This window comes from Paraburkholderia sp. RL18-085-BIA-A (genome assembly GCF_046027075.1).
GTDB lineage: Bacteria > Pseudomonadota > Gammaproteobacteria > Burkholderiales > Burkholderiaceae > Paraburkholderia.
In genome coordinates this window covers 1-45,831 of the sequence record NZ_JARESU010000069.1, presented here as the reverse complement: position 1 = coordinate 45,831, position 45,831 = coordinate 1, and the positions used below count along the sequence as shown (strand labels likewise).

Sequence of the window (45,831 nt, the reverse complement as noted above, 5' to 3'; positions counted from 1 at the left end):
TGGCAGTGTCGGGGGCAACAGCGCCCGCTGGCTGAACCATTCCTGCCAGCCGAACTGCGAGGCGATTGAGGACGACGGGCGGATTTTTATCGAGACCATCAGGGACTTAAAGCCGGGCGATGAGCTTTGTATCGCCTATGGACTCACGATCGATGAAGCGGTCACGCCCGAGTTAGTCGCCGACTATGTCTGTCGCTGTGGGACGAAGCGGTGTACGGGGTCGATGCTGGCTCCGGCGAGCGGATATTAAGCGCGCCGCTGACAGACGCATCCCGTTTTTCCTTCGAAATGAATCGGTGCCGCAAGGACGGTGAAGCTGTGCGCCGACCCGTCGCGCGCAGCCGCTACGCGTCATCTGCGCAAGCCCCGGGCTCACCTTGCCAGCATTCCGTCGACGGAGTTGGATTAAATCCTGTCAGTCTGGAGGGCGCCATGCGTACCACACAGCAGTTCAGCATCACCCTGCCCAACGAGATGGCCGAGCTCATCCGCACCAAGGTCGCCAGCGGCGAATACGCTTCTGAAAGCGAGGTGATCCGCGACGGGTTGCGCACCCTCGCGGCCCGCGACAGGGCCATCGAGGCCTGGCTGCGTGACGAGGTGGTGCCGGCGGCCAAAGCGTTGCGCGCGGATCCCGCGCGCGCGCTCACGCCCGAGCAGGTGCGCGCTCACCTGGCGAAGAAGCGCCCGGGCGCCGCATGAACTACCGGGTGCAGTTTGCCCCGGAAGCGCGGGACCAGCTTGAGGACATAGAACGGTTCATCAGTGAAGCGGGTTCGCCCGTCACGGCGGCCCACTACGTCGACGCCACCGTGAGTTTCTGCCTGCGCCTGCAGACATTCCCTGAGCGCGGCGTGCCGCGCGATGATCTGTTGCCTGGCCTGCGCGTGACCCACTACCGGCAGCGCGCCGTGATTGCTTACCTTGTGGAAGTAGTGTCACTCGTCGGCGTGTTCTATGGCGGACAGGCCTGGGAACCGTCTTTCACGGACTCGACGGAGCACGACCAGTGATGACCCGCACGCGCCGTGGTCGCCGACGCGAGCGGTCCGCGCGCAATCGTCGAGTCAGTCGATGAGCACCGCACGAAATTGAGAAGCGCGGTCAAATGGATTAATCTGGTCAGCCTGACCAGCCAACTGTTCTGAATCCGACGGATGCAGCTCGACATTTTCAACGACAGCCGCGACGTAATGCTGCGCAACGATGTTCTGTCAGCGTTGCAGCAGTACGATGCTGCGGGCGCGCGGCGCGCGCTGCAGGCCCTTGCGAACGAATATCCGGACGACGTCGCCCACCAGCTGTATTTCGAGTCGATCGTCAACGCCCTCGAGGGGCGATCGACGGTACCGTTTGACCGTCACGAAGCCGCCCTGCGGGCTCGCCAGGCACTATCTCACGAAGTCCAACCCGCAGTCGCGCGCATGTTCCCGGGGCAGACCGGGGCAACCTGGCTCGCGCCGCTCTGGGCAGAACTGGCCGGACGCGCCGCTGCGCTGCCTTTCCACTCGGACCACGCGGATGCGCACGCGGCGCCGCTCTTCCTGCTTGCTGCGAGGTGGGCCGAGGCGCGTGAGGCAATATTGCGCATCGCGTCCTGGCGACGGATTCCAGCACCGCTTTGCTGGATGGCGGAGGCACGCTACCGGCTCGATGGCCTGGACGCGGCCTGGCCGTTGCTGGTGGAACTTGCGTGGCTTTCGCCATCCCGGTTTGACCAGCTTTTGATCCGGCTTGGCGACGCGTGCGTCAATACGTTGCGGCGCGACTTCGATACGTCGTTCGATGGCGCGGGCGACATTGGCGATCTCGCGTGGTTTCCGGCGTGGGTACTCACGGAAAAGGCCGGCCTCGCGCCCCTGTTCAGACAGGCAGAGCCTTCGCGACGCAATGCTCCCGAGCGGGCGGCGAAGGTGATGCTCGAGTTACTCAGCCTGGAGCGTCAGGGCCGGCATCACGAACTGCTGGAAACCCGGCGTGAACTGCAGGCGCTCAACACGGCGCTGTACGCCGCCTACATGAAGACGCGTTGAGCTGGCACCCCGGAGCATGACACGCACAACCTCTCACACCACTCACATTCTTTCAGACGCTGGATCGGCAATGCGGATTCCCAGCCGAAGGCGCCACGCCGGAACCGCGTGAGTCCCGACAGCATCCTCCACGACCTGGTCGCGAGCAGTCCCGGCGCCGAGGGGAAATGGTTCGCCGCCGCGAAGGACGCCGGCCTGCTCGATCTGGCGGCGTCGCTTGCGATGCGCGGCCCCAACGACCCGCGAACCCTGACGCGGGCCGCACGCGATTTCGCGCCGCGCAAGCCTGAATTCGCGGTGGCCTGTGGCATGGCAGCGCTGCACTGGATGGCCGCAGGCTTCGGTTGCGACATCACGGGGAGCGATGTGCTGGATGCCTACGGCGCGCTGGCGGATGCGGCCCTTGCTTCCGGCATGGAACGTGACCAGCTCAACAGGCGTCTGCGGGAGTAGTTTGCGGCCATTCCGGGGCATTCGTTCGTCGCCACGGTGCTGGCGCATCATTGGGCGGCATAGCGTGCGCGATGCATCCAGCGACGGGATGGACGGTTTCTGCATGGCCCGACTCGCGGCATGTTGTCATCAACGGGTCGCTCCTGGTCGTGTGGGACGGCGCCCGTTTCGCCGCCGGTGACGGGACTCAAGCGCAACGCGGCTGGAAATGGCAGTTTTACGACAGGCAGAAGTCAGCACAGGACTTGCATCATGGAAGAGTACAACCCCGAGTGCGCGCCCGAACCTGAATCATGGCTCGAACTCGACGAACAGGAGCGCATTGCTCTCGTCGAAACGTATCACCGCGTCGCCCGGATCAAGCTTCCCAACGTCACGGCACACGCTGCGCTACACGCGATCGTCGAAAACCAGATCGCCCTGAACCTTGAGCCCGTGGTCCGGGCGATGGATCGCCTCGGGAAAGAAGGGCTGACGCGACACGATGCTGTTCACGCGATCGGCTCAGTCGTCGCGGAACATCTGCTGGATATTCTGAAGACGGATCAGAACGACGATGCTGCGACTTCGCAGGCGCGTTACTACGCGGCGGTAGAGCGACTGACCGCCGCGAGCTGGCGCAGAGGTGAACACTGATGCCGATACCATCGAAACTTCAGCCGTGGTTTGAAGCGAGGCAGCGTTTCAGATTGAGCCATGCTCATATCCAGATCCACGGTGCACGCAGTGTGCTCTTCCACGCGAAGGAGCCAGGTCCGTGGGTCGAGGAGATGAAAAAACGACGACCATCGAACACGACCGGACGAAATCATTGTCGCCCCCCAGTCGGGGCTGGTTGACGGAATAAATCCGACCTGTCAGCCGTTTATGATATTGCGGAGCCTCATACCAGCAGGCGCCGCCGACGTCTTGCCGGTAGTAGGGTAACGCCTCATTTTCAGTACAAACGGAGATACGTGCACGCGGTATCTGACCAAACCAAACGATACAGGGGACGGTCAGGCGCGGGTCCCGAGTGACCCGGCCGGCAAGCAGCAAGGCGGGAGACACATCATGAACGGGCGCAGGCTTTGCAAGATTGCCTTGACACTAGTGGCAGGGGCGGCGATGGCTGCCGGCGGTCCGGCGCTGGCCGGCGGTCGTGGCGGCGGTGGTGGCATGCACGGCGGCGGCTTTCACGGTCATGATGGCTTCTTCCACCATGACGGTTTTCACCATGGGCACGGGCACGTGACGGTCGTGGTAGGCGGCGGCTGGCCGGGCTGGTGGGGATATCCGTACTACGGCTGGCCATACCCAGATTCCTACCCTGGCTACTACGCGCCCGCGGCGCAATTCGCGGCGCGATACATCGAGCAAGGCGATGGGTCGGACGGTGCGTCGGCGAACGCGTGGTGGTACCGCTGCGACCAGCCCAGCGGCTATTACCCGTACATCAAGGAGTGCCCGGGCGGCTGGCAAACGGTACCGGCCCAGCCGTCGCCGTAATGCGGAGGTACTGATGAAGCCGCGTTCCGTTCCCCTCCTGACGGCGGCCGCGCTCGTTGTGGCCGCCTGTACGGCGATACCGTCGGGCCCCAGCGTGATGGTGCTCCCGGGCAGTACCAAGACGTTCGACCAGTTTCTCGGTGATGACCACGACTGCCGCCAGTTTGCGCTCGGCCAGGTCGGCGGCGTGAGTTCGCAGCAAGCCTCCAACACGGCGGCGGTGAGCACGTCGGCGGTCGGATCCAGTCATTCAAGCGACTCAGGATACAGCGCACAGTACCAATACGACACCGCCTACATCCAGTGCATGTACGCGCATGGACACCGGGTCCCGGTCTATGGCCAGATGCTTGCGGCGCCACCCGCGACTCCACCTGCCAACTACAAGCCCTACTCCTTGCCGCCGGTACCGCAAGGGTACGCCCCCTGAGCGCTCTGGCGAATCTTCAAAGCGATTGACGGAAGGGACCGTTGCAAGATCGGCGCAACGGCGACTGCCGTCGGTTGGGTCAGGTTTTAGCGCTTTGACCGATCACGCGCCGTCCGACGTGGCTAACCGAATGGCCGTTGTACAGGGCGGATTCAACCGGTGGATGCAATAGTTTGCTGGAATCGTTCGGCTGGCGTTTCGTAGTTCAGGGTCTTTCTCGGACGCTCGTTCAATCGTCTCGCCACGGCATTGAGTTTGGCCTGCGAATACACTGACAGGTCGGTGTCTTTGGGAAGTACTGCCTTAATAGCCCGTTTGTATTTTCGTTTGAGCCTCGCTGCCATGGATGCTGCGACGGATGCAATTAGCACCCCTGCGCTGACACAGCGGATGCGTGCTGTTGTCGAGTGCTCATTGAAGTCTGTCGTTGGTTCGTATGTCATCCAAACGATTCCACGGGGCGTATCTTCCATCTTTCGCGCAGCCCTTGATGCTGCGAAGGCATTGCGAAGTGACTGACCCGAGCGAGGTGGCGGCTTTGTCCGAGAAGTATTTCCTGCTCCACCGCAGCAAACCTTCACTTCACCCGATTGGAATATAGCGCCCCCACTGTACGTTTATTAACGGTGTTGACGCCGCAGAGATGATGATCAAATCGACTCGGCTATTGGCGGCATTCCTGATGGTTTTGGTGGTCGCTGAAGCGGGGCAATCTCATAGCGAGACGACGTCCAGCAGTGGTAGTGGCAGTAGTAGTGGTGGTGGCGGATATTGATGAACGTGTTGGAATCGCCTGAGGAGGGATTACCTCCCATGAGTTTCGAAGTCGGTCGGACGGCCAGTCCGGGCGAGACGACAAACGTGGCCTGCGGGTCCTGCATCGCAGACGCCAACGCCTGCCCGTCTGGGGACGCCGGGTCCTGCTGATGGCCCGTGCGTGACGTTCCATCATCACGCGGCATCAGGGTGGGGGAAGTCTGAAACGAGCCATGAACGACGAAAACGACCGAACGAGGGGAGGCTTGGGCGACCTGGATTTGCGGCCACTGTCGGCGTTTGCCGATGATGAGCTGTCTGCCACGGAGCGCGCAATCACGCTCGTTCGGCTGGCGACCGATCTTGGGGCGGCCGGGCGCGTGGCCGATTACCGCGTGCAAAAAGCCGCACTGAGAGCGTTGTTCGGGGACCCGAGAGACGAACCGCGTTGTATCGTCGTACACCGCCGCGCGCCGTGGTGGCAACAGGCAGGTGTGGCAGCAACGTGGATAGCTATGGGCGTGGCGCTCGGCTCATCGCCCGGCTGGGTGTCGGCGAATTTCGCGGCCGATCCACCCGTGTTCGCGGAGCGCGCCGACATCGCTTTCGCGGTGTACGCGCCTGAGCAACGCCACCCCGTGGAGGTAGCGGCGCCGCCACGCGATCAACTGGTCAACTGGCTGTCGCGTCGCCTCGGTCAGCGCTTGTCGGTGCCTTCGCTTCGGGAATATGGGTATTCGCTGATTGGCGGTCGTTTGCTGCCCGGCGAGTCCGGCCCTGCCGCGCAATTCATGTATCAGAACACGGTCGGTTCCCGGCTCACGATGTACATCGCCGCGGTTCCAAAGGACGCGACGGCATTCCGCCTGTTCCGTCACGGCAATCGCAGCACGTTCTACTGGGGAAGTCAGGGGACAGGGTGCGCGCTGACTGGCCAGGTCTCCGAGGTGCAATTGCGAACCATGGCGATTGACGCATGCAGCATGCTTGAGCAGGCGTTCAGAAGCCGGGAACCCAGCGACGGTTTGAACCCATAATGCTTTGCGGAATTCGCATTTCCGATCATCCAGCAAGCCGGGGCACGCTGCCTGCTGCCGAACGGCAGGCAACCGTGTGGACGTTGCTGCGTGTGCTCGCGTTGACGTGTCTGATTGTCTCAATGGGCGCGTTCGCCCAATCGACCACTCCGATTGCGCCTGCTTTATCCGGTACATCGGCGAGATGCGTCAAGCCTGCCACGTCGGATACCGTGAGCGTGGACGGCAGCCAGTTCCGGTGTCTCACGGCTCGTGCACAGACGACCTCGTTGGCAACGTGGATTGAAAACCACTCGCTTCTGTCCGTCACCGACGCTCAGATGCTTTCCCTGACGGACGCGATGAAGCCGGAAGCCATCGTGGAGTACGCGAGGTCCGCCATGGTTTCCGCCGACGCCTGCGAATACAGGATGTTCCGGCCGGAGCGCGTATCCGGCAAATGGTCCGAGCGGCCCGATCACATGCTTATCCGATATCAGGACACCCCGCGAAAAGTCTACGCAAAATGATTGTTTGATGGCGCCTATGCGGGACAGGAGATTCGTTACGACGAGACCGCTGACCCGGATGGCATTTATGGCCATTTGGGCGGAAAACTGCAGATCGTGTCAGGCAAGGTAGCTATTGATGGCCCATTCGAGCGCGCCCGGTCTCGTCACAGTTTTTTGCTGGAACAGATCCGTTTCGAAGACGTCGCCCCCCATCATTGGAGCGAATCCGTTTTCGATCGACATAACCCGGAGTACCGGTTTCGCTGATTGCGTATTCAATAAAACTTTCTCATATGTGGCTCGATCACCGGCCGGAGATTAGAAAGCGATTCCAGCTATCCCAGATAGCTCATGTTAGAAGACGTCCCCATTCAAAATCGGCACGATCGGGGCGCATGGGACTTACGCCGGCCCCCGGCGTAAAAGTGAGTTCGCCGAAGAACACCTCGTCAGTTGGCGCGTACAGGTCGACGCGGACATAATCAAAGTCCTCGGACAGCAGCGCCGCTGTATCGAGCAACAGATCCAGATTGTGCGGCGGCGGTGCCGGCCTCGTGCTGCGAAGGTAGGGAGCAAACTGGAGGTCGAGATGGTTCCATTGTGCATCGTATGTGTCGCCCCGCGTGTTACTTCCGAAACGGTCAGAGATTACGAGGATAAACATCACAGGCCGCCCCGGCCTGTTCGCAAAGCAGTGGACCTTATAGTCGGCTGGAATCGTGCCGTGTTCGTCGAGGAGCAGATTCTCGAAGAAAATGCGTGGCTGAATTCCTCGGTAGTGCCGTTCCCGCGCATTTCTGTAGAAATTGGTGGATAGCCATTGGCTGGCCAGAAACTGGAGATGTTCGAAAGTATACTGCGACTTGTCCCGGACGATTTCCACAAAACTGCTTCCATGATTTGCCTTCATGACAAAGGAATTCGGCAGCATGTCGAAAATCGTTCGCGTAAAGTTGCTGGGCGCTGAGATCATGGGGATAAGGTATTTCTCACCGACTTTGTCTCTGACGTAATCGCGCGCGGTCAGCTTGTCGGTCAAAGCGCTATATCGCGGGTCTGGCCGTAAGCAACGTAGCAGGATTTTCTCGTTGTAGGTTGTCGGGCGAAAGAGTTTGGGGAAGCGCCCAATGTGCTTTCGATGTAGCAAGCTGAGGAAAGCCGCATCGGGAAGAAGCTGTTTCGCGCTGTCTTTCGTCCATTGAATAATGGAGTGGGACGGGTAAGGCATTGGACCTCTCCCAACAATGACTACGCATGGGTATGAACATTCCTGAATCTGCGACTGACAGAAGTACGACGCAGGCATCAGAGGTTATGATCATTCGGTAAAGAGCTAACGTCAAGAGTGATGATGCGACACGTGCCGCATCATCACTCTTGACGTTAGCTCTTCGGTAAGCGACCCGCTGCACCGGTCCGTTCCGGATTGGGTCCTACAGCTTTCTTGGCGCTTCGCATTGGCTGCATTTGCCGCGCATCACTAGGCAGCCGGAAATTGTCAACACCGACCGGGGCAGCCCAGTTCATTAGCGAGGCGTTCACCGACACGGTGCTCGCAAAAGGCATCCTGTTGTCGATGCACGGCAAGGGAAGCTGGCGCGGCAACGGGTTCGTCGAACGACTCTGGCGCAGCGTGAAATACGAGGAGATATACCTGAAAGCATACGAATCGGTCAGGCAGGCGCGGCGGTCCATCGCTGATTACCCGACGTGATACAACCAGCGTCGACCTCATTCGAGTCTGGCAGACCGCACGCCGGATGACTTCGCGATGCTGCCTGCGATCAAAACGGCAGGTTGACGTCCAGTAGTCTCCCTTAAATCACGTGAAGACTGTCTGAACGAACGGGGCCACCTCTGTTTGGATGCGTCAAGGTGTCGCCAATGTCCGATTAATTCACTCCTTCCTGATGGTCGGGCAGCCATGTCGAGTAGGGTGGCGCGCTTCCGAAAAGGCTGATCATGCGTCCCCAATCCTGGGGAGATACAGGGGCGGTTGTATGCTCAGAAGCAGCCATTGAAGTTGCGCCAGTCTGAAAGGCTGTTCGGGGTCGAACAGCGCCCGTCGACGGCGGTAGTGTGAGGCTGACCGGTCTACGGCAGTCTCGCTGTCGCGCTCGATGCCGGCTAACATGATGACTGGCATCCGGACTCGATCCATATCCGGGCTGGGTCATCCGATCGACATTGGAGCGGCGCCGTGACCATCCGCAAGCTGAGGATTCGCGCAGTCGCGTTCTGCGTAGCTGGCGCGTTACCAGGCAGCGGCGCCGCATGGGCCGACGAAGTCAAGGTGATGATTTCGGGCGGGTTTGTGTCTGCCTATCGCGAACTGGGCCCGCAATTCGAGGCGGCGACCGGCCGTAAGCTAATCACCGTCCGGCGGCCCGCGATGAGTACGGCCGCGAGTGCGATACAAGAGAAAGTTTCACTGAATGCGGCATCCGCGAAACCGGTACTCCTGGTTATGTCGGTCGAAAGCAACCATGCTGAGCGCGTGCGCTACACCCCTTGCAGATGCCAACAGTTCATCCATCGAGCCACCTCACGCCGAGCGTGTGATGACCTGGTGGCATCCGGCATTCAGAATGCGCTGCGAGCGCTCAATGCCGCGGCCACCAGATAGACATGAGGAGCGGACATAATCTCGGCGTGGCCTCCTTGAACAGAAACGATTTCCAGACCGCCTGCCGCAACGCGTCGCCAGAGCGGTAACGGGTCGCCCCGGTCGTCGAATTTTCGAGCGCGCACGTAAAGGATCGGGCTAGCTGTATATGGCCGAGGGCGATACAAGGTCATCGCGAGGCGCATCGATTCGCGAACCTTCATCAGGACGGGTGGGACATCTATTCCGTCAACCGCAGGGTCGGTGCGCCGAGCTGGGCGTCCGAGCCGAAGTCGGATCCGATCAGCTGCTGCGCTTAGCTTACGCCGCAAATACACGATCTGCTCAGACGTCCGCAATTGGAGCAATGCGTCAGATTGGCGGCGCATGTATCCCAATTGAAACTTTATCCAGGCCAGCCAGGGCAGCCAACGTTCATGCACATAGGTATCCAGCAAGCAGAGGAATTCCATGCGTTCCCCGGCAGCGTGAAGCTGTTGCGCGATTTCAAGTGCGATAAGTCCGCCTAAAGAATAGCCAGCTAGTGAGTATGGGCCGCTGGGTTGAACACTTCGAATCGCCTCGATATAAGTCGAAGCCATATCTTCAATGTGTCGCTGCGGTATCTGCACGCCGTCGAGCCCCACCGCCTGAAGTCCAAATATCGGTCGGTCGTGACGCAATGCGTTCGCGAGCGACCAACTACCCATCACGGTCCCGGACGCGCCATGCACCATAAAAATGGGCGCCCCCTCTCCCGGTCGAAGACGGACGAGGACCGATGACCGGGCACTGTCGACGTTGGCGTTCAGAACTGCTGCCAGCTCCGCAATGGTGGGGCTGAACAGCAGCGTTGAAAGGGGCAGGTTCAGGCCGGTCAACTGTTCGATTTCCGACAACACGGCAACTGCCAGCAACGAACTACCGCCCAATTCAAAGAAATTGTCGTCGCGCCTGATCGGCGAGAAGCCGAACAAATGCTGCCACAGCCTTTGCAAATAGATCTCGACGTCATCATATAAATCCCCTTCATCCGGCCCCGTGTGATCCGCCAGATATTGCGCCACCCGTTTCCTGATGGCGTCGAGACACTGGGGGTTGCGTAGTGCCGCTTCGTTGCTCGTCGGCAGACCGTTTACCGCTTCGCGGGCCGCCGTTTCCGAAAGCTTCCCGCTATGCGTAGTAGGCAACGCATCGACCGCAAGGATGATATCGGGCACGTGCGCTGGGGAGGCGAGACGCGCGAGCTCGATCCGAACTCGCACACGTAAAGCGTTCGTCAATTCTTCGCCGTCACATAGGACGACCAGCAGCACGATCCGTTGCTCGACCAGGTCCGGTGCACGGGTGTTCGGCTCCGCGCCCGTTTCCCGAAGCTGGACGGCCAGTGCCTCCCGAATGCCGGGAATGCCGTTGAGAACGCTGTAAATCTCTGCCGGGCCGACGTTTATTCCGCGCACATTCAGTACGCCATCGGTACGCCCTCGCAGACGTGCGCCGCCGCAAGGGGTGATCTCGACCAGATCGCCGTGCGTCCACAGGCCGGGATGAGCCGCAAAATAAGCGTTATGAAACCCAGTGCCGGACGGGTCTGCGTGAAAGCCGATCGGCCGCGAGGGGAACGGATTTATGCAGACCAGTTCGCCGACGCCGGTGGTTGCACCGTTATCACCCCAAGCGGCGACATCCATCGCGAGACTCTTGCATTGAGCTTCCCCGGCTACGACCGGCAGATTTGGATTGCCCAGAAAGAAACATCCCAGAATGTCGGTCCCTCCTGATATCGACCAGAGAGGAAGATTCTTGACGTTATCTCTAACCCAGTGATATTGAGTTTCATACAGCACCGAGCCTGTCGACAACACTGCACGTAACGCGCCAAGATCGAAATTCTTGCCGGGAGTAAGCCCCGCCGACTCGCACATTTTTACGTATGCGGGGCTGGTGCCGAAAACAGTCACCCGCTGATCTGCAACGAGACGCCAAAGCGTGTCGACCTCGACGATCGGGCCGTCATAGGTGATGATTTCCACGCCCGAGGCGAGCGCGGATAATTGCCAGTTCCACATCATCCACGAACAGCTCGTATGGAAGTACAAGCGATCGCCGGGCCGAAAATCGCAATGAAGACGGTGCTCTTTCAAATGCTCGAGCAATGTTCCTCCGGCCCCGTGGACTATGCATTTCGGCTTTCCTGTGGTGCCCGAGGAAAACATGATGAATAGCGGGTGGTTGAATGCAAAGCGTTGCCACTCAAACCGTTTCGGGTCGGCGCTTTCCTTCATGGCGTTCGCCGTGTAGACGGGCAAAGACATACTTGAGGACTGGCATTCGTCGTCGAGACTTATTAAGGCGAGCAGCGTCGGCAACTGCGCAGCGAGTTCGGTTAGCTTCGTGGCCAGCGGGACGCCGGTATCCATGCTCCTCGGCGCGGTGTGCGCGATGAGCAAGCGGGGCGTAAGCTGGGAGAATCGCTCGAGAATCGTCGCAACACCCATTTCCGGTGCTGCGGTCGCGAGCGTCGCGCCTATCGCCGTAACCGCGAGCGCGACCGTCACCGCCATCTCGTCATTGCGCATGACCGCAACTACGCTATCACCTTCTTTGATGCCGAGGTCCTTCAGAGCTTGTGCAAGACGGGTGACGTGGTGCACCAGTTCGCCGCGCGTTAGTGATACGCGCTGGCCGTCTGCATGAATTGCGGTTACTGCCAAGCTTGCCGCGTCTGCCTCGCCGAGATCGAGCAGATTCTGCACGTAGTTGAGCCTGACGTCCGGAAAGAAACACGCAGTCTCGCAGTCGTCACCAACGCATACTCTCGATTCATCGCCGACGTAATCGAGGCTTGGCAGCCAATCCACGAAGCAGCGCCAAAATTCCCGATAGCCTTGAACCGAATAACGGTGAAGGGCTGCATAGTTCTCAAAGTGTTGACCGGTTTGCAACGACAATGCAGCGGTGAACGACGTCATCTGGGATGTGGCTATCGTTCTCTCGCAGCTCTCATGCACGATTGACCCTGTTGCGCCAGTTACGTCATGAGCATTCGCAGATAAAATTAGATCCATAATGAGCCCGATCGCGGATCAATTCGGCTTTCTGCGCGCTCGCCCCATAAGGCAGGACTTTTTCGCCTGGCGCAGGCCTGTTGACGCAATGTGTCAAGAGTTACACCGTTAGGTAGTGCTAGCTCCCCTTCTCCGCGCCGCCGAGGGACGGCGTGCGAGAGGATTCGCGATGTAGCGCACAGCGAAGTCCGACAACGGCGAACAGCGTAAAAGAGAAAGACTGGACAAGGCGAGAGTCCCGACTTTCTTTTTAACATCCCAGAATGGGTTTGCGACGATGGAATGCAGATAGTCAGTCGCGCGACTCACGTGTCATCCAGCGCCTGCTGCCGCCGAACGTTGTGCCATAGGGGACCGGGCAGAAGTGTGCCTTTTCGTGCGCAGAGTCATAACACGACAACGGAAGATCGACTGCATGCGGCATACGCTCTACGGTCCAGCTACATCTTTTCTGGCTCGGACTTCACAAGAGCCATGCGGTCCGTACCCGAACATGGTTACTGGAAATGCCCTTCCACTTGCATTGAATGGTTCCTTTGAGCACGCTGTTCACGCTGCCATAATTCAATAATTTGCGAAATACCATCGGCGATATTTCTATCCCTAGTGCAGTGAAGCATAGTCCGCATAAAAGGTCTGAAAATTGTCTTCGGCGTAAATTCGGGTGCAATTGGCCAATTAGGCGGAGGCCATTACAGATCCGGGGGTATTCGAAAGGTTGTGTCGCGATAAGGCCGACGCGAAAGCTTTCTCTAATGCAAGGATCCCTCACATCACCAGAGAATAGAACCAAGCAGCCGCTGTTCGCGTGACGGGGTCGTCCTTCATTTGCCCTTTTCTGTTTCCCGTTCAGCGATGATGCTCTGGATGGCGGCCCGATTGGTGCCGCTTTTTTCGATGGTAACGGCCTCTGGCGCGCCGTTCTGATCCATGGCTTTCCCGAAGTAGAGGGAATCGACGGTCTACGGCGATGCCCATCCTATACTGCACGCACCAACCAGCGACTGAAAGGAAGGCAAGCGCGCCGCCGTTCGCTACTGGAGACATGCAATGAACAAGACCTTGAGGCACTTCGGCGTCTGCGGCCTTTGCGCGCTGTTCACCCTTGTCACATCGCATCCCGCCCTCGCTCAGGACAAGCTCGTTGAAGAAGCGAATGTGATCTGGAACAAGTACTTCAGCAACGGCGACGCTCAGCGGCTCGCCGCGCTAGACGGACGAAAAGGCGGTTGAATCGCCGGGCAACGGCAACACCGTTCAAGGGCGCGAGGAAGTACAAAAGCGCTCTTCAAGAGCTACTTCGATGCGGGCGTTCACGAACACACCATCGACGTGATGCACGCGAGCCGGGTCGGCAACGTGATGTACGAAACGGCCACCTGGACCGCCGTGCAGGAGACGGACGGTAAGAAGACGCAATACAAGCGCGTATTGCAGAGGGTGATGACCAAGGGCGCGGACGGCAAGTGGCGCACGACTGCTCACACGTGGAACGCGGAAGAAAACAAGTGAGACCGCGTTTGCCGCGCTTTGGTCTACTCTAGTCGGGAAGCGCGATCCCGGGCGCCCGCCGCCCACAAAAGATCAACCCTGCTTGATCGAAGTGCCGTCGCCAGCGTCGATCGTGGCGTCATTGTCTTCTTCATCGTGTGGCCAGAGCGTTTTCGTCCGCCTCGAATTTTACCTCGCCCGCGTTAATGCGACAGAGCCCAACCAAGTCCCGGAGGTGTCAGGCCATCTTTGTGCCCGGACGCGTTGATCGACAAGACGCGAGGCAGGCGGAAATCCCATCGATAGTCGGAATAGAGGAACGGATTGACGAAGCCTTCGGATGCACCGTCGATATGCATCGGAATTGAAATGCCTGTCCTTGCTTGATACGCGTCGAGCCAATCGTGAATTCCCTGAATGTCGTCGTCTTCGCCGGTAAACGTCTGGCCGGCAATCGCAACGACGGCGATCGTGTTTTCGTCAACATACTTATCCAGCTCGTCTGCAGTAAGCCGATAGTTTCCTGGTTCGAGCGGGACAATTCGCGGTTCCACTTCGAAATAGCGAAAGAATTTTTTCCATACGATCTGGACATTGCCGCCGGTCACCATATTGGGACGAGTCGCGTCTTTTCTGTCCCGTTTCTCTTCTGGCGCCAGTTCCATTTGTGGGCGAGACCCGCCAGCATGCATGCTTCGGAGGATCCGATAGTCGCAGTGCCATATGGTTCGACACCATGCGGTCCGTTCCATAGCTGATGCAGCCACTTGACCATACGAGTTTCCATGGCAAACAGCTGCGGATACATGTCGTGGTCGATGTAGTTCCTGAACATGTTGCGTTTGGCTATCTCGACCGGCCTCCGGCTCCGCATAGGTCGTTACGAAGGACGACATGTTCAGCATCGGGTTTGTATCCGTCCACTCCTGACTCAACACGAGTGCCTCTGCTGCCCGTGCCGAAATGCCGATTCTCGGAAATTCGTTCGCCGGCACCTCAATGCTGAACTGGTCATATGGTGTTACTGCTTCGATTGGCGTGGTCATTTACTCTCTTTTGGGGACAACATGGGTATCGGTAATTGTGAAACTGCGAGGGCGACATGAAACAGCTTCATGCAGCCCGCTATAAGACTATCGAACCAACCCCAGTCAAGAATCCGAACATAACAGCAATGTAATGTTAGCGTCAGCGTGCATCAACCCTTCGCTGTACAGAATAAGGTCTGCTCACTCTCGTTATGACGGCATGGTGAGACCGGAGGCTTCAGGCGTCGTGTGCGAGGCCGACCATACCTGAAATGCAGGTCGTATTCGAGGGACGGATTGGCCGAGAAGAGTACCGGAGCGTGTACGGGTCCATACAGGCTCCCCAGCGCTTCACTGACGCACTGCGAGCGTCACTAGCGGACGAAACTCACCGTCCTGGTGCTCGATCCGGGATCAGCGAGCAGCCCAGTAATTGCGAGGCCTGAGGAGCCGAGGTTTGGCGGGTGCCACGCGGGCCCGTTGACGTCAGACGAGCCGGGCATCCGTAAGCTCTGACATTCGGGAGTGCGGGTGGAAGCTTAAACGCACTTTGATTTTTGTGAGTATTTTCTCGGGAGAACGACGCAATGTACCAACGCGTACGAAACGGCGCGAAGGCGGAAAATGCCAACGCTGACGAACTCCGACCGCCTACCGGCGCCGAATTGGAACAAGGCGAGCGCGGCCACAAGGCGCTTGCGTCGCCGATGCCGCGTCCAAATTGGGCGTGGAGCCAGAGTCGTGGTCACTATGACTGGATGGATTGGCATACCCCCCTTTGACGGCTTTGGTGCAAATTTGAAGGCCGATGGGTTGGGCTCAGGATTTTGACGCGCCCAGGGCAAACAGATGAGTAAGCTGAGGAACATTGACAAGCTGTTCGAAGGTCGCCATTTCGACCGCGAAGTCATCGTCTTATGCGTTCGTCGGTACCTGCGTTACAAACTGAGCCTGCGCGATCTGGTCGAGATGATGTCCGAGCGTGGCCTTTCGCTGGCGCACGCCCCGAAGGAAGTCCCTGTGGGACACGACGATCATGCGCCAGGTCACGCGCTTCACACCCGAGTTCGTCAAGCGTTGGAACCGCTTTGCTACGGCAGCCGGCCGGTCGTGGTGAGTCGACGAAACTTACATGAAGATGCGTGGCAAGTGGGTTTATCTTTACCGTGCGGTTGACCGGGCTGGCAAGACGGTCGATTTCCGGCTCTGCTCCAGGCGCGATGTCGTTGCGACCAGGGCATTCTTCGCGAAAGCGATCAAGAGTCAAGGGCTCGCTTCCAAGGCAATCACGCTGGACGGCTACGCGGCTTCTCACCGCGCAGTGCGCGAAATGAAGATCGATGGATTGCTGCCCGAAGGCGCAACGTTGCGATCGTCGAAGTACCTGAATAACTGATCGAACAGGATCATCGCAACCTTAAAGCGCGGGCGAACGTGATGCTCAGCTTTAAACGCTTCAGGACTGCGGCAACAACCATTGCTGGCATCGAGCTGATGCATCGCATTCGAAAAGGCCAGTTCAACTTGATGAAGCTGCGCCTCAAAGATGCCACCGCGCCCTCAGTTTGGACGGCAGCGCTTTCGGTTCGCTGAGACGACGAACAGCCAGGCGGTTTCTCGCTCGCCTGTGCTATTTGCACCGCAACCGGTAAGTGGATGAAGGCCTATTTTGTAACCTGATTTTACGCTGGGCGCGCTCGTAATCGTTTGGAACCGTTCGGCAGTTAGTCGAAAGGTATTCAAGGGGGGTAGATGGGTAGACTGCATCCGGCCTATTGACCACGCAGTGACTACGCCCAAAGAATCCGCATGCAGCAATCAATCGTACCCATCTCCGGACCTGGAGCTTCGCATGAGTGAACCCGTCGCTACGTCGGGAATATGGCGATCGCTGCGCTGGCGCATCGTAGTTATCCTGCTTGCCGCGCTGCTACTGATACTGATCGCGTTCCATCTGCTGCATCGCAGGCCGGCAAATCGGCGACCGGCTGCGCAAGTAGTGACGGTGGCCGCTGCAAGCCAAGGTGACATGCCGGAGATCATGGCGGCACTGGGCACGGTCACGCCGGTCGCCACAGTCACCGTCCTGCCGCAGTTAAGCGGCTACCTCACCGAGGTCGGCTACCAGGAGGGTCAGGAGGTCGTGAAGGGCCAGTTCCTCGCGCAGATCGATCCGCGTCAGTACGAGATCGACAAGCAACAGGCCGAAGCGCAACTGGCAAAAGACCGGGCGAGCCTCGCCCAGGCCCAGGCCGATCTTGCGCGGTACGCCGAGCTCGCTGAGCGTCAGTCGATTGCAGGCCAGACGTACGAAGACGAGAAATTCACGGTGCAGCAGGATCAGGCGATGGTCAAGGCTGATCTCGCCAGCATCGGGCAGTACGAACTCGACCTGACTTACTGTCGGATTACCGCGCCAGTGTCGGGCCGGGTGGGCTTGCGGCTAGTCGACCCGGGCAACTACGTCACCGCATCGAGCACGACCGGTATTGTCGTGCTCACGCAGATGAAGCCGACCACAGTGCAGTTCACGGTGCCGCAGGACGCGCTGTCGAACGTGCTGCAGCGTTTCGGCGCCGGCACAAAGCTACCGGTGACCGTCTATTCGAGCGACAACACGAAGCAGCTCGCGACCGGCACCCTTTACGCGATCAGCAACGAGATGGCGACCGCGACTGGCACCGTCACGTTGCGCGCGACCTTCCCGAACGATGATGAAGCACTGTTCCCGAACGAGTTCGTCAACGTGAAGCTGCTGGTGGATACGCTGCGCGACGCCGTGCTCGTGCCGACGCCTGCGGTGCAAAGCGGCGCGCCGGGCGACTACGTCTATCTCGTCAACCCCGACGATACGGTGTCCGTGCACAAGGTCACGCTTGGGCCGAGCGATGGCAAAAACACCGTGATCATGTCCGGACTCTCACCAGGGCAGGCCGTCGTAACCGACGGCATGGACCGGTTGAGCGATGGCGCGCGGGTCCGAGTGGCCGCTGCAGGCGAACCGGGGCATGGCACACCGGCGGCCGCCGCGCAGCACGCACATCGGCACAGGCACGCGGCAAGCGCCGCGGCGGCGTCGTGAGCAGCCGGCGCGCGAGCTGATGAATATTTCCCGTCTATTCATTCTGCGGCCGGTCGCCACCCTGCTGGTGGTGATCGCGCTCGTGCTGGTGGGCATCGTCGCGATGCGCTTTTTGCCTGTGTCGTCGTTGCCCGATGTCGACTATCCGACCATCCAGGTACAAACCTTCTATCCGGGTGCGAGCCCGGACGTGATGGCCACCACCGTGACCGCGCCGCTCGAGGTCCAACTGGGAGAAATCCCCGGTTTGCAGCAGATGGTCTCGTATAGCTCGGAAGGCGCGTCGGTCATTACGTTGCAGTTCGACCTTTCGCTAAGCCTCGATGTTGCCGAGCAGGACGTGCAACAGGCGATCAACGCGGCCAACAGTTTTCTGCCGAGCGGATTGCCCGCACCGCCCACATACGCCAAGGTCAACCCCGCTGACCAGCCGATTCTCACGCTTGCCGTGACGTCGAAGTCGATGCCGCTTACCCAGTTGCAAGACGTCGCGAGCAATCGGCTCGGTTCGAAGATTTCGGAGGTGCCAGGCGTCGGTCTTGTCACGACGGCGGGCGGCAACGTGCCGGCGGTTCGAGTGGAGGCGGACCCGCACAAGCTTGCCGGGTACGGCCTGAATATCGACGACCTGCGTACGCTGCTCGCGAACGTGAATATCAGCCAGCCGAAAGGCAATTTCGACGGGCCGGAGCTGGATTACACGATCAATGGCAACGACCAGATCAGCGACCCGAAAGATTATCTCGACACTGTCATCGCGTATCAGAATGGCGCCCCGGTCTTCCTGCGCGATGTCGCGCATGTGTCAACTGCTCCGCAGGACGTCGAGCGCGGTGCATGGATTAACCACACGCCGGCGATCCTTCTGAACGTGCAGCGCCAGCCTGGCGCAAACGTGATCGCCACGGTCAACCAGATCAAGAAGCAGTTGCCCGCGCTTGAATCGACGCTGCCGGCCGGTATGCAGGTCAGCGTGGTGTCGGACAGCACTGGGGTGATCCGTTCGTCGGTATCCGATGCGGCAGTCGAGCTGATACTCGCCATCGCGCTGGTGGTGATGGTGATCTTCGTGTTCTTGCGCAACCTGCCCGCGACGATCATCCCCAGCATCTCGGTGCCCGTGTCGCTGATCGGCACGCTTGCGGTGATGTACGAACTGCATTACTCGATCGACAACTTGTCGCTGATGGCGCTGATCATCGCAACGGGTTTCGTCGTTGACGATTCGATCGTGATGATCGAGAACATCGTTCGCTACCTCGAAGAGGGGATGAACCCGCTGGAAGCGGCATTGGCGGGAGCCGGCGAGATCGGCTTTACGATCCTGTCGCTGACCGTATCGCTTATCGCGGTGCTGATTCCGCTGCTGTTCATGGGTGGCGTGATCGGCCGGCTGTTCAGTGAGTTCGCGGTCACGCTGGCTGTCACCATAGTCATTTCCGGGGTGGTGTCGCTGACGCTGGTGCCGATGCTGTGCGCGCGAATCCTTCGCGCGAAGGTGCAACGCCATCCGAGTGCTTTCGAGCGGATCAGCGAGGGCATCTTCAGCCGCACGCTGAATGTCTATGAGCGCGGATTGCGCTGGGTGCTTCGCCATCAGACGCTCACGCTGGTCATCGCGCTAGCGGCGATGGCGCTCACGGTCGTGCTGTATGTCGCCATTCCGAAGGGTCTCTTTCCAGTGCAGGACGTGGGTGTCATCCAGGGCATCAGCGTGGCGGACAACTCGGTGTCGTATGACGCGATGGTGAACCGCCAGGCGAAGCTGGCTGACGCGATCCTGAAGGATCCTGACGTCACATCGATTACGTCGTATGTCGGCATCGACGGGATCAACGCGACGCTGAACAACGGCCGCTTTCTGATCAACCTGCGCCCGCACGACCAGCGCTCGCTGAGCGCATTGCAGATTGCGCGCCGGCTGCAGGTCGAAGCGGCGCAAGTGCCCGGCATCCGGCTCTATCTGCAGCCGGAGCAAGACCTCACGCTCGATACGACGGTATCGCCGAACCAGTACAGCCTGGCGTTGCGCGGGCCGAGCCAGCAGGCGTTCGGCCACGTTGTGCCAGAGCTGATGGCGAAGATGAAGCAGATTTCATCGATCACGGACGTACACAGCGATGAGGACAGCAATGGTCTGAGCGTTGACGTCGAGGTGAACCGGCAGTTGGCGGCGCGCTACGGCATCACGCCCGCAACGATCGACAATGCGTTGTACGACTCGCTCGGGCAGCGCATTGTGTCGACCATCTTCGAGCAGTCCGACCAGTACCGCGTGATCCTCGTGGCCAAGCCCCAGTCGATGCCGAATGTCGGGTCCCTCGGCGACCTGTACCTGCCGAGCCAGACCAGCAGCGCGGGCCAAGTCCCGCTACGCGAGATCGCGAAAATCCGCCTGACGAAATCGCCACTGTCGATCAACCATCTCGCGCAGTTCCCGGTCGTGACGATCTCGTTCAATCTGGCGAGCGGCGCGTCGCTCAGCACCGCAGTGGCCGAGATCCGCAAGGCAGAGCAGGAGGTCGCGCTGCCGCCGTCGATCACGCCATCATTCCAGGGCGCGGCGGCAGCCTTCGAGGACTCGCTGTCGAGCGAGGTCTATCTGCTGATTGCCGCATTGGTTGCCGTCTACATTGTGCTTGGCGTGCTTTACGAGAGCTTCGTCCATCCGGTCACGATCCTTTCGACGCTGCCGTCAGCCGGCATCGGTGCGCTGCTTGCGCTCATGATTGCGGGCAGCGATCTCGATGTGATCGGGATTATCGGCATTGTGCTGCTGATCGGGATCGTGAAAAAGAACGCGATCATGATCGTCGACTTCGCACTGGCGGCCGAGCGGCAGCAGAGCAAGTCGCCGGCTGACGCGGTCTTCGAGGCGTCGTTGCTCAGGTTCCGTCCAATCCTGATGACCACGCTCGCTGCGATGTTGGGCGCATTGCCGATGCTAGTGGGCACCGGCACGGGGTCGGAGCTGCGCCGGCCGCTGGGTCTTGCGATCATCGGCGGCCTCACGCTCAGCCAGATCCTGACGCTGTTCACCACGCCGGTGATCTATCTGTTCTTCGACCGGATGGCTGAGCGCCTGCGCCGACGCCGTGGTCGTGATCATGGTCGCGACGATGGGCAAAACGGTGAGGCAGGAAACAGCCCGGATGGCGGCCGCGAGCGAGGCCTTGACGGCGGCCCGGGCGGGGACGCCGCGGAGCCCACGTCGTGAACCCCAGCGCGCTGTTCATCCGGCGGCCGGTAGGAACCACGCTGCTGGCGATCGCGATCCTGTTGTCCGGGCTGCTGGCGTATTTCCGCTTGCCGGTTGCGCCGCTGCCGAACGTCGCATTTCCGGTGATCGTCGTGCAGGCGATGATGGCCGGTGCGAGCCCTGAGATCATGGCATCCACGGTGGCCGAACCGCTGGAACGGCGTCTCGGTGTTATCGCCGATGTCAACGAGCTGACGTCGACCAACTACGTCGGCATGTCGATGATCGTCATCCAGTTTGGGCTTGACCGCGACATCAACGGAGCGGCGCGGGACGTGCAGGCGGCGATCCAGGCGGCCCGCGCGGACTTGCCGACGACGCTGCGCGCGAACCCGACATACCGGCAGTACAACCCGGCCGATGCGCCGGTGATGGTGCTCGCGCTGACCTCGGACACACTGACCAAGGCGCAGCTCTACGACTCCGCGGACTCGGTGATCCAGCAGCAACTCTCGCAGATCAAAGGGGTTGGACAGATCACGCTGGGCGGCGGCGCGTTGCCGTCGGTGCGCGTCGAGCTGCAGCCCGGCAAGCTGAACAGCTACGGTATCGGCCTCGAGGACGTGCGCGCCTCGCTCGGCGCGGCGAACGCGGACAGCCCAAAAGGTCACATCGAACAGAACGGCCAGCGTTATGAGATCCTGTCGAACGACCAGATCAGCCACGCCGCGCCGTATCGTGATCTCGTGATTGCGTACCGCAATGGTGCGCCGGTGATGCTGCGCGATGTCGCGGACGTACGCGATTCGAATGAGAACATCCGCAACGCCGGTCTCTACAATGGCAAGGAGGCAGTGCTTGTCATCGTCTACCCGGAGCCGGGCAGCAATGTTGTGAATACAGTCCAGCAGATCCGGGCGCGGCTGCCCGCCATTGAAGCCGCGCTGCCCAGTTCCATTCACGTCGGTGTCGCGGTCGACCATTCGCAATCGGTCAAGGCGTCGGTCAGCGATACCGAGCGCACGCTGTTCATCGCCGTGCTGCTGGTGGTTGTTGTCGTGTTCATTTTCCTGCTGTCCCCGCGGGTGACGCTGATCCCGGCCGTCGCGCTGCCGCTGTCGATCATCGGCACATTCGGGCCGATGTACCTGCTCGGCTACAGCATCGACAACCTGTCACTGATGGCGCTGACCATCGGCACCGGCTTTGTTGTCGACGACGCGGTTGTCGTGACGGAAAACATCGCGCGCCATCTGGAAGCAGGTGCGTCACCGCGGGAAGCCGCGTTGCGCGGTAGCGCGGAAGTGGGCTTCACGGTGTTGTCGATGAGCCTGTCGCTCATTGCTGTCTTTTTGCCGATCCTGCTGATGCCGGGCGTCGTGGGGCTGCTGTTTCACGAGTTCGCGGTCACCCTGTCGATTGCAATCCTGTTTTCGCTGCTCATATCGCTGACGATTACTCCCACGATGTGCGCGTACGTACTCTCGCGCGAGCGCGCCGGCCGCTCCAAAGCGCACTGGGCTGTGTGGATCGACGGGCAGTTCGAACGCTTCAAGCAGGCCTATGCGCGCTCGCTCGACGCGGTGCTCGACCGCTCGATGCTGATCGGCCTTTTGCTGATCGCGTTGCTGGTTGGCAATGTATTTCTGTTCAAACTGCTGCCCGCGACGTTCTTTCCCGAGCAGGACAACGGCATCCTGATCGGCCAGATCATCGCGGACCAGAACGTGTCGTTCCCGGCCATGGAAAAGAAACTCGCCCAGTTGCAATCAATCGTCGGTAAGGATCCCGCCGTCGCCTCGGTGGCTGGCTTTACCGGCGGGCGGGCCTTGAATACCGCCAATGTGTTCGTGGAACTGAAACCGCTGTCCCAGCGTCACGTTAGCGCCGCCGAGGTGGTGAACCGGCTGCGGCCAAAGCTCAGCCAGGTATCCGGCGCTCGGCTGTTCATGCAGGCGCAGCAGGACCTGCGCATCGGCGGCCGTCAGTCTGCCGCCGAATATCAGTACACGCTCACGAGCGACGATCCCGAGGCATTGTACAAATGGGTGCCTCGCCTCGTCACCGAGCTGAACAAACATCGCGGCGAACTCCTGGACGTGAACTCGGACCTTCAGCAGAACGGTCTGCAGACTTACGTGAACATGAGCCGCAGCACGGCGAAGCGGTACGGCTTCGATCCAAACCAGATCGATAACGTGCTGTATGACGCGTTTGGTCAGCGCACCGTTTCAACAATTTACAACCCGCTAAACCAGTACTTCGTCGTGATGGAAGTCGCGCCGCAATACTGGCAGTACCCGCAGTCGCTCAATCAGGTCTTCGCGAGCGCCGCGGCCGGAAATGCGAGCGGGACAGCGCAGACGCAGTATTCGCCAGGCACTGTCCCGCAGTCGACACAGACGCTTGCCACCGGCGCGACCGTCGGGGTAGGCAGCAACGCCGTCAATAGCATGGGCAGCACCGCGAATACCAATTCACTGAACTCGGATGCAGAAGCGAACGAGGCGACCAACAGCATCGCCAACAGCAAGGGCGGCAGTTCGAGCGGTAGCGCGGACAGCACAGCCGCCGAAACGATGGTGCCGCTGCCGGCATTCGCGACGTTCAGCAACAGCCGCACGGCGACCCAGGTGAATCATCAGAACGGGCTCGTGGCCGCGACGATCTCGTTCAACCTGCCTCCGAACGGGTCGCTCAGCGAGGCGGGCCGCGCGATCGCCCAGGCCAGCCAGGACCTCCGCATGCCCGCTTCGATTCATGGTGCGTTTGCGGGCGCCGCGCAGGCGTTCGCGCAGTCGATGAGCACGGTGCCGTTGCTGATTCTCGCCGCGTTGGGCGTGGTCTACATTGTGCTCGGTGTGCTGTATGAAAACACGATTCACCCGATTACCATTCTGTCGACGTTGCCCTCGGCCGGTATCGGCGCCACGCTGGCGCTGCTGATCTTCGGCACGCCGTTTTCGGTGATTTCCATCATCGGCATCATCCTGCTGATCGGTATTGTGAAGAAGAACGGCATCATGATGGTCGATGTCGCCATCCAGTTGCAGCGCAACGAGAAACTCGACGCGCGCAGCGCGATTCACCACGCAGCCGTAGTACGGCTGCGACCAATCATGATGACCACGGCTGCCGCCGTGCTGGGCGCAGTGCCACTTGCGATCGGCATCGGGCAGGGCGCCTCGCTGCGTCAGCCGCTCGGCGTGACGGTGATGGGCGGCCTGCTGCTCAGTCAGGTATTCACGCTTTACACAACCCCGGTGATTTACCTGTATCTCGACCGCCTGCGGGCGCGCCTCGCGGTCTGGTCGGCGAAGCTGCCATGGAACCGGCTGCCGGATACGAGGACATGAAGATGAAGCCGTTCTGCTTGTTAAAGGGGCGGCTGCGCTGCCCCGTCCGTACCGGCTTGGCCGGGACCGCCGCCGCGCTGCTGCTCGCGGGCTGCATGGTCGGCCCGGACTATCACCGGCCACAGGTCGCCACGCCCGTGGCCTATCGCGAGCTGCCCGGCTGGACCCAGGCCGCGCCGAGCGAGGCCAGTCCACGAAGCGACTGGTGGACCGGTTTTCACGATCCATTGCTCAACCAGCTGGAGCCGCTTGTGTCGGTCTCGAACCAGACGGTTCGACTGGATTACTACAACTATCAGGAGGCGGTCGACTTGGTACGCGAGGCACGCTCCGGCCTGTTCCCGACCATCAGTGTCACCAGCTCGGCCACGCGTTCGGGCAACTCAGCAACGATCGCCAACGCAGGTGCGCTGGAAGGCGACGTCAGCTGGGCGCCCGATCTCTGGGGGCAGGTGCGGCGCACGATCGAAGAGCGCGCAGCCAACGCGCAGGCGACCGAGGCGATGCTCGCTTACGCGACGTTGTCCGAGCAAGTCACGCTGGCCATAGCGGTGATCAATCTGCGCGCAAGCGACGCGAACATCGATCTGCTGGAAAAGACGGTGAAGGCGTACGAGGGTTATCTGCGCGTTATCAGCGACCAGGGCGAAGCCGGCACGATTCCGCCGTCCGATCTTATTCTCGCGCGCACGCAACTGGAGAGCGCGCGCTCAAGTCTGATCGCGCTGCAGGTTTCGCGCGCCAAGTATGCGCACGCGATCGCGGTGCTGGTGGGGCGCAATCCCGAGGATCTCGACGTCGGGCGCATCAGCGCGCTGCCAGTCCTCCCGGACGTACCCGTCAGTGTGCCTTCGACCCTTCTGCAGCGGCGCCCCGATATAGCTACCGCCGAGCGGCAGATGGCTGAAGAGAATGCGGCGATCGGCGTCGCGGTGTCCGCGTATTACCCGACCGTTACCCTGTCGGGCATGGAGGGCCTGGCTGAATCGCCGCTTTCCGGTCTGCTGCACGCGGCAAACTACGTGTGGTCGCTAGGCGCTGCCGCATCGCAAACGATTTTCGACGGCGGCTTGCGCAGCGCCAACGTGGACGCCACGAAAGCCGCTTACAACGGGGCGGTCGCGAATTATCGCAACACCGTGCTCACCGCGTTTCAGAATGTCGAAGACGATTTCGCAAGCCTGCGGATTCTCGAGCAACAATCGCAGGTGCTGGACGGCGCGGTGCGCGACGCGGCGCGCGGGGCCGAAATCGCGTTTAACGAATACCAGGCCGGGACCGTCGACTATACGACGGTCGCCACCGCGCAGACCACCCAATTGAGCCTGCAGCAAACGGCGTTGAGCGTGGAGCAGGAGCGTCTCGTTGCGTCGGCCACGCTGCTCGGCGATCTGGGCGGGGGCTGGTCCGCGGATCAGTTGCACGACCCTCGGGGGGCGCACGCGCCGGATCGGACGCAGGCATCGCAAGCCCAGCCGTCGCTGGCGTCGCGAAAACAATCCGCGCCGGTTATCACGGCGGGCGCTACGTCAGGCCAATGACATCGTGCAAGCATTCCAAAGCGGACATCACGCGCTCGCCCCGTGCCTCACCCAGTACTTGTGCAATTCGGTCGCCGTAGCGCACCAGCGCGCCGCGCGCGGGACGCGCCTTTAGCATGAGGCGGGCGCGGGGGCTTACACGGTTGACGCGCGGCATGGCTCAAAAGTGCACGCGTTCATGGGAAGCAAGACCACCACGGTTAATCCTATGTCGGGGGGACTGACGGCGAAGCGCGGGTGCCGGCCACGAAATAGCGGAGTTGTTTTTCGGCTTCGACCACTCGGTGCATCGGAGCCTCGCTCAATTGCCGGTCGTGCAGCGCAAGCAAGCGTTCGATTGCGGGGGCGTCCTGCTCGCTAATCATCCACTTGGCACGTTTCGCGGCCACTGCGAGGGCGTTTCGGAACGCCCGTTGAGCGTGTTCGTAACATGCAAACGGCACCTGCCCAAAACCCATGCGCTGAAGGTAGTAGGCCCTATACACCGAACGGAGCAACGTGTCGATCTGATGCCGGTTGCCGCTGTCGCCTCGGCAAGCAGCCAGCGCAAGATGATGCGCGAGCGAGATGTCGCGCGCGGATTGCGCCGCTAGTGGCAGCAGCAATGACTTGCTCAGCTGTTTGCCGTGGGTACCCGGGCGGGTGGGTTTTCGGTTTGTTCCCGCCATGCGGGTATTGAAACAGGGTTCAGAGAAATCTGGGGCAGACTGCGGTCGACGCTTGAACTGGCCGCCCATCGTCACTGGTGCCCGCGACCGGAGTCGAAGCGGCGCGCGTTCGAATCCGGCGGATTTCAGGCGGTTGGGTACCAGACCAGTCGAACGACGTCATGCTAACCGCTTTAACACCCACATCGTTCACCGAGACGACGTCCACGGTCTTCGTCGTAGCAATCACGCTACCGGATCGGCATCCACACATGAAGCGATGATCATCGCTTGCGCATTCGGGGGTGGCGATCCCCTAACTCGTGGGCTGTACACATGATCGCCCGCTGCGATACTACGGCCGCTCAATACACACGTCCCAGTGCGCCTCGCGATACGTTCCTGCCAGGTCTGATGTCCATAGTGACCGGTACGCGAATCGCACCAGGAGACGGTCAACGTCTGCGAAGTCGCTCGCTCCAGCACTCTCACAGTCGGATGCGCCCACTCCTGCACGTGTGCGACCGCAGACCGCCGCCGCTCGCCACGACGCGTTCGCGCAGGCTCTTCCTGGCCCGTGCACGCATGAGCAATCATGGCGACTGCTTGCGACCATACGTCCGCACTAGTCTCAAACATCCAACGCTCCTTTGCGACAGTTTCACAACATTGGCGGGTTCTCGATCAAGCGAGGCTAATTTTCGGCTTCGGCACGCGTCAACGGCACAGTAGCGTGCTGTGCAAAGGAGATCGCCGCTGCGGCAAGTACACCGGCAGCGAGTGCTGCAAAGACAAGAGTCTTCATAGTGAATGACCTCCCGGATTCAGGTATGGTCGGCTTCGCAGAAGGTCATTGAAGCCTTGATCTCACCACCTCGTCGTAACGAGAGTGAGCCCACATTCTGTACAGTCGAAGGTAAATGCACGCTGACGCACAGATTAAATTGATGTCATGTTCGGATTCCCCACACGGGCTCCTTCGAATGATGGCCGGGCGCGGCCAGGTCTGCATACTCGGCCAAAGCCGACGCTCGCGCCAACCAGGCAGATCAGTAATTCGGATAGGGCGTGTAGATTACCGGTGGCGGTGCGACGTACCGCGGCGCCGGCGCAACATATACCGGTTGCGGCGCGTAGACCGGCACCTGCGGCTGCGAAATCGTGTTGCCTTTTGAGGTCATGCACTGTCCACGGGCGAGCGCGAGATGATCCCGTAGCGAAACGTAGATGTCGAACGAAAACTTGACAGGCCTACTCAGGGCATGACTTTACCGGTTCGTGCCTGCCACGGAGGATGAGTTCGCCCCCGACCTCATCGCCTGCTGTGCGAGAATCAATACTTGCTTTTATTGGACAGCACGGTGATCGCCATGTACCAGCCCGGTACCAACCTCACTACCCCAATCCTTTCTGCTGATGCGACTGTGTGGTTTTCGGGGTATGGCTTCGGCTGGGAATACTGCGCCTTTGCGCTGCCTGCTGAAGCGGTTTGCGAAAGACTCGGGGCTGCGAACGAGACCCCAAAAAAATTGATGCGCGCCTTCGAGCTTGGCAAGCGCCGGGTTCTGCAGGCGATAGAGCAGAAAGCGTTGCCAATCACTGGCGAACGGATAGCGCTTTCGGCAGATGATCTCTAATGTAGGGCACACGCGCCGCTGATTGTGGTATCGCCGCACGGGCTGCGCCGCGCGCCTATGCCTCGGCGCCCATCAAGTTCGGACCAGTTTTTGCGCAACTTGCTGCGCTGGGCGACAGCCAGGATATGACGCTGCTATGCCATCAGTCGGTCTGGCATGGCGCGACGGGCGATGCGCTCTCTGACATGTAGATGGCGCTTTGACAGCCTATGTCGGAGCCAAGGCGGTGGCGCGCCGCAGAACGCTGACGCCGCTCTCCGCTCTTTCGCGGGACCGTGCTTATGCGCGAACTGCGCTATCAACGGGCTGGAGCGGCTGGTTACCAGGCGGGGCTTGGACTCGCTGGAAAGCGGCACTTTTTCTCGGCGCACACCCGGAGCGGCCCGTCGCAATTCTCGACAACAAACGTTCAAAACGAAATGCGCGAGCAATCCGGCCGTCAATGGTCTATGCCTTGGTCCTAATGACACTTGGCGAGGTCAACGTACGTTCGCCCGCGCGTGTCCTGAAGCGGGGCGCGAGGCAAGTTCAAGAGGCCGCCGCCGTGTTGCTTGATTGTCGATTAGATTGACCGAGCAGCGAGCTGCAAGCTCCACGCGCCATATAGCGAAATTCATACGGAGTTTGATCTATTGGCATGTTGCTGGATTGGGCCGAAGCATGAGAGAAGCGATTGCGTTCGACGCGCATCGCGAAAACCGCACATTTGCGTTCTCGCCCGCGGGTCGGCTGATGGCTTCTATGAGCAGAAAGCTGTTAAGGCCATTTCATCATCTCCGCGCCCGCAGGGCACCCCATCCCTGCAATCCTGCGTTCTCCTCAAGGAGCACCATCTTGATTCCCATCGAAACCCGCAACAGTTGCTAGTCGGCTTCGGAAGGCTGCCGACGTGCGTGCACATCCGTTAGCCTGCCACGCATGCGCACTCGGCGGCAACCCGCCCAAGTAGGAAAAGGGACTTCATGGAAAATTTTTAATGGGCTCGTCCGCTTTGCGATAACTGCGACTTGGTATCGTCAAAGCGAGCTCCGTAATTGCATCACGATCAGCCTCTAGCCCGATGTTGCTGCGGAAGTTTGTTTGCGTCAGGGTAGCAGGGATGCGAACCACTTTGCAAACGTAGATTTTCATGAGCTGTGGGACGCCGAGCGCTGCTTTGAAGTACCCTCAAGCCTTGAGCAGGTCAACAGGGGCTCGAATCAGCGCTCGGGTAACTCGTGCGCGAGTATGGCGAGTGATCTCCACAAGTGCTCCCGTTATCGCGCACGCTTCGGGAAAAGTTCACAGCGCGATGTACCCATCGCGGCCCATCAGGATTTCAAAAGGAATCCTTCCAATGCGCAGTTAAAGCTACGGCGACATTTACCCCCGGCAATTGAAACGAATAGTTTCGCGCTTGATCGTGCCTGTCCGGTCACCAGTCCATCATCTGTCTGAATAATGCAACCGTATAACGTGCGGACAAATTGTCCTGCAAAGGCTGAATGCCTCCTGCAAGCGTCCATGCGACGTGGGCGGATGATTGCGACGAGACCGGTTATGAGGCCCCACATGGTTCCCGCGCGGGCGCGGCGCATCCTGGATAAACATGAAAGTTCTCGGGTTCTTAACCATCGGCGGACGGAAAGTCGCACATCATCTTCGATCTGCGGCGAAGCTGCTCACAGTCCATTTGCAACGAGGCCTTGCACGCAACTGCCCGCCGCAACCGACCCCAGAAGATATCGCCCGCGGCATCGACATTGGAGTCGAGATTGAACGCGAGCGCCACGAGCGGTATCCTTTCGAATGGGAATGACGGGAATGGCCCAGACTTCCCCAAGCTTCAGCGGCGGCTTTTGACCGAGATGGAATGGACACCGCCTTTCCTCCGGGGAAGTGGGCACGATTGAGAGCGCCCCCAGGACCAAACGGCATCAATGTGCCAAAGTGGAGTTGTGCCGGTTCTGTCGCGGTAAGGCAAGCGGATCAAGCAAATATGCTATGCCAAGGATGGCTTACGAAACCAACGAGTAAAATTGCTGGGCGGCAGACAGCGAAGTTCTGCCCGAGTATTTCACCTGTCCTTTCTTGATCATGTGCATCAATTCGATGCCGCTCAGAATGACGCGCGCGCAGTTGAAATCCCTGAACCGGAGCATTGGTCGGGTTCGGCGTTTGATGGCTCGATGGTCCTGCTCCACGATGTTGTTCAAATACTTGGTCTGACGAACTTTGATGGGCGTCTCTCGCTCGCTGTTCATCGCGTTAAGCGCGGTCAAACTGGCGCCGCTTTTGTCGATGGTTACGGAATCGGGCGAGCCGTTCTGACCAATTGCTTTTTCGAAGAAGCGCCGCGCGGCAGCCTTCTCGCGCTTGGCTCTGAACAGAAAATCGATGGTGTGGCCTGGCTTATCCACTGCCCGGCAAAGATACTTCCACGAGCCCTTGACCTTGATATAGGTTTCGTCAACACGCCAGCTCTTGCCGACCGGACGCTTGTGCTTACGGAATGTCTTCTCGAACAGTGGCACCATCTTGATGACCCAGCGATGCACCGTCGAATGATCGACACAAATGTCGCGCTCGGCCATCATTTCCTCGAGATTGCGAAGACTCAGCGAGTAGGCAACGTACCATCGCACGCACAGCAGGATCACTTCAAGCGGATAGTGCAGCCGCTTCAGAACCTTGGCGATGCCCGGAGCAAGCGTCGATCGTGTCGTCATTGTCTTCTTCATCGTGTGGCCAGAGCGTTTTCGTACGCCTCGAATTTCACCTCGCCCGCGTTAATGCGACAGAGCGGGGTTCGGACACCTGGCATTCCATGGATGAGGTTTTTGCCGGCGATCTGGGGCGGCTGCATGCGCCGATGGAAATCAAGAATACTGAGACCATCAAGCAGGCGGTGATCGCCGGCATGGACATCAGCTTCCTGTCTGCACATACGATCAGCCTCGAAGTGCAAGCGGGTCTGCTGACGGTATTGGACGTGGTCGATTTTCCGATTCTGCGCCAATGGGGCGTCGCGCATCACGTCGACAAGCGGCTCGCTCCAGTTGCGCTCGCGTTCAAACATTTCCTGATCGAGGAGGGCGCAGCGCATATCGCAAGACTTACCGGTGTCAGCCGAGCAGGGCGCGTCGACGCCATTGCCTAGCGCCTCGAAAATCCGCTTAGGACACTGTCTGCCAGATCAGCACAACATTGAGCAGGACGATCAAGACCGTCGCGGCGAGTGCGGCCAACACGGTCTTCTTGCCGGCGACAAAATCGCCCATCACACTACGGCGGGACGACAGCACGACGAGCGCAACCAGCGGCAGTGGCAAGACGAGGCTCAACACCACCTGACTGCCGATCATCGCGTCCATCACATTGCTGTTCAGACCGACCACGAAGGCCGGCACTGCAGTAATCAGGCGCCGTGCCCAGATCGGAATTCTGAAGCCGACGAAGCCCTGCATGATCACCTGACCGGCCATCGTCCCCACCGCTGAACTCGAAATGCCGGACGCCAGCAACGAGACCAGAAACACGGTCGCGGCGCCCATACCCAGCAGGGGAATCAGCGTGTGATAGGCGACGCTGACGTCGGCCACGCCCGAGCCGGATTTGCCGAACACGGACGCCGACATCATCACCATCGCAAGATTCACGAAGGCCGCGAAGCCGATCGCAATGACGACTTCATTGTTTGAGAAGCGCAGTAGCCGCCGACGTTCGCCGTCGTTACGCGCAAGCGTGCGATTCTGCGTTAATCCGGAGTGCAGATAAAGTGTGTGCGGCATGATCGTGGCGCCGATGATCCCCACCGCGAGCGTCACGGACGACGCACCATGCAGATGCGGGACAACGGTACCCAAAAGTGCCGCATGCCAGTCCGGCGGCGCGATCACGAGTTCGCACAGATAGCTAAGACCGATCACCGCAACGAGCCCGGCAATCACTAGTTCAAGCGGACGAAAACCGCGTTTGTCGAGCGACAGGATGGCGAAGGTTACAACGCCAGTCACGCCCATCCCGACCACGAGCGAGACGTGAAACAGCAAGGAGATGCCTAATGCGCCGCCGAGGAATTCGGCGATATCCGTGGCAATGGCAGCCACTTCCGATGCGATCCACATGCCGATTACCACGGACGGCGAAAACTGCTCACGGCAGAGTTGTGCAAGATTGCGGCCTGTGACGATGCCGAGTTTCGCGGACATCGCCTGGAACAGCATTGCCACGAGGTTTGCAATCAACACCACCCAAAGCAATTGATAGCCGTACGTCGAGCCGGCTTGCAGGTTGGTGGCAAAGTTGCCAGGGTCCATATAGCCGACCGACGCGATCACCGCCGGCCCGACGAACGGTAGCAATGCCAGCAGGCCTTTGCTGCGTCCATCGAGTGACGCGCGCACCGCAAGCTCGGTCTGCAGCGTCACGCTGCCAGTCGGCCCGACGCCGGGTTGGATCAACTTGCAAAGTGGTGACGTCATGTTTGTTGGAGACTCTTCAAAATGAGGCAGAGCGGTTGGGGAGCGCAGCGCGCATGCGCCGCGCCCGCGACCGTGCGGATCAGATCGGCAGAATGTCCGGACGATTGTTCGGGAAGCGCGCGAGGTCTGCAGCACTGATGTTCAGCGTGTCCATGATCATCTGCGGCGGCGTGTGCGTCAGCCAGTCGGAGAGCGAAACTTCCGCGAAGTGGTCGGTCTTGAAGACTTCAACCATGACCAGGTCGGTGTCGCCGGTGTTCTCCACGTAATGTCCGAGACTCTTCTTCACGTAGCCGATGTCGCCTGCACGGAAGTCGGCGGTCGCCGCCTTCGGGCCCGTGTCGAATACCGTCATCCGGCCTTGACCCTTGATGTAGTACTGCCACTCGTCCGCGTTCGGATGCCAGTGCAACTCGCGGATGCCGCCCGGCTTGACCGTGACCAGCGCAGCGGCGATGTTTGCCGCTGCCTTGAAGTTACGGCTGTCGGCAATCTGCACCGTCCCGCCTTTGGTTTGTTTGAGCGGCGGCAAGTCGCCGAGCGAGAAGACGAACGGATGCATCGGCGCCCCGAGAGGGCTCGCCACTGCGCGTTGCGCGGCCTGCAGCGAGCCGGGGTCGTTGCCCTGGAAGATCCACAGATTGTCGAGAGGGATATTCTTGAATACGTCGGCCGGCACGTTGAAGTTCCGGGCGAGCACCTCGGGCGGCGTATGCGCAATCCAGTCCGTCACCAGGAGCGTGTTGAATTCGGATGCGCGGCCGTTGTCGAACGCGAGGACGAATTCAGCGCCGCTCGGACCAAGGCCTTGCAACGAGTGCGGCAGGCCCGGGGGGAAATACCAGAGGTCGCCGGTTTTGACATCGGCTACCTGCGGACGGCCTTGTTCGTCCAGGATCGTGATCCGGCATCTTCCGTCCACCATGATGGCCCACTCGGCCTGCTGGTGCCAGTGCATTTCACGGATGCCATTGGCCGAGAGACGCATGTTCACGCCCGAAATGTCCTCTGAAATCGCGAAGTCATCCTGCGTCACTTCACGCGCCCATCCGCCGTTCTGATAACGCTTGTGCGCATTGTTGAACGAGGCCCAGAAGAGCGGCATGCCGTTGATGTCGGTTGCGGGCGGATTCTGGAATGACGGGAACTGGTTGGCGATCGCAGGATTCTGCGGGCCCGGATCGCTCCGACTGGTCGGGCTCTGCGCGTTGATCAGGCCTTCGGGCGGCCGGTCCGGGTTGCCGAACGAGGCGGCTTTGGCCGTGGCCGCCGCGCCAAGGGCCGCAGCGGAAGCAGCGGCGCCGACCAGAACTTTGCGTCGAGACAGATCAGTCATGTTAATTCCTTTATATGCTTAAACGGGTTAATGCAGGTTGATTCCAGTTGCTTCATGTGGTGTGTCAATAATCAGGAAATTTAATCGCCTGGATTGTACGGGTACGTGTTATCAGATTAAGTATTGAGTGAGGTTGTTAATCGAAATGCCAGATCGGAAATAATCTGACGCCTGGTTGATTTCCTGCCGTCTCACACGTCTGGCGGGTATATCCTTCATGGAAACGGATCATAGGGTTCAGGCCCGACCTAAAACAGTTGTATTTTTCTGGCCAAACAATAACTGATTGCTTATGCGCAACTATGCAGCAGGGATTTCGAAACGTGAGTGAAGTTTATGAATCTGGATAATGAAGAAATTGTAATGATGTTGATCTGATTCGGTAATTACCCGGAACGTCGTTTATGGTGTGGGTTTAATCAGCGTTCGGTTCGGCACATTCGTTGCGGCATCGACAATGACGTACCGCCGGCGGCGGGTTAGGGTCGATCAGCGACCTTCGAGCCGTACGCCTTAGAGAGGCAGATGTGGGTATCTCCCTGTTGCTACTGAGTCCGTACGAGGCCATGCGCGTACGATCGACCGTGCCTTTGCAGCGGATGTCGTGCAGCCGGGGCTCCGCCAAAGCCCGCGGTAATGCCGCAATTCGCGACGATACCCCTGCGGTTCGCCTGCAGTTGCCGGCGGCGTGATGGGCTTACCCTGTTCCGCATGAGTTTCCGAGCGGGGCGGACCTTTCCTATTCGCCGGCGGTTTGTAGTCCATGGTGGCCATTCCACGAAGGCCACTCCACACCGCGTACCGTTTTGGTTCAAGCGTGTCAGCACGTTTGGCTTGTTACTGGTGACGATGTTTATCGGAAGTTCACATATGTTGATCGTACCCGCTCATCCCTTGCTCCTCTCCGCCTTCGTGCGGGCAGATTCCGCCTCCTCGCGGTTCGGCGTACCGGTTGCCCGTCGGCTACGTTGTCCCCGCAGCTTCACACCGAGCTGTTACCGGCTCAGCATCTCCAGGTAGGGAACGGTTGATGGAACAACCGGTTTCATCAGGTCATACTCTTTTCAGTGAAACAGAAACTCAAGCAACTTTCAGGTGGGACGTGAACATCCACTCCCACGTACACCGTCCTATCGTTCTCCATGCTGGCCTGCGTGACGGAAATCGCCGGGTGTGGCGCTGTCCACACCATGCGGCTCTGGCAGAAATGCTAACCCGCGATTGATTTCTCACGGCAGGCCAGCCTCTGCCTCACGGAAAGTCATAGTGTCTTAACAACCTGAACCGGACATCGTCGGACCCAGTCCGGCCATGAACGGGCAGTCGTCGACGCCTTCACCTAGACGTTCGAAAGTCAACTTAGTACCCAAACAAGAGACGTTCATGCGCGGATAATGCTGGTCGGGACATCGGCGAACGCCGCCGTCCGAGCGAGCGTCTCCCCCGCGTTGTCGCGAACAGCCGCTACCGACAAATCCGCTGCGCGCATCCAACTATGCTTGCCGTTGCGCGTACGCCGAGACAGGCTATGTTTTTCAATCACACCGCCATGCCTCTTGCGGGCGCGACAGACGTGGAAAGCCGAATCATATGTGCAAAAAGGCAGCGATAGACACGCCGATGCCCACGGCACCTGAACAGGCCGCCACGACGAAGAGCTTTCGACTGCCGATCAACGATGTAACCGCCGCTAGCGAAATAGCGACATTGATTAGCGCCAGCGCCTGACCAAACATGTGCTGCGGATGCTCCTTGCGCTCCGATTGCAGGTTTGCTTCGGCTACCTGCTGTTCCATCTCATGCGCCTTCGCCGAGATATCTTTCTTACGGTTCTCGTACTTGTTGATCTGATCGCGATAGTTCCGCTGCTTTTCGGGTCCGGACAACCCGGCGGCGATCTCCATCATGTGGCCTTTACTGGATTCGGCCTGGTAAAGATTCCATTCGTCGCTAGTTTTGCTTTGTAGCAGCACGGCCTGGTTCTTGAACAATAGGGCCTGCGTCTGCAGCACACCTTCTTCGTAATGTAGAAGACCCGCGATGGCGGCCAGTATCGCAGTGAAAACGGCTACCCAACGCGATAGAGGATCGCCTGCACGCGCTGCGTGTTCGATGGCTTCGTCATGGGGGGCATGTTCGTGCGACATGTTTCACTCTCCGTTTTGAAATAAAAAAAAAGCCCGCCTAAGCTGGCGGGCCGAATCCATGCGCCGAGGAAGAACATGGAGGAGACGGGTAAGCATAGATCATGGCCCCCCGGTACGCACTGCGGCGCAGCGTCTCACCTGACCTATTGCCCGTTGCGCCGGTTGGGCATCGACCGGTGTCGCGGGCAACGCCAAGGTATGGCCGATCCTCTGCCGGTCGACGCGACACTGACGAACGTCACTGTATGGGGACGAGATGGGTCCGATGCATCCGGCAACACACGGCCAGGCTGAGCCGTTCGCCCGCGCAATCGGACACGCATTCGAACGTCGGTCTATCGGCGAAGCGCCCCTTCATTCCCCACGCTGACCCTCCGCCTCGTCGGCCACCTCGGAAGTTCGGATTGAGCCGAGGCCGGTCATTCTGCGCCAGTCGCAACACCAGGCCCGCTGGTCAGAGGCCATTGTCACAGGGGGCTGGGTTTGGTCCGTTGGCTTGTACCGCATCCGTGCGAACGGTTGCCGTGGATGCGGGTTGGAGCACTGGACCCGGAGGGTCGTTCGCCGAGTACTCGACAAAGCCATCTTGCCGGCAGAAGCTCAAGAGACGGATGCGGGCACGTTGAGCGATGTCGATCGCGAGCGAGGTCGGCGCCGATATCGTGGCGAGCAACGCAATGTTCATTCGGGCCGTCTTGCGCACCAACTCGTAGCTCGCCCGGCTCGACAGAAAGACGAAGCCGTCCTGCATGTCTTCCTGGCGGCGAGCGAGACCGCCGATCAACTTGTCGAGTGCGTTGTGGCGACCCACGTCCTCGAACACTTCGACGATGGAGCCGTCAGGCTTGCACCATGCCGCAGCGTGGACTCCTCCGGTCTCGCGCATAAGGATCTGCCGGTCCGGTAGTTCGCGCGCTGCGGATTCGATCGCCGAAGGCGATACGTCGGGGGCACCCTGGCGACGCGCGATCTTCTGCGGTTGCAGATCCAGCAATTCGACGCTTTCGATCCCGCATACGCCGCAGCCGGTACGGCCGGCGAGGGCGCGCCGCTTGCCTTTCAATTGCAGGAACGCCGGTTGTGCAATCGTCAACTGCACCTCTGCGCTGTCGGCGTGCATGAAGACTTCGAGATCGTAGATGTCGGCGGCGCGCTCGACGATCCCTTCGGTCAGCGCAAAGCCCACCGCGAACGCTTCGAGATCGAGCGGGGTTGCCATCATGACCGCGTGCGAAATGCCGTTGAAGACAAGCGCAACCGGGAATTCCTCGACGACTCGATCCGTGACAACCGTCGACACGCCTCGCCGGCGGCGGACGATCGGGCGCGCAACGCTTCCGGTATGTTCGGTGGTTAGATCGCAGGACATCTTTTCTCCTTCGGGGCAGTGGAGTGCGGGGCGTCGCGCTTGAGCCGGCCCGCATTGCGTTGGACGCATCGTACGCACGCGGTGAGCGGCGGGAGGGTGCGAAGTGGGCCGCATCGGCAAGCTACAGAATGGCGGCCGCGCGATGCAGCCCGCGGTTATGTCAGCTGGTAGCGCCGGTCCGGCTTCGTTTCGGCAGGAAGCGCTTCGTCGCACAGTTCGAGCAGCGAGCGCTCGATATTGCCGGTCATCGCGTCGAGCGCCAGGTTGTTCGGCGCAAGGCCGAAGGGTTCGGATACTTCGCTTGCGATCGCCTCGAGCGCAATCAGCGTGTACGACACGAACACGGAGATGAGTGGGGTTGCGGTGCCGATCGAATCGACCAGGCCGAACGGCAGCAGCAAGCAGTAGGCGTACACGGTGCGATGGAGCAGCACGGCGTACGGGTAGGGGATCGGTGTCGACGCGATTCGCTCGCAGCCGCCGACCATCGTTCCCAGTTCGTTGAGCTGGTTGTCGAACATCCACGCCTGCGTGTCGGAGATCGCCCCGCGCCGCTGCAACTTGCTCACCGTATGCCGGAACTCGTTCAGGAGCACTGTGGGCCGATAGTGTTTTGCATGCAGCACACGGGCTCGCTCGGCGCCGAGGTAGCGCAGGAGATCGGGCGTCGGATCGGTCTTGCGCAAATGATGCTTGAGTGCATAGACGAAGCCGATGAGCCCGCGCACGAAGTCGGTCCGGTCGAACTTCGCCGCATCGTCCGGCACGTAGCAAAGCGCTTGCGACGTCAGATTGCGCGCCGAGATGAGGATATTCCCCCAAAGGCGCCGGGCCTCCCAGAAGCGGTCGTAGCTCGCGTTGTTCCGAAATGCGAGGAAGATCGTGAGCGCAACGCCGCACAGCGTGAACGGCGTGGTGTTGAGCGGAATACTCGCCCCGAACCTGTACCCGTGTGCGATGACCGCCAGTACCCCCACCAGCGCGAGGACGGCCAGTTGCGGAATGATCGATTGAAGTACCGATCCATTCCACACGAACAGCATGCGGAACCAGTTATGCGGGGGCCTGACGATCACTTCGCGCTCCAGTGTTTGGCGGTGTAAGACTATCGATCAATGGTGGACCGGAATGACCTTGCCGCGGAACAGGTGGTACTGGTACAGGTTGTAGCCGATCATGATCGGCATCACGGTGCCGATGCCGATCAGCATGAAGATCAGCGTCGTGCTGTTCGACGCGGCAGACGCGATGCTCAGCTGTCCCGGCACGATATCCGGGAAGAGGCTGACAGCGAGGCCGGCGAACGATGCGACGAACAGGACCATCGACGCATTGAACGGCCCGTGCTCGCTGCCCATATACACCGAATAGAGGACGTAGCAGAACGCCAGCGCCGCGACGATCGCCAGGGCGACCAGCACATGGAACACACCAGCTTGTGCCCAACGCTCGGCGCCGATCGGGCTCACGATCAGCGTGCCGATCGAGATCACGATGGCGGCGGCGACCGTCGTGACGACCGCGATCATCGAGTAGCGCCGTGCAGCCGCTTGCAGCCGGCCATTGGTCTTCTTCACGAGCCACGTTGCGCCGAGCAGCGCATAGCCCGACACGACGCCGATTGCGGTCATCGCGACGAATCCCACGTGAAGGCTGCCAGGCAACAGGCCGGTGATGACGTTCCCAAGAATCACCCCCTGGCACGCAGCGGCTAACAGGCTGCCGATGCCGAACACGCGGTCCCATATCGGTCGTGCGCCTGTCGCGGCGTGACGGAATTCGATCGCGGCGCCACGCATGATCAGGCTCGCGATCAGCACCATCACAGGCACGTACAGGTCCGACAGTAAAGTCGCATACGCTGCCGGGAATGCCCCGAAGAGGGCGCCGCCGAGCACGACGAGCCACGTTTCGTTGGCGTCCCAGACGTGCCCGATTGACTGGATCATCAGGTCTCGCTCGGATTCCTTCGAACGGAAGAGACTCAGGATGCCGACACCGAGGTCGAAGCCGTCGGTGATCACGTAAAGCACGAGCATCAGTCCGATCAGGCAAAACCATGCCTGACTTAACAAACTTTCAGCAGTGACTGGATTCATTTTGAGTGACCTTTTTCGATTATCTTGAACGGAGCCGTAGTCGGATCAATACTCGACGGCCGTGCGCGCGACGGATTGATGTGACGGCTCGGCCGGGGGTGAGAGCGTGACGTCGGGCCCGTTCTTCAGCCAGCGGCGTGCGAAGTAGAAGAACGACGACAGCAAGACCACGTAGAAGACGGCGAACATCACCATGCTGCCGGTAATCGCAATAGGAGAGATGGCGGAGGCCGCGTGTTCGGTGCGGAGCAATCCGTACACGACCCAAGGCTGGCGACCGACTTCGCGCACGATCCAGCCGCATTCGACCGCGATATATGGCAGCGGAATGGCCAGTACCCACGCGAGCAGCAACTTGCGTTGCGCGAGCAGCGCATCGAGCCGGCCGCGCGCCTTGCGCAATGCGAATGTCGTCCAGAAAGCAAGGACCATGAAGAGGAAGCCGATGCCTGCCATCGCGCGGAACGTGTAGTAGAGGAGCGGCAGCAGTGGCGGCTGGTCGGCGACCGGAATGTCCGCGAGGCCCTTCACCTGGCCGTGCAGGCTGTGCGTGCCGAGGACGCTCAGCAGGCCGGGGACTTCGATCGACCAGTCGTTGCGTTGTTTCGCCTTGTCGGGCCATGCGAGCAGCGACCAGGAAGCGCCGGTGCCGGGGGCGTTGGTTTCCCAGTGACCTTCGATCGCCGCGCCCTTGGCCGGCTGGGTTGCGAAGACGTCGACGCCGCTCGAATCGCCGAGCCAGATCTGCACCGGCGCGATGAACACGAGCAACAGCAGCGCGAGCTTGAACGAGCGCACGAAAAATTCGGGATTGCGGCGCTTCAGCAGGTAGTAGGCAGAAAGTCCGGCGACGACCACGAGGCCGGTTTCGAGCGCGGCGAACCACATGTGCGACACGCCCCAGACCATGTCCGGGTTGAAGATGGCCTTCACATAGTCGGTCACGACGACTTTGCCGTCGACGACCGCGACGCCGGCCGGCGTCTGCATCCACGAGTTGGTGACCATGATCCAGAACGCGGAGATCGACGATCCGAGGGCGACCATCGAGGTGGCGAACAGATGCACCCCCTTCGGCACACGCCCCCAACCAAGCATCATGATGCCGACGAAACCCGCTTCGAGCATGAAGGCCATCGCGCCTTCGAAGCCGAGGATGTTGCCGACGAACTGGCCGGTGAATTGCGAAAACGGTCCCCAGTTGGTGCCGAACTGAAACTCCATCGGAATGCCGCTCACGACGCCGACGGCAAAATTCAGAACAAGCAGCTTGCTCCAGAAGCGCGCATGCCGATACCACACGACCTCGCTCGTACGCACCCATAGAATTTCGACGACGAGCAGAAAGGCCGACAGACTGATCGTCAGAATGGGCCACAGGATATGGAAGATAGCGGTCATTGCGAACTGGCCGCGTGCGAGATGTAAGGCTTCGAGTGGCATATCGGGCACCAAAGGCAAAGTGAAAATCAGATGAGCGCGCCGCCCGGCGCGCTGTTCAACTCATGAGGCGGTGGCCTCACGCTGCGGCGCTTGCGGCCGGCGGCGCGGACCGATGCAGCAGCACTGGCACCGACTTGGAGGTCGGCGTGTTGCAGACGTCGCCGACGCTCGAGAGCGGGACGAGCGGGTTCGTCTCGGGGTAGTACGAGCCGATGCAGCCACGCGGAATGTCGTACTCGACGAGCAGGAACGAGTCGGCCCGCCGTTCGATGCCGTCGTCCCACACGGTCGTCATGTCGACCCAATCGCCCGCTTTGAAACCGAGCATGTCCAGGTCCCTGGGGTTCACGAACACGACACGGCGTTGGCCGAACACGCCGCGGTAGCGGTCGTCGAGCGCGTAGATCGTCGTGTTGTACTGGTCGTGCGAACGGGTCGTCATCAGCGTCATCACGCGTTCGCCGTGCAGCTTCTTCGCGCGGCGGATCGGGGTGTCCTCCTCGATCTGATGGACGACGAAGTTTGCCTTGCCGGTAGGGGTCTGCCAGTCGCGCTCGCGGGAGGCGATGCGCAGGTGAAAGCCGCCCGGATTCGCGATCCGTTCGTTGTAGTGTTCGAAGTCGTCGAGGACGCTCGCGATCGCGTCGCGCACGCGCGCATAATCTTTTGCGTAGCCGAGCCAGTCGACTTTCGCGCTTCCGAGCGTCGCGTTGGCAATGTGCGCGACGATCGCGGGTTCCGACATCAGGTTCTTCGATGCCGGGATGTTCATGCCGTAGGAGACGTGGACCATGCTCATCGAGTCTTCGACAGTCACGCCTTGCGACACGCCGCCCTGGATGTCGATTTCGGTGCGACCCAGGGTCGGCAGGATGAGCGCGTCCTTGCCGTGCACGAGATGGCTGCGGTTGAGCTTGGTGGTGATATGGACGGTCAGGTCGCAGGCGCGCAGCGCATCCCACGTGCGCGGCGTGTCCGGTGTCGCAATCGAGAAGTTGCCGCCGAGGCCGAGGAACACCTTCACATGGCCCTCGAGCATCGCTTCGATCGTTTCGACGACGTCGTAGCCGTGCTCGCGCGGCGGCTCGAAATCGAACACCTGGCCGAGGCGGTCGAGGAATGCCTGCGACGGCTGCTCTTCGATGCCGACCGTACGGTTGCCCTGCACGTTCGAGTGGCCGCGAACCGGGCACAGGCCCGCGCCTTCGCGACCGATATTGCCGCGCATCATCATCAGGTTCGACAGCATGTGCACGGTCGCAACCGAGTTCTTGTGCTGCGTGAGACCCATACCCCAGGTTGCGATCACGCGTTTGCCGTTGACGTAGATGCGGGCGAGGCCTTCGATGTCTTCGCGGGCCACACCCGATTCGGCTTCGAGCGCGGTCCAGCTTGCGGCGCGCAGATCGGTTGCGAAAGCCTCGAAGCCGGAGGTGTGCTGTGCGATGAACGCGACGTCAAGAATGCGTTCGGTGCCTTGCGCGAGCGCTTCGTCATCGAGTTCGAGCACGCGCTTCGCGACGCCTTTAAGCAGCGCGAAATCACCGGCGAGCTTCGGCTGGATGAAGGTCGATGCGATCTTTGTGCTCGACATTGTCAGCATTTCCAGTGGGTGCTGGGGACTTGAGAAGCGCTCGAGCCCTCGCTCCTTCAGTGGATTGATCGACACGATGATGGCGCCGCGTTTGGCGCATTCGCGCAGCTCGCCGAGCATGCGCGGGTGGTTCGTCGCGGGATTCTGGCCGAAGATCAGCAGCGTATCGGCGAGTTCGAAATCGTCAAGCGTGACCGTGCCCTTGCCGATCCCGACCGTGGTGGGCAGGCCGCGGCTCGTCGCCTCGTGGCACATGTTCGAGCAATCCGGGAAGTTGTTGGTGCCGTACATGCGCACAAACAGCTGATACAGGAATGCGGCTTCGTTGCTCGCGCGGCCCGACGTGTAGAACGCTGCCTGGTCCGGGTTGTCGAGCGTATTCAGGTGCTTCCCGATCAGCCGGAACGCGTCGTCCCAGGAGATCGGCTGGTACTTGTCGGAGAGCGCGTTATAGACCATCGGGTCGGTCAACCGGCCGTGCTGTTCGAGTTCGTAATCGGTCTGCTTCATCAGCGTCTCGACCGTGTACTCGTCGAAGAACGCGGGTGTCACGCGCTTGCTGGTCGCCTCGGCGGCAACCGCCTTCACACCGTTCTCGCAGAACTCGAAGGTCGAAGCATGTTGGCGGTCCGGCCACGCACAGCCGGGACAATCGAAACCGTCAGGCTGATTCTGTTTGAAGAGGGTCTTGTAGTTGCCGCCTGCAACCTTCTCCTTGATCAGGTTGATGGCAACGTACTTCAGTGCGCCCCAGCCGGCGGCCGGGTGATGATAGGGCTCGATGCGACCCTGCGGCTTGGATTTTTCCATGACATCAGCTCCGTAGACTTACGCTTTGCTTGCGCCTTGGAGGTCGGGAGTATCGCGTGGCGCGTGCGGTGACTGAAGGTTAAGAGTCTTCGACCATGCGCAGAGCGCACAAAGCTGTGGTGATGAAAAGAGTACAGTTCAGGTACGACGCCACGCCCCGAAAACTGTGCCCTGGAAGAGTACAGTTGACCGCTAAACGCGGGAGGTCGCGACACAGCCCGCGCCGCGATGGAACGTCGCGCTAACTGGAGAGAGTCGGTGAAGTTATACGAGAGGTTGGCGAAGGACATCGAACGCCAGGTCCGGCGCGGCGTGTTTCGCCACGGCGATCGCATCCCATCGGTCAGGCAGACGAGCCAGCATCACAAGCTCAGCATTACGACGGTGATCCACGCGTATTTGCTGCTCGAAAGCAAGGGCATCATCGAAAGCCGCCCGCAATCCGGGTACTTCGTTCGTCTCACGCCGGCCAGCGCAGGCAATACGGCTGCGAATGAGCTGCTGACTTCGAAGCCGATCGCGGTGTCCGCGCAAGTGGACGTCAGCCGGCTCGTGTTGTCCACATTGCGTTCGATCGGAACCGAGTCGGCGGTGCCGCTGGGCTCGCCTTACCCCGACCCGAAGTTGTTCCCGCTCGACAAGATCAACCGCTATGCCTACCGTATCGCGCGACGCAAGACCCAGTGGGGTTTGGCCGCTGAACTACCGCCGGGGAATCCGCAATTGATCCGACAAATCGCGCGCCGGTACCTGGAGAACGGCGTGACGGTGGATCCCAACGAGATTGTCGTGACGCTCGGGGCGACCGAGGCCATCAATCTGTGCTTGCAAGCCGTCGCGAAGCCCGGTGATACGGTGGCCGTCGAGTCGCCGACGTTCTACGCGATGCTGCACGCGATCGAGCGGATGGGAATGCGCGCGATCGAAGTCGCGACGCATCCTCATGAAGGAATCGATATTGGCGCGCTTTCCCGGCTTCTCGACACGCGTCGCATCGCGGCGTGCATGGTGATGCCGAATTTCCAGAATCCCCTCGGGTTCCAGATGCCCGACGAGAGAAAGCGCGATCTGGTCGAGCTGCTTGAGCGGCACGACGTGCCGGCTATCGAAAGCGACGTCTACAACGAACTGTATTTCGGCAACTCGCATCCCAGTCCCCTCAAGTCGTACGATACGAAAGGGCTGGTACTGCACTGCGCGTCGTTTTCAAAGAGCCTGACATCCGCGTATCGGATTGGCTGGACGATTCCCGGCCGTTACCGGGACCAGGTCGAAAAACTCAAATTTCTCAATACGCTGACGACGCCGTGGGTGCCGCAGCTCGCGATCGCGGAATACCTGGAGAAGGACGGCTACGAACATCACTTGCGGCGCGTACGCAAGGCGTTTGCGCAGCAGGCGGACCTCATGGTTGCGACCGTCAAGAGGTTTTTCCCCGAAGGCACGCGCACGTCGCATCCGATGGGTGGGTACGTGCTGTGGGTCGAACTGCCGCCAGACGTGGACTCGATGAAGCTCTACCAGCTCGCGCTCGAACAAGGCATTACGATCGGGCCGGGTTATATGTTCTCCACGACGAACAGCTACCGCAATTTCATCCGGCTCAATTACAGCTATACGTGGTCGCCGGAAATCGAAAAGGCGCTGATCACGGTCGGCAAGCTCGTCGGCGTGTGCATGCGCTAAGCGTCGACACTTGCGCGTGGCCTTATGCCGGGCTGTCAAGTCGCGCGGCAGGCCTGAGCGGCGGTGCAGCTCCAGATGAGGTCCGCTCGCGTGCCTGACCCGATACGCGATCGTATCGAGGATCATGTGGGGCCATTCTGTTCGGCGCGCGATAGGACGTATGCGCCGAGGACAAGGGTCGCAGCAATGCTGACGAACCCGAGCGTACGTTAGGCGCTAACGAATACTTCGATTGATACCTGCGTATGACGCGAGTCGATATCAGCCGCCCGTCACCGGCGGAAAGAACGCCACTTCACAACCGTCCGTCAGTTGGAAACTTCCCGCGCGCATCACATGATCGACGGCCGCTCGAACGGGACGCCCGGTTGTGAGCGCTTCGCGAAGCGCCGAACTGCGTTGCGCCAGCAGCGTGCGCAAGCTGTCCACGGTCGGCGTAGCGTCCGCGCCCGCGTTTAGTGTGACCGTTTCATGCGTCAGTCCGGTTGCTTCGCGGATGCTTGCGAAATACTTGACTTCAATCCTCATGTTCGACGCCTAAG

Annotated in this window: 36 protein-coding genes and 6 pseudogenes; 24 read left to right on the top strand and 18 right to left on the bottom strand. The window is 60.4% G+C overall.

From position 1 onward, the window contains the following. The 8 genes from P0D89_RS33020 to P0D89_RS32985 all read left to right on the top strand — a co-directional run. Window positions 1-250, top strand: a 250-nt coding sequence (locus P0D89_RS33020; protein ID WP_408365327.1) for an SET domain-containing protein, incomplete at its 5' end; no start/stop codon positions are given. A 182-nt stretch (window positions 251-432) separates the two neighbouring features. Continuing rightward, window positions 433-702 (top strand): type II toxin-antitoxin system ParD family antitoxin, encoded by a 270-nt coding sequence (locus P0D89_RS33015; RefSeq protein ID WP_408365325.1) that lies wholly within the window; start codon window positions 433-435, stop codon window positions 700-702. Next, window positions 699-1,013 carry a type II toxin-antitoxin system RelE/ParE family toxin gene (locus tag P0D89_RS33010; RefSeq protein ID WP_408365323.1) on the top strand — a complete coding sequence of 105 codons (315 nt, stop codon included), beginning with the start codon at window positions 699-701 and terminating at the stop codon, window positions 1,011-1,013. The genes P0D89_RS33015 and P0D89_RS33010 overlap by 4 nt, the downstream gene beginning before the upstream one ends. Window positions 1,014-1,157: 144 nt before the next feature. Beyond that, on the top strand, window positions 1,158-2,033 hold the full coding sequence (locus P0D89_RS33005; protein ID WP_408365321.1) for a hypothetical protein: 876 nt from the start codon (window positions 1,158-1,160) through the stop codon (window positions 2,031-2,033). 108 nt (window positions 2,034-2,141) lie between these two features. Then, window positions 2,142-2,486: a hypothetical protein gene (locus tag P0D89_RS33000; RefSeq protein ID WP_408365319.1), complete on the top strand. Its 345-nt coding sequence runs from the start codon at window positions 2,142-2,144 to the stop codon at window positions 2,484-2,486. A 252-nt stretch (window positions 2,487-2,738) separates the two neighbouring features. Then, window positions 2,739-3,122 (top strand): hypothetical protein, encoded by a 384-nt coding sequence (locus tag P0D89_RS32995; protein ID WP_408365317.1) that lies wholly within the window; start codon window positions 2,739-2,741, stop codon window positions 3,120-3,122. Between the two features lie 417 nt (window positions 3,123-3,539). Further along, a complete protein-coding gene (locus P0D89_RS32990; protein ID WP_408365315.1) occupies window positions 3,540-3,974 on the top strand; it encodes a hypothetical protein in 435 nt (144 codons plus the stop codon). 13 nt (window positions 3,975-3,987) lie between these two features. After that, window positions 3,988-4,404 (top strand): glycine zipper family protein, encoded by a 417-nt coding sequence (locus P0D89_RS32985; RefSeq protein WP_408365313.1) that lies wholly within the window; start codon window positions 3,988-3,990, stop codon window positions 4,402-4,404. Window positions 4,405-4,556: 152 nt separating this feature from the next. On the opposite strand, the pseudogene P0D89_RS32980 reads toward P0D89_RS32985, so the two are convergent. Then, window positions 4,557-4,750, bottom strand: a pseudogene (locus P0D89_RS32980) (transposase); the annotation flags it as partial. Window positions 4,751-5,393: 643 nt separating this feature from the next. On the opposite strand from P0D89_RS32980, the gene P0D89_RS32975 reads away from it, so the two are divergent. From P0D89_RS32975 to P0D89_RS32965, 3 genes are all read left to right on the top strand, one after another. After that, window positions 5,394-6,197: an anti-sigma factor family protein gene (locus tag P0D89_RS32975; protein WP_408365311.1), complete on the top strand. Its 804-nt coding sequence runs from the start codon at window positions 5,394-5,396 to the stop codon at window positions 6,195-6,197. Between the two features lie 218 nt (window positions 6,198-6,415). Then, a complete protein-coding gene (locus P0D89_RS32970; protein WP_408365309.1) occupies window positions 6,416-6,706 on the top strand; it encodes a hypothetical protein in 291 nt (96 codons plus the stop codon). Next, a complete protein-coding gene (locus P0D89_RS32965) occupies window positions 6,707-6,955 on the top strand; it encodes a hypothetical protein (protein WP_408365307.1) in 249 nt (82 codons plus the stop codon). It begins immediately after the preceding gene. An 82-nt stretch (window positions 6,956-7,037) separates the two neighbouring features. Here P0D89_RS32965 and P0D89_RS32960 read toward each other — a convergent pair whose 3' ends face one another. Further along, window positions 7,038-7,916 carry an ATP-grasp fold amidoligase family protein gene (locus P0D89_RS32960; protein ID WP_408365305.1) on the bottom strand — a complete coding sequence of 293 codons (879 nt, stop codon included), beginning with the start codon at window positions 7,914-7,916 and terminating at the stop codon, window positions 7,038-7,040. A gap of 257 nt (window positions 7,917-8,173) precedes the next feature. Here P0D89_RS32960 and P0D89_RS32955 point away from each other — a divergent pair. Together P0D89_RS32955 and P0D89_RS32950 are read left to right on the top strand one after the other, a co-directional pair. Continuing rightward, window positions 8,174-8,399: pseudogene (locus P0D89_RS32955) on the top strand (integrase core domain-containing protein); the annotation flags it as partial. Window positions 8,400-8,888: 489 nt separating this feature from the next. Continuing rightward, on the top strand, window positions 8,889-9,314 hold the full coding sequence (locus P0D89_RS32950; RefSeq protein ID WP_408365303.1) for a hypothetical protein: 426 nt from the start codon (window positions 8,889-8,891) through the stop codon (window positions 9,312-9,314). Here P0D89_RS32950 and P0D89_RS32945 read toward each other — a convergent pair. Beyond that, window positions 9,272-12,361: an acetoacetate--CoA ligase gene (locus P0D89_RS32945; RefSeq protein WP_408365301.1), complete on the bottom strand. Its 3,090-nt coding sequence runs from the start codon at window positions 12,359-12,361 to the stop codon at window positions 9,272-9,274. The two genes, P0D89_RS32950 and P0D89_RS32945, sit on opposite strands and share 43 nt — an antisense overlap. Window positions 12,362-13,411: 1,050 nt before the next feature. Between P0D89_RS32945 and P0D89_RS32940 the strand changes: the two genes are divergently transcribed. Further along, complete coding sequence (locus P0D89_RS32940; protein ID WP_408365299.1) at window positions 13,412-13,594, top strand: hypothetical protein; 183 nt, start codon at window positions 13,412-13,414, stop codon at window positions 13,592-13,594. 99 nt (window positions 13,595-13,693) lie between these two features. Next, entirely contained in the window at window positions 13,694-13,873 is a 180-nt protein-coding gene (locus P0D89_RS32935; protein ID WP_408365297.1) for a hypothetical protein, read from the top strand. Window positions 13,874-14,055: 182 nt separating this feature from the next. Here P0D89_RS32935 and P0D89_RS32930 read toward each other — a convergent pair whose 3' ends face one another. After that, on the bottom strand, window positions 14,056-14,898 hold the full coding sequence (locus P0D89_RS32930; protein WP_494478169.1) for a pyridoxal-dependent decarboxylase: 843 nt from the start codon (window positions 14,896-14,898) through the stop codon (window positions 14,056-14,058). 840 nt (window positions 14,899-15,738) lie between these two features. Here P0D89_RS32930 and P0D89_RS32925 point away from each other — a divergent pair. The 5 genes and pseudogenes from P0D89_RS32925 to P0D89_RS32905 all read left to right on the top strand — a co-directional run bounded on the left by P0D89_RS32925 (window position 15,739) and on the right by P0D89_RS32905 (window position 26,058). After that, window positions 15,739-16,473 (top strand): annotated as a pseudogene (locus P0D89_RS32925) (IS6 family transposase). A 259-nt stretch (window positions 16,474-16,732) separates the two neighbouring features. After that, complete coding sequence (locus P0D89_RS32920; protein ID WP_408365295.1) at window positions 16,733-17,962, top strand: efflux RND transporter periplasmic adaptor subunit; 1,230 nt, start codon at window positions 16,733-16,735, stop codon at window positions 17,960-17,962. Between the two features lie 19 nt (window positions 17,963-17,981). Continuing rightward, a complete protein-coding gene (locus P0D89_RS32915) occupies window positions 17,982-21,179 on the top strand; it encodes an efflux RND transporter permease subunit (RefSeq protein ID WP_408365293.1) in 3,198 nt (1,065 codons plus the stop codon). Continuing rightward, window positions 21,176-24,517 carry an efflux RND transporter permease subunit gene (locus P0D89_RS32910; RefSeq protein WP_408365291.1) on the top strand — a complete coding sequence of 1,114 codons (3,342 nt, stop codon included), beginning with the start codon at window positions 21,176-21,178 and terminating at the stop codon, window positions 24,515-24,517. Before P0D89_RS32915 ends, P0D89_RS32910 begins: the two co-directional genes overlap by 4 nt. Further along, window positions 24,514-26,058, top strand: a complete 1,545-nt coding sequence (locus P0D89_RS32905) for an efflux transporter outer membrane subunit (RefSeq protein ID WP_408365331.1) — start codon at window positions 24,514-24,516, stop codon at window positions 26,056-26,058. Before P0D89_RS32910 ends, P0D89_RS32905 begins: the two co-directional genes overlap by 4 nt. A 206-nt stretch (window positions 26,059-26,264) precedes the next feature. Here the strand turns inward: P0D89_RS32905 and P0D89_RS32900 are convergent, their stop codons facing one another. From P0D89_RS32900 to P0D89_RS32890, 3 genes and pseudogenes are all read right to left on the bottom strand, one after another. Then, on the bottom strand, window positions 26,265-26,795 hold the full coding sequence (locus P0D89_RS32900; RefSeq protein ID WP_408365289.1) for a hypothetical protein: 531 nt from the start codon (window positions 26,793-26,795) through the stop codon (window positions 26,265-26,267). 156 nt (window positions 26,796-26,951) lie between these two features. Continuing rightward, window positions 26,952-27,302 (bottom strand): DUF3331 domain-containing protein, encoded by a 351-nt coding sequence (locus P0D89_RS32895; RefSeq protein ID WP_408365329.1) that lies wholly within the window; start codon window positions 27,300-27,302, stop codon window positions 26,952-26,954. A 452-nt stretch (window positions 27,303-27,754) separates the two neighbouring features. Then, window positions 27,755-27,901, bottom strand: a pseudogene (locus tag P0D89_RS32890) (glycine zipper family protein); the annotation flags it as partial. A gap of 144 nt (window positions 27,902-28,045) precedes the next feature. Between P0D89_RS32890 and P0D89_RS32885 the strand changes: the two are divergent. Continuing rightward, window positions 28,046-28,342: a hypothetical protein gene (locus P0D89_RS32885; protein ID WP_408365285.1), complete on the top strand. Its 297-nt coding sequence runs from the start codon at window positions 28,046-28,048 to the stop codon at window positions 28,340-28,342. Window positions 28,343-28,979: 637 nt separating this feature from the next. On the opposite strand, the pseudogene P0D89_RS54680 reads toward P0D89_RS32885, so the two are convergent. Next, window positions 28,980-29,089: pseudogene (locus P0D89_RS54680) on the bottom strand (IS6 family transposase); the annotation flags it as partial. An 841-nt stretch (window positions 29,090-29,930) separates the two neighbouring features. Between P0D89_RS54680 and P0D89_RS32880 the strand changes: the two are divergent. After that, window positions 29,931-30,140: a hypothetical protein gene (locus P0D89_RS32880; protein WP_408365283.1), complete on the top strand. Its 210-nt coding sequence runs from the start codon at window positions 29,931-29,933 to the stop codon at window positions 30,138-30,140. A gap of 199 nt (window positions 30,141-30,339) precedes the next feature. On the opposite strand, the gene P0D89_RS32875 is transcribed toward P0D89_RS32880, so the two are convergent. After that, on the bottom strand, window positions 30,340-31,062 hold the full coding sequence (locus tag P0D89_RS32875; protein ID WP_408377742.1) for an IS6 family transposase: 723 nt from the start codon (window positions 31,060-31,062) through the stop codon (window positions 30,340-30,342). Window positions 31,063-31,121: 59 nt separating this feature from the next. On the opposite strand from P0D89_RS32875, the pseudogene P0D89_RS32870 reads away from it, so the two are divergent. Then, window positions 31,122-31,481: pseudogene (locus P0D89_RS32870) on the top strand (LysR substrate-binding domain-containing protein); the annotation flags it as partial. A 16-nt stretch (window positions 31,482-31,497) separates the two neighbouring features. Here the strand turns inward: P0D89_RS32870 and P0D89_RS32865 are convergent. From P0D89_RS32865 to P0D89_RS32830, 8 genes are all read right to left on the bottom strand, one after another. Continuing rightward, window positions 31,498-32,805, bottom strand: coding sequence for an Nramp family divalent metal transporter (locus P0D89_RS32865; protein ID WP_408365279.1), 1,308 nt, complete (start codon window positions 32,803-32,805; stop codon window positions 31,498-31,500). A gap of 79 nt (window positions 32,806-32,884) precedes the next feature. After that, window positions 32,885-34,141 carry a cupin domain-containing protein gene (locus P0D89_RS32860; RefSeq protein ID WP_408365277.1) on the bottom strand — a complete coding sequence of 419 codons (1,257 nt, stop codon included), beginning with the start codon at window positions 34,139-34,141 and terminating at the stop codon, window positions 32,885-32,887. A gap of 1,586 nt (window positions 34,142-35,727) precedes the next feature. Continuing rightward, window positions 35,728-36,288: a DUF4337 domain-containing protein gene (locus P0D89_RS32855; protein WP_408365275.1), complete on the bottom strand. Its 561-nt coding sequence runs from the start codon at window positions 36,286-36,288 to the stop codon at window positions 35,728-35,730. 454 nt (window positions 36,289-36,742) lie between these two features. Further along, entirely contained in the window at window positions 36,743-37,657 is a 915-nt protein-coding gene (gene fdhD, locus P0D89_RS32850) for a formate dehydrogenase accessory sulfurtransferase FdhD (RefSeq protein ID WP_408365273.1), read from the bottom strand. A gap of 155 nt (window positions 37,658-37,812) precedes the next feature. Continuing rightward, complete coding sequence (locus P0D89_RS32845) at window positions 37,813-38,733, bottom strand: bestrophin family protein (protein WP_408365271.1); 921 nt, start codon at window positions 38,731-38,733, stop codon at window positions 37,813-37,815. Window positions 38,734-38,769: 36 nt separating this feature from the next. Next, the gene (gene cydB / locus P0D89_RS32840) at window positions 38,770-39,756 is read right to left on the bottom strand and encodes a cytochrome d ubiquinol oxidase subunit II (RefSeq protein WP_408377740.1); all 987 of its coding nucleotides are present in this window, start codon (window positions 39,754-39,756) and stop codon (window positions 38,770-38,772) included. A 45-nt stretch (window positions 39,757-39,801) separates the two neighbouring features. Next, window positions 39,802-41,199: a cytochrome ubiquinol oxidase subunit I gene (locus P0D89_RS32835; RefSeq protein ID WP_408367306.1), complete on the bottom strand. Its 1,398-nt coding sequence runs from the start codon at window positions 41,197-41,199 to the stop codon at window positions 39,802-39,804. 76 nt (window positions 41,200-41,275) lie between these two features. Next, a complete protein-coding gene (locus P0D89_RS32830; RefSeq protein ID WP_408367308.1) occupies window positions 41,276-43,603 on the bottom strand; it encodes an FdhF/YdeP family oxidoreductase in 2,328 nt (775 codons plus the stop codon). Between the two features lie 258 nt (window positions 43,604-43,861). On the opposite strand from P0D89_RS32830, the gene P0D89_RS32825 reads away from it, so the two are divergent. Next, entirely contained in the window at window positions 43,862-45,289 is a 1,428-nt protein-coding gene (locus P0D89_RS32825) for an aminotransferase-like domain-containing protein (RefSeq protein ID WP_408367310.1), read from the top strand. A 261-nt stretch (window positions 45,290-45,550) separates the two neighbouring features. Here the strand turns inward: P0D89_RS32825 and P0D89_RS32820 are convergent, their stop codons facing one another. Continuing rightward, entirely contained in the window at window positions 45,551-45,817 is a 267-nt protein-coding gene (locus P0D89_RS32820) for a MoaD/ThiS family protein (RefSeq protein ID WP_408367312.1), read from the bottom strand. Window positions 45,818-45,831 lie beyond the last annotated feature (14 nt).

Excerpts from the sequence above, each read along its gene's own strand:
- P0D89_RS33015 (WP_408365325.1), top strand. The coding sequence starts at position 433 with ATGCGTACCACACAGCAGTTCAGCATCACCCTGCCCAACGAGATGGCC.
- P0D89_RS33010 (WP_408365323.1), top strand. The coding sequence starts at position 699 with ATGAACTACCGGGTGCAGTTTGCCCCGGAAGCGCGGGACCAGCTTGAG.
- P0D89_RS33005 (WP_408365321.1), top strand. The coding sequence starts at position 1,158 with ATGCAGCTCGACATTTTCAACGACAGCCGCGACGTAATGCTGCGCAAC.
- P0D89_RS32995 (WP_408365317.1), top strand. The coding sequence starts at position 2,739 with ATGGAAGAGTACAACCCCGAGTGCGCGCCCGAACCTGAATCATGGCTC.
- P0D89_RS32990 (WP_408365315.1), top strand. The coding sequence starts at position 3,540 with ATGAACGGGCGCAGGCTTTGCAAGATTGCCTTGACACTAGTGGCAGGG.
- P0D89_RS32985 (WP_408365313.1), top strand. The coding sequence starts at position 3,988 with ATGAAGCCGCGTTCCGTTCCCCTCCTGACGGCGGCCGCGCTCGTTGTG.
- P0D89_RS32975 (WP_408365311.1), top strand. The coding sequence starts at position 5,394 with ATGAACGACGAAAACGACCGAACGAGGGGAGGCTTGGGCGACCTGGAT.
- P0D89_RS32960 (WP_408365305.1), bottom strand. The coding sequence starts at position 7,916 with ATGCCTTACCCGTCCCACTCCATTATTCAATGGACGAAAGACAGCGCG.
- P0D89_RS32945 (WP_408365301.1), bottom strand. The coding sequence starts at position 12,361 with ATGGATCTAATTTTATCTGCGAATGCTCATGACGTAACTGGCGCAACA.
- P0D89_RS32940 (WP_408365299.1), top strand. The coding sequence starts at position 13,412 with ATGAACAAGACCTTGAGGCACTTCGGCGTCTGCGGCCTTTGCGCGCTG.
- P0D89_RS32930 (WP_494478169.1), bottom strand. The coding sequence starts at position 14,898 with ATGACCACGCCAATCGAAGCAGTAACACCATATGACCAGTTCAGCATT.
- P0D89_RS32920 (WP_408365295.1), top strand. The coding sequence starts at position 16,733 with ATGAGTGAACCCGTCGCTACGTCGGGAATATGGCGATCGCTGCGCTGG.
- P0D89_RS32915 (WP_408365293.1), top strand. The coding sequence starts at position 17,982 with ATGAATATTTCCCGTCTATTCATTCTGCGGCCGGTCGCCACCCTGCTG.
- P0D89_RS32905 (WP_408365331.1), top strand. The coding sequence starts at position 24,514 with ATGAAGATGAAGCCGTTCTGCTTGTTAAAGGGGCGGCTGCGCTGCCCC.
- P0D89_RS32900 (WP_408365289.1), bottom strand. The coding sequence starts at position 26,795 with ATGGGCGGCCAGTTCAAGCGTCGACCGCAGTCTGCCCCAGATTTCTCT.
- P0D89_RS32895 (WP_408365329.1), bottom strand. The coding sequence starts at position 27,302 with ATGATTGCTCATGCGTGCACGGGCCAGGAAGAGCCTGCGCGAACGCGT.
- P0D89_RS32880 (WP_408365283.1), top strand. The coding sequence starts at position 29,931 with ATGAAAGTTCTCGGGTTCTTAACCATCGGCGGACGGAAAGTCGCACAT.
- P0D89_RS32875 (WP_408377742.1), bottom strand. The coding sequence starts at position 31,062 with ATGAAGAAGACAATGACGACACGATCGACGCTTGCTCCGGGCATCGCC.
- P0D89_RS32865 (WP_408365279.1), bottom strand. The coding sequence starts at position 32,805 with ATGACGTCACCACTTTGCAAGTTGATCCAACCCGGCGTCGGGCCGACT.
- P0D89_RS32860 (WP_408365277.1), bottom strand. The coding sequence starts at position 34,141 with ATGACTGATCTGTCTCGACGCAAAGTTCTGGTCGGCGCCGCTGCTTCC.
- P0D89_RS32855 (WP_408365275.1), bottom strand. The coding sequence starts at position 36,288 with ATGTCGCACGAACATGCCCCCCATGACGAAGCCATCGAACACGCAGCG.
- fdhD (WP_408365273.1), bottom strand. The coding sequence starts at position 37,657 with ATGTCCTGCGATCTAACCACCGAACATACCGGAAGCGTTGCGCGCCCG.
- cydB (WP_408377740.1), bottom strand. The coding sequence starts at position 39,756 with ATGAATCCAGTCACTGCTGAAAGTTTGTTAAGTCAGGCATGGTTTTGC.
- P0D89_RS32835 (WP_408367306.1), bottom strand. The coding sequence starts at position 41,199 with ATGCCACTCGAAGCCTTACATCTCGCACGCGGCCAGTTCGCAATGACC.
- P0D89_RS32830 (WP_408367308.1), bottom strand. The coding sequence starts at position 43,603 with ATGGAAAAATCCAAGCCGCAGGGTCGCATCGAGCCCTATCATCACCCG.
- P0D89_RS32820 (WP_408367312.1), bottom strand. The coding sequence starts at position 45,817 with ATGAGGATTGAAGTCAAGTATTTCGCAAGCATCCGCGAAGCAACCGGA.